We start from the raw sequence: 57,671 nt of genomic DNA on the forward strand, positions 1-57,671 counted from the left end.
CGTGGCACGATGAAGCGCTCGAAGGGAATGTCGGTGCCTTCGTCGAAGAACATGTCGTCCAGCAGCGCGCCGTAGTCCGGTTCGGTGATGTTCGACGATACCTGCATGGCGCGGGAGGTCAGGCCGATTTTGTGGCCGACCAGCTTGCGTCCGTCCTGGATTTTTTGGGCCACCCAGGCACGCTGGATGGCGTAGGCATCCTCAAGGGTGATGTCCGGGTGATCGAGGGAAAACTGCCGTACCTGTTCGCGGGAACGTTCGGCACGGTCGAGGCGGGCAGCGGCTTGCTGGATGAAAGTCTGGTCAAGCATGGCAAGGGTCTCTTATTGAGGATTGACGATGGCCGCCCGGGTGCGCAGCACCAGCAAGCCGCCAAGGGTAATGAACAGTGCCAGTACGTACAGGGCGAGGCTGGCGCTCTGGGTGGTGTCGCGCATCCAGCCGATCAGGTAGGGCGCGAAGAACGAGGCGATGCTGCCGAAGGAGCTGATCAGGGCGATGCCGGCGGCCTGGGTGCCGTTGGACAGGAAGGCCGGCGGCAATTGCCAGAACATCGGCAGCGCCGCACTGGCGCCCATGCCGGCGACGATCAGGCCAGTCAGCACCAGGGTCGGGTCGGTGGGCGAGAGCCCGGCGACGGCAATGCCTGCCGCTGCCATCAGCAGCGGCACGCACAGATGCCAACGGCGTTCGCGATGGCGGTCGGAAGAGCGCCCGCAACCGATCATGAAAAAGCAGCCAGCCAGGTAGGGCACCGCGCTGAGCAGCCCGACCTTGCCGTCGCTGCCGATGCCGGCGCCGTGGATCAGGGTCGGCATCCAGAAGGCCAGGGTGTTCACCGCCAGCATCACCGCGAAGTACACCGCCACCAGCAACCAGACCTGTGGGTTGTTGAGGATCGCCGAGAATGACGTAATGGATTTGCGCTGTTCTTCAAGGCTCAGTTGTTCACGCAATTGCTGCTTGGCGTGCGGTGTGAGCCAGTTGACCGTCTCGAAACTGTCCGGCAGGCACTTGAGCACCACGAGGCCGAGCAGGATCACCGGCAGCCCTTCGATGACGAACATCCACTGCCAGCCGCGCAGGCCGCCAAGGTCATGGAAATGCTCGAGAATGCCACCGGACAATGGCCCGCCAATCACCCCGGCCATCGGCACGGCGATGGCAAACAAGGCGGTCACCTGGGCCCGGCGCCGGGCCGGATACCAGCGGTTGAGAAAGACCAGGATGCCAGGAAAGAAACCCGCCTCGGCCACGCCGAGCAGGAAGCGCAACACGTAGAAACCAGCGGCGCTCTCGACGAGGAACATGCCGGTGGACAGGGCGCCCCAGACCACCATCAGGGTGGCGATCCAGCGCCGCGGACCGACCCGGTCCAGGGCCATGTTGCTGGGTACGCCAAACAGCGCGTAAGCGATGAAAAACAGGCCGGCGCCGAAGCCGTAGACCGTATCGCTGAATTGCAGGTCGGCGCTCATCTGCATCTTCGCGAAGCCGATGTTGATGCGATCCAGGTGGGCGAAGAGGTAGCAGACCAGCAGCAACGGCATCAGCCGCCAGGTGATGGTGGCATGGGTGCGGTCGTGGGCGACGGTGCCGGCAGTGTTGGCGGTATTGGCTGTGCTCATGATCTTGTACTTTTTGTCAGAGAGGCCGATGGGGAGTGCGGGGCAGGCGGATTCAGGTGGCTTGGGCCTTGAGAAAGGCGTGGACGTTGTTGGCCTTGAAGTTGAGTTGCTCGTGCAGCTCGATCATCTCGAACGACAGGGCCAGCAGGCGTTGGGCCTGGAGTTCGGCGAAGTGCGCGGTGATCACCTCGAAGAGTTTTTCCGCGACGTTCTGGCGGGTGGCCAGGTCGCGACCATGGCCGACTTTCAAGGTCATGTGCACGAAGGCGTAGTCATGCTTGCCGTCGGCCATGCGCCAGGTGTCCAGGCGCACGCCACGGCTGCGGATACCGCCCAGGGGGAACACGCCGCTGTCGCCCAGCAAGGCGTGGACCTTTTCAAACAGGCCGGGCAGATCGGCTTGTCGTTCGATGTTGTCGGTGTATTCAGCGATGAAATGCGGCATGGGAGCCTCCTGCGTCGGCAGCTTCGAGTGGTGAGCTACAAGCGGCAAGTTGCAAGCGGTCCGCTTGCAACGTGTGGCTGTTTCTCAGACTGGGAAAATGGCGTTGATCTGGCCGGTGCCGGAGCTGCCGAAAGGTTCGGTGATGATTTCGGCGGGCCTGTCGTAGTCCGGTCCGCCGAGCAACCCCAGCAGCATCGCCGTGTCATGCATCTTGCCTTCGCCGAAGCAGTGTTCGGCGTAGTCCGGGAGCATCGCGCAGAACTCTTTCCAGCGGCCCTGGCGCCACATTTCGACGACGTGCAGGTCGACCTGCTTGTCGAATTCCCGTGTCCAGTTGTGGATGTTGGCTTCCGCGTTGCGATCATCGGAGAAACGGTGCGACAGCGAACCGGACGCCAGCACCAGCACCTTGCGATCGCTTTTCTCGATGGCCCGGCGCACGGCGGCGCCGAAGGTGAAGCTGTCTTGCAGGCGATGCCAGGCGCACCAGGCGGCAATCGACACGACGTTGAATTTCTGGTCTTGCGGGACATCCATGTGCATGTAGCGCATGGGCACCAGCGTGCCGTATTCCAGTTCAAGGCTTGGGATGTTGTGGGCCAGGGTCCGCACGTCGACGGCATTGGCCTCGGCGGCGATCAGCTCGCCCAGTTCCGGGGCGCCCGAGTATTCGTACTCCATGTTCTTGATGAAGTGCGGCAGCTCGTTGCTGGTGTAGACACCCTTGAAGTGCTCGCCGCTGTTGACGTGATAGGCGCTGTTGACCAGCCAGTGCACGTCGAACACCACGGCGGTATCGGCCCCCAGCTCACGGGCGCGACGGCCGATTTCCTTGTGGCCGGCAATCGCGGCGGCGCGGCAACCGTGGTGCTTACCGGGCAGCTCCGACAGGTACATCGAGGGAACGTGGCAGATTTTCGCCGCCAGGACGACTTCGCCCATGATGATTCTCCTGAAAAATTGTTCTTGTTGAATCTCGGGACAGCGGGTGAATCAAGTATCGATGACGAACCTTGTGGCGAGGGCGCTTGCTCCCGCTCGATTGCGCAGCACTCGCCAGGGACAGCGGGGCCGCTTCGCAGCCCAGCGGGAGCAAGCTCCCTCGCCACAGGGTGTATCACTTGCCATAGGTGCGCGTGGTATCAATCGGTGCGGGTCATACCCCCCACCGCGGTATGTGATGACTGCCCATGGAAATGCAAACGTTCTTGATCTCGGCAAACACTTCAAAGCTGTACTGTCCGCCTTCGCGACCGGTTCCGGAACCCTTCACGCCGCCGAAAGGCTGGCGCAGGTCGCGCACGTTCTGGCTGTTGATGAACACCATGCCGGCCTCGATGCCGTGGGCCAGGCGATGGGCCTTGCCAATGTCCTGGGTCCAGATGTACGAAGCCAGGCCATATTCGGTGTCGTTGGCCAGTTGCAAGGCTTCGGCTTCATCCTTGAACGGGATCAGGCAGACCACCGGGCCGAAGATTTCTTCCTGGGCGATGCGCATCTTGTTGTTCACGTCGGCGAACACCGTCGGCTGGATGAACTGGCCGCGGCTCAGGTGCGCCGGCAAGTTGGCCGGGCGTTCCAGGCCACCGGCCAGGAGGGTGGCGCCTTCTTCGAGACCGATCTTGATGTAGCCGGTGACCTTGTCGTAATGGGCCTGGGTGATCATCGAACCGACCTGGGTTTTCGGGTCTTGCGGGTCGCCGACGATCAGGCGTTTGGCGCGGGCGGCAAACTCGGCCACGAATTGCGGGTAGACGCTTTCCTGGATGAAGATGCGGCTGCCGGCGGTGCAGCGTTCGCCATTGAGGGAAAAAATGGTGAACAGCGCGGCATCGAGTGCCCGTTCCAGGTCGGCGTCTTCGAAAATCAGCACCGGCGACTTGCCGCCCAGTTCCATCGAATACTTTTTCAACCCGGCGGTCTGCATGATTTTCTTGCCGGTGGCGGTGCCGCCGGTGAAGGAGATCGCCCGCACATCCGGGTGGCGCACCAGCGCATCGCCGGCGGTGGCGCCGTAACCCTGGATCACGTTCAACACGCCATTGGGAATGCCGGCCTCGACGGCCAGGCGCCCCAGCTCGTTGGCGGTCAACGGCGACAGCTCGGACATCTTCAGCACGGCCGTGTTGCCCAGGGCCAGGCACGGCGCGGTCTTCCAGGTCGCGGTCATGAACGGCACGTTCCAGGGCGATACCAGTGCGCAGACACCCACCGGTTGGTACAGGGTGTAGTTGAGCATCTGGTCGTCGACCGGGTAGGTATGGCCGTCCATCCGCGTGCAGACTTCAGCAAAGAAATCGAAGTTGTGGGAGGCCCGCGGGATCAGCACGTTCTTGGTCTGGTGGATCGGCAAACCGGTGTCGAGGGTTTCCAGTTCGGCCAGTTTCGGCACGTTCTGCTCGATCAGTTCACCGAGCTTGCGCATCAGCCGGGCGCGCTCCTTGGCCGGGGTGTTGGCCCATTTCGGAAACGCTTCCTTGGCCGCCGCGACCGCCTGGGCCACTTCCTCGGCGCCGCCGCTGGCGACTTCGCCGATGGCCTCGCCGGTGGCCGGGTTGTAGTTGACGAAGACGTCTTTGCTTTCGACCTCACGGCCGTCGATCCAGTGTTTGATCATGCTGCTCACGCCTCTTTACGGGATGCGAAGAACTCGGCTTCGCTGACAATTCGATTGACCAGGCGACCGACGCCTTCCACTTCCACCACCACTTCATCGCCGGGTACCACGTCCGCCAGGCCTTCCGGCGTGCCGGTGGCGATCATGTCGCCGGGCTGCAGGGTCATGAAGCTGGACAGGTATTCGATCAGGTAAGGGATGTCGAAAATCATGTCCTTCGTGCTGCCTTCCTGGCGCAACTGGCCGTTGATCCAGGTGCGCAGCTTCAGGTTGCTCGGGTCCGGCACATCGGCCACGTCGACGATCCAGGGGCCGACGGGCGTCGTCGCGTCACGGTTCTTCACCCGCAGGTTGGGGCGGTAGTAGTTTTCCAGGAAGTCGCGGATCGCATAGTCGTTGCACACGGTGTAGCCGGCCAGATAGCCCAGTGCATCCTCGCGCTTGACGTTGCGCGCGGCTTTACCGATGACCGCCACCAGCTCGCACTCGTAGTGCATATAGGCGACGTTATCGGGACGCCAGGTCACCTGGTTATGGCCGGTGTAGGTGCCGGGCGACTTGATGAACGCCAGGGGTTCGGTCGGCGGCTTGAACGCCAGCTCGGCGGCGTGATCGGCATAGTTCAGGCCCAGGGCGAACATGTTGCCGGTGGCCGGGGGCAGCCACTGGACCTGGTCCTCGGCCAGCAGGCGACCGTCCGCCAGGCGTACGGCGTTGTGAGCTTCAACGGTGACGGCGTGATCCTGGCCTTCAAAACGAATGCGCGCGTGCTTCATGAACCTGCTCCTGTTTCCTCGGCCACGACGGTATTGACCAGACGACCCAGGCCGCTGATGTCCACTTCGACACGGTCACCGGGCAATACATCGACCCGGCCCTCAGGCGTGCCGGTGATCAAGACGTCGCCGGCATGCAGGGTCATGAACTCGCTGATTTCGGCAATCAACTGGGGAATGTTGCGAACGAAATTGGCCGTGCTGTTTTGCTGGCACACCTCGCCATTGACGTACAGCGTGATCGCCAGGCTGTGAGGGTCAGCCACCTGGGCTAGCGGCACCAGTTCCGGGCCGATGGCGCAGAAGCCGTCCCGGCACTTGGCCTTGACGGCGGGGCGGTAATAGCTGTCTTCCGGGAGGCTGAATTCATTGACGACGGTGTAGCCGGCCACGTACTCCAGGGCTTCGGCGGTGCTGACGCGGCTGGCCGACTTGCCCATCACCACGCCCAGGGCCGGTCCGGGTTGCAGCCTTTCGCCATGACCCGGATGAACCACATCGGCGCCGTGCCGGTTGCGGGTATTGGGCGTCTTGATGAACAGCACGGGCTTGAGCGGCGGCTTCTGGTAGGGCGGTTGCTCGAACTCGGCGAGGCGCTGTTTCAGCAGCCCCTGGTAGTTCAGCGCGACCCCGAACAGGGTGCCGGTCGCGACGTCATGCAGGGCACGGCTCATGCTTGTCTCCTGGCGATGGCAGAGTGATGAGGGCTCTGCGGTTATCGTTAATGTGTTAACAGTTATAATTAAGATGTTAACTATCGTCAAGCGTGACAGAATGACCGGCACTGGTTGCCTCGTCGGATTCGGGGCAGGATGAGTACGACAGATACCTGAATCAGAATAAAAACGAGCACTGCGTGATGACCGACCGCCAGCCGATCCCGAACATCAACATTGGTCAGGTGTATGACCAGCGCTACAGCGACGCCGAAGTGCATTACGACCGGCTCGCCAACCTGGCGGGTTTTTTCGGCCGCAACATGCCGGTACATCGCCACGACCGGTTCTTCCAGGTGCACTACGTCAAGAGCGGCACCGTGCGCGTGTACCTCGATGACCAGCAGTACGTCGAATCCGGCCCGATGTTCTTCCTCACTCCGCCGACCATTCCCCATGCCTTCGTGACCGAAGCCGACAGTGACGGGCATGTGCTGACGGTGCGCCAGCAATTGGTGTGGCAGTTGATCGATGCCGACCCGAGCCTGGCGCCGGCTGGCGTGCAAATGCCGGCCGCCTGCGTGGCCTTGGCACAACTGGGACCTGGGCACGCGGGGGAGGTGCGACGGTTGGAATACTTGTTCGAGGAGCTGAGCGAAGAGGTAGTGGCGGGGCGTCCGGGGCGCGGTGCGGCGCTGGATGGGGTGACGCGGTTGATCATGATCAGCCTGTTGCGGCTGTGTTCCAATTCCCTGGAAGCCAGGCCGGCACGGCATGAAGACCTGAAGATATTTCATCGCTTCAACGAGCTGATCGAAGCCCACTATCTACAACATTGGCCGCTGTCGCGCTACGCCGAGGGCATCGGCGTGACCGAGGCGCGCCTCAACGACGTGTGCCGACGCATCGCCGACCTGCCTTCCAAGCGCCTGATCATGGAGCGGCTGATGCAGGAGGCCAAGAGACTGCTGTTGTTCACCGGCAGCTCGGCCAATGAAATCTGCTACCAGCTCGGGTTCAAGGACCCAGCGTATTTCAGTCGGTTTTTCCAGCGTTACGCCCAACTCACGCCGGGGGAGTATCGCCAACGGCAATCGGGGTTGCGTTGAGCGCTTGCAGCGCTGTGACAGCGACACTAAGCTGCCGACTCGCCCATCCACACAGTTCGAACATGGCTAACCCCAGACCTTCTTTGACCCTGACCCTGTTGCAAGCCCGCGAAGCGGCGATGGCTTTTTTCCGCCCGGCGCTGAACCAGCATGACCTCACGGAACAGCAGTGGCGAGTGATCCGCATCCTCCATCAGCAAGGTGAGTTGGAAAGCCACCAGCTCGCCCATCAGGCCTGCATTCTCAAGCCGAGCATGACCGGTGTGCTCAGTCGCCTGGAGCGCGATGGCCTGGTGCGGCGACAGAAGTCCATCCAGGACCAGCGCCGGGTTTTCGTCGGCCTGACCGAACGCGGCCAGCAGTGCTTCGTGTCGATGAGCGAGGGCATGGAAGGCAACTACCGGCGGATCGAAGAACAGTTCGGCGAGGAAAAGATGCAGCAACTGCTCGCCTTGCTCAATGAGCTGAAAAACATCAAGCCTTGATCAAGGCGTGGCCAGGGCTTGCTTCAGTTGCTCCACTAACGCAGGCGCCATGTAGTGCGGGCCATCGAACAGGTAGAGCGGGTAGCCCGAATAGGCCGCCAGTTGTGGCTTGAGCTCGGCGACGGTGGCGGCGCGGAAACCACCGCCGTATTGGGGGCGGAAGGCTTCGACGATGATCCGCACACGATCCTTGCCAAGCCGATCGCGCAGGGCATCGGCGTAGTTTCGGGCCACCGGGGCGGTGCGGGCGTAGACGCCGACGCCGTCCTGGAAAAACACCCCGATATCGTTTGGCAGCCATTGTTTGAGCCAGTCTGCGGTAGCGGCGGGGCCGATGTTGGCACCGTCGTAGACGCTGATCCACAGCGGCCGCGGCAGCTTGGCGAGCAGGGCCGGTAATTCCGTGGCGCCTGACCAACTGGGGTCGACTTCAGCCGGAAAGTACCAACCGGTGACATGCAATGGCGTGGGTAACCCGGCGATGCGCTCCGACAGCGCCGCCAGTTGCTCGATATCGTCCCGAGAGCGGTTCTCGCTGAAATAGCCCGCCAGTCCGAGGATGACATCCCGGGCCCAGGGCGCCTTGGCGATGCGCGCCCAATCCGGCAGTACCGGCACGCTGGTCAGGCCGGTGCCAGGCACGAAGGCCTGGTCGTCCACCACCGTCCATTGCACCAGCAGTTCATGCACGCCCAGTTTTTCCCAATTGCCGCTGATGCCGACGGTCTGGTTGTCCGGCTGCCAGACGATGCCGACGATGTTCGGTGCCGCGCGGGTGGTCATGTAGTACGTCCCTGTACCTGCGGCGAGGAGCGCGGCCAGTAACAGCGCCGCGACAGTCTTGCGATGAATGAACGTTGCGAAGCTTTTCAAACAAGTTCCTTCTGGATGCAGTGTAGTCGCGGCTCGGCAAGACGAGCCGCTTTTCGTAACGATGGACCGACTGGCACACCCAGCGGATCAATAGGAGTAGGTCAAGCGCGCGAACACCCCTTTGGCGCGATCCTCGCCGAACACCCTGGCGCGGTATTGCAGGGAAAATTCCACATAGGAGCGTGGCGCGTTGTAGGCGTCTTCCCGGAACCAGTAGCGTACGTTGTTTCCTATCCCGATTCCTCCGGCGTCGCCGGAAGAAAAGCCGCCACCGGCTTCACTCTTCATCTTCGAATCGTAGTCGATCGCCGCCACGACATGGGGGAAGGTCACCCAACGCGAACCGGTCCCGCCGATGGCGTAGCTGCGGCCCACTTGCCATTCGCTGTTGAAGTAATTGCGCGAGTCATTGATGTAATGGCCGACCTCGGCATACAACTGCGAGGTCCACCAGCTCGGCACATCGACCCGCAGGTCGGTACCGATGCTCGAACCGTAGCCCAGGCGCACCAGCCAGTCGCCGTCGACATTGGACGATCCAAGGGGGAAGGTGCGTTCAAGGGCGGCCATGATGTTGACGGAACTGAAGGGTTTGACCCGCACGCCAACGGCGCCTTGCAGGGCATCGGCGCCGGTGTCCGAGTCGCTGTTCTTGCTCCACAGGGTGTCGGTGATACGCCCGTAGAGTTCGACAAAGCGAGCGTTGCGATAACCCAACGGGCGCCAGGACAGCTCGGTGCTGTTTTGCAGCAGGTCGTTGCTTTCGCTGCCGCCGCTGTTATTGGTGCTCGGCGCTCCGCTCAGGCCACTGGAGCCGCGATAGCTGGTCGTGCTGGTCAGGCCCATCCTGCGCGAAACGTCACCCACGGTGCGACGGGTATCGAACAGTTGTTGCGCGGACATAGGTGTTTCCGCAGTTTTTTGCCCATCGATCACGCGCTTGAAGTATGCGATGGATTCGTCGTCTTCATGGACACGCATGGCGTTGTAGGCGGCGTCCTGGGCTGCCGCCGGCTTCAGTGGCTCAGTGGCGTCGGCCTTACGGAACGCGGTGTGGGCCGCCTCGTCATCGCCGCTGCGGACCGAATCATAGGCAAGCTGCAGGTCGCTCATCGGTGCCCGCTCATAGGTGTTAACCGGCCGGGTGGCGCACGTCAGGCCGAAGGCGCTTTCCTGACACTCCAGGACCGGTGCGTCGGAATCATTGGCATCGAGCAACGCATTGTCGAGCAGTTGCTGGTTGGCGGCGATTTCCGGAGCCCAGGCTACAGCTTTGCGGGCCTTTTCCACAGCCAGGGCTCGGTTGCCTTGCTGCAGGGCGCGGTAGCCCTGGACCGCCAGCGGTGCTGCCAGTTGGCGGCGAATTTCTTTGCGCCGCATCAGCAACGTGGTGTCATTGGTGAAGACCCCTAGCGCATCGGTCACGGCTTGGTCGGCTTCTTCCAGATGTTGCCGGCGCTGCAGGGCGTCGACCAGTAGCAACCGGTATTCCCGGCGTCGTGGTGCCTGGGCAATGGCCCTGCGGGCCGATTGCGCGGCCAGGCCGAATTGTTCGCGATCATAGGCTTTGAAGCCCTGGGACGCGGCGGCGAAGCCCGGTGCTGCCGGCGCGGCGCGGGATGACCTGGCGGTCTGGGGCTGGTCGCGCAGTTTCTTGTCCCGTTCGGCCAACTCGATCAGCGCGTTCAAGCGCGTCACGTCAGCGCGCAGGCGCAGGGCTTCGCGCGCCTTGGCGATGGCCAGGTCGTAGTCCTTGCGCTCGTAGGCGCTGTAGGCCTCGTTGGCGGCGGTGTAGGCCGGCCCCGTCAACGGCAGCGGCAATGTCTCGGCAGTCGCGAGCGCGGGAATCAGGCTCAGCCCCGCGGCCAAGAGGGTCAGAAGGGGGCGGTTCATGCCGGAAGCTCCATTGGGTAGAGGCTGTGCTGGCGTGCCACCACCTGTTCGATCGTTGCCCGGGGCAATACGCCGCTGTCGACCAGGTAGTCGCCGATCCGGCCGTGATGCTGCGGACGATACTGCAGCATGGCGTGGCTGAACTGATCGCGGTCGAGCAGGCCCATTTCGATCAACAGGTCGCCCAGCAGCGGCGCGCTGGCATTCGGTACGGCATGACCGTTGTTCGCTGGCAATCGGCGCAACAACGCGAGAATTTCACTCTCCCGGGCGATCAATTGCACCGGCTCGCTGCCCAATTCGGTGCTGACCTGTTGCAGACCTTCATCGGAAAGCGGGTTGGCGACGGCGATCTGTTCACGTCCTTCGCCATTGCGCCCCAGGGGAATGACGCGCCAGCGCAAGGCAAACTCGCTGGCCAGTGACGACGTCGAGGCCGCCGCTTTCTCGGCCACCTCAAAGACCCGCGGCAGGTCATTCTGGAACGCAATGGCTTCGGCCAGGGTTTCGTCGTCCAGCCAGCCGTTATTGAGCAGAATCCGACCCAGCGGCACATTGCGCGACTGCTGTTCGTCAAGTGCGCTTTGCAGGTGGGTGTCGGTAATGGCTTGCCAGGACAGCAATACACTGCCCAGGCGGCGTGGTGCGGTGGCGACCAGGTCGGTGGACGGGAAGTCATGCATGGTCTTGTCCCAGACCAGCTTGCGGTTCATGACCTTGCCCACCAGGAACATGCGCCAGGCGCGAGAGGCGGCCATGAAGTTGACGAAGTTGCCCACCAGCATGCGCGGGATCGACAGCAAACCGTGCTGCCAGCCGTACAGTACCGTGGTGAAGTAGTAGCGGTGCAGGATGCGCCAGGCCAGGGCAACGCCGTTGGCCAGCAGCAGGTATTTGATCACGTCGCTGGTTTCAAATGGCGTTGGGAAGCTGACGTCCCACAAGCCACTGTTGCGCAGGATGATCAGGCCCAGCAGCTGTACCAGAATCACGTAGGCAATGATGCTGATGAACGCTGTCACCACACCCTTGCGGTCGCGAAACAGCAGGTATCGGTTGGCCAGCGAGCCATTCCAGCCCATCTGTTCCCAGCCTTGCAGGCCGATGCCCAGGGTCCAGCGGGCCTTTTGCCGGAAGGCGGTGCGGAAGGTGTCGGGGAAAAACTCGCGCACGCACAACGGCATCGTCAGGGTCGATTCATAGGGCTTGCGGAACCAGGATTTGCGCAGCACCCGGAACTGCACCGGGAAGCGTACGAAGATCGCGTTCATGCCGACCTTGGCCAATCGTGCGCCAACATCGTAGTCCTCGGTGAGGCTGTCGGTGTTGAACGGTTGGTTTTCGGTTTCACCGGCCAGCACCCGCAGGGCACGATGAGAAAAACAGGTGCCGACGCCGGCGGAGGGCACGGTGTCGGTCATGCTTTCACGCACTACCAGGTCCTTGCCGTGCCACTCGGCGAACTCGTCCATGTAGACGCCCGCCACCCATTCGTACCAGTTGCGTTCCAGCGAGACCACCGGCAACTGGATCATGTCCTTGCGCGGCAACAGGTAGTTGAACAGGCGCAATTCCAGCGGATGCAGCACGTCTTCGCTGTCGTGCAACACGACGCCGGCGAAGGTCATGCCATGGGTTTTCTCGTGCAGGAAAATCGCCTGGATCACCCAGTTCAAACAGTCAGCCTTGCAGGTCGGCCCGGCATGGGGCACTTCCACGCGGTGCAGTTGCTTGTAGCGCCGGCGCATCCGCTCGACTTCGTCGATGGTGCGCTGGTCGTTGACATAGGTGCCGACGAAAACCACGTAGTTCTGGTAGTCGAGCGTCGACACCATGTTCTCGATCATCGGCGCGATGACGTCGTATTCCAGCCAGGCCGGGACCATGATCGCCAGGGGCTGTTCGTCCCGGGCCAGCAATTGCTCGACGGTCAGGGGCCGATAGCGGCGATCCACGGTGAATTTGCGGTACAGGCGACGAGACCAGTACCACACGTCAATGATCAGATCGTCCAGGCTGGAGATCAGGATCAGTACCGCGACCACAATGGTCGCGGCTTCCAGGTAGTTATAGTAGTGGGCCAGCCAATAGGGCCAATAAAGCGACGTCATCAAAGGTTACCGTTACTGGCGATTGCGACGGGCGCTACGGCCAGCCAGCAACAAGATAAGGAACAAGGCAATGCCACCGGGGATCAGCCAAAGCAGCGAAGGTTTGCGCCAGGCGTCCAGGCCCTTGGGTTCTTCCTCGCCGATCAACTGGCTGCCGTTGGGATCCTGGGTATCGAAGATCGCCACGGCACCGTTGTCGCCCAGGATCGCCACATCGCCACGAGTCAGTACGACCGGCTTGGCCAGTCTCGGGGGTTGGTCGCCCAGGGCCCGATAGACCAGGCCGTGCTGGCCCGAGGTCTGCACCACTTGCAACGACGCCAACTGGTTGAGGCGCTGCACATCCAGCATCACCTGGTCCTTATGGTTGATCCGCAGGTGACCCTGCTCGTCGACTTGGACCGACTCCTTGCTGTCCTTGAGCGGCAGTTCGAAAGCCAGGAAGGCTTTGTCCGGGCTGACGACGGCTTTCGGATCGGTGCTGACTTTCAACTGTGCGCGCAGCGGCGAGACACCCGAGGCGTCGGCCACGGTGATCACCTGGGCCAGGCTACTGGCCGGATGGTCAAGGTATGCCTGGGGAACGAGCACTTGGGTATCTACGGCAAAGCGTGCGGCGATACCGGCGAAATCGTCACCCAGGGAGGTTTTGTCGAGCACGATATGGCTGGTAGGCAGTACGGACACCGGGAACGCCTGAGGCGTTTCGAGGCAACGGTCGCTGACCGGTTGGCGCTGGAACGAGACGCGCAGTACGTTTTTCGAACCCAGGGCGTAGCGTGGGATGTGAGCCTGGATGCGTTGTGGTTCGCCATCGGTGGTCAGTTGCTGGGCACCGATCAGGAAGTCATTGAAAAACAGCGAGGCCACGGGCGCGGTGTCCGAAGCGCCGGGTGCGGCGGAGACGTCGACCACTGCGGTGACGGGCAGGCGACCGTCATACGCCACGCTGCCCAGAGGGAACGAAGTGCTCCAGTCGAATCGCGAGGCCACATCGAAGTTACCAGGAGCGCCGCCCAGTCGCGACAGGGCCACGCGGCCATCTTCGCTCAACGGCGTTTGCGCTTCGTTCACGGTCAACTGGCGGCTGCGTGCCAGTTTGTTCCAGGCAGAGCCGAGCAAGGACAAGGCTTTGCCGGTCGCATCCGGGGCGATCGTCAGCACCGGGCGAGTGCCCAGCAGCGCCAGGCGCACGTTGTCAGTGCCGGTGCCCACCAGGGCGGCGTTGACGTGCGCATTGCGCCATTGGGTCAAGGCCGCTGCTGCCGTGGCGTCGACGCCTTGGACCTGGTTCTGCAAGGCATCCAGGGACTGGTTGATGGCCTGGAGCAGTTGCGGGTCGCTGATGGCCAGGTCGGCCTGCAGGTTCGGCACTTGGCCAAGCATCAGCAGCGCACCGATTTCGGCTGGGGTGGCCAAGGTATGCTGGCCCTTGCCGTTGAGGCTGGCGAAGGCGGGAATGTTCAACAGTTCGGCAGGGACGCGCAGATTGCTCAGGTCGACGCTGTCCTGCAGGGCAGGGAAGGGCAGGATACGGGCATGCTTGCCGATCCGCTCCAGGGCCACGCCCAATCGCCAGGCGGCATCATAGCTGCCGGTCGACAACGAGCCCGGTGCGACCAGGATGCCAGGGTTGGCCGGCAGTGTCGTCCAGGCGACGCCGACATCCTTCAGTTGGCTGGCATCGTAGCTGTAGTTCAGGCGGGTATCAGGCTGAATGCGCAGCACGTTGCCGATGACCCGGTCTTCTTCGCACAGCGGTCGGGAGACCACCGACGACCAGGCAATGCCCAGGCGTACCAGGCCATTGTCCCGTGGGGCCTGGTCGACGCCCAGTTTAACGCTGGCATCGCCCTGCGCTTCGCTGAGGCCTTCGGCGCGCACCGGGTAGCCATCGAGCGACAGCAGCATGGTATTGCGGCCGCCTTCGCCATTGAGATAGCTGGCGTCCAGTTGCAGTGTCGCATCGCTCAGGGTCACGCCGGCGGGTACCGGCAAATACAGTTCGCGTCGAGCGTCGCTGGCACCCAGCAGGATTGGCGCGGTGATGCCCAGGTCGCTCAAGCGGATCTCACGCTCCTGGCGGGTATCGGCGTTGAGTCGGTTGATTGCCTGGGTGAGCGGGCTATCCGCAGCCAGGGCAAAGTTTGGCATGAGCGCGAGCAGGCTCAGGCCACAGGCAAGGGCGCTGAGCGCGCCCGTAGGGATGGCAACGGAAGGCTTCATTCAGGCAAATCTCGATCTGATAAGGGTGGGTAGCAGTTATGAGGTGAAATCGGCGAGCAACTCGCGTGGCTCGGACAGCGGCGTGTGCGACGGCTCGTGGGCCGGTTGCACCTGACCCACGACAAAGTCGTCGACCGCACGCCCCATCAGGGTGTCGACGATGCGCTGGCTGGCCTTGCCATCGCCGTAGGGATTGACCGCTTGAGAGGCACGACGCCACAAGGCCGCGTCGTCGAACAACGCGTTCACGCCAGCAATGATCGAGGCCGGGGACGTGCCCACCAGGCGCACGGTACCGGCGGCCACGGCTTCGGGGCGCTCGGTGACGTCGCGCATCACCAGGACGGGTTTACCCAGGGACGGCGCCTCCTCCTGCACACCGCCGGAGTCCGTGAGGATGACGTGGGCATGTTGCATCAGGCGCACGAACGCCAGGTAATCCAGGGGCTTGATCAAGTGCACGTTGAGCAGGTCACCCAGTTGTTCGGTCACCGGCCCCAGTACGTTGGGATTGAGATGCACCGGGTAGACGATCTGGATATCAGTGCGCTGGGCCAGCTCTCGCAAGGCCTTGCAGATGTCCAGGAAACCCTCGCCGAAGTTTTCCCGACGATGACCGGTCACCAGCAACAGCTTGCGTCCGGTTTGCAGGAACGGGAACTGTTGGTCCAGATCACCGCGCAACCGGGCATCGTCATTGATACGTTGGGCAGTCAGTTGCAGTGCATCGATCACCGTGTTGCCCGTCACCAGGCAGCGGCCCTGCAGGCGTTCGCCCAGCAGGTTGTCGCGGGATTGGCCGGTAGGGGCAAAGAGCAGGTCGGCACTGAGGTCGATGCAGCGACGGTTCATTTCTTCCGGCCATGGGCTGTAGATATCACCGGTGCGCAGCCCGGCTTCGACATGGCCTACGGGGATGCGCCGGTGGAAGGCGGCCATCGAGGCCACCATGGCCGAAGTGGTGTCGCCATGGACCAGTACCCGATCCGGCCGGGTCTGTTCCAGGACCGGGTCGATGGCGCTATAGAGGGCGGCAGTCAGGGAGTTGAGCGTCTGGTGCGGCGTCATCACGTCAAGGGTGAAATCAGCCTTGAGATCGAACAGATCCAACACCTGCTTGAGCATGCTTTGATGCTGGCCGGTGACGCAGATCAGCGATTCAATGCCTGGTTCGGCGGCGAGGGCCTTGACCAAAGGAGCCATCTTGATAGCTTCGGGACGGGTGCCGAAAATCGACAGGATCTTGATTCGTGGGACTTGAGTAGCGATGACGCCCTTCCTCGCGCAGTTTGCTGCGCCGCACAACAGTTCGCCCAAGTGCGGGCACGCACTTGAGTAATTGATTTAAGTTAAGTGTGGTTCCAATATCCGAAAGGGGTTGTGCGCGTAAAGAAAGTTACGTGGTGGCACCTTGGTTTTTGGCTCGGCAGATTAATAGCATCAAAGTGCGTCCTCGCAAAGTTTTTTATATGAGGTTTTATTAATATTTTTTTAAAAGCGTCATCAAGGATGGGGTGATGGCTGTTAATTTTCCGAATTAATGTTGTTTTGTATTGATTTTAAAGGGTTTTATTTTTGTTTTTTGTTTCGGTTGTGCGAAGTGTGCCGTTATTAATTATTGGCGCCTGAAAAAACAAGATGGAATTTCTGCATGCCGTTAGAATGGCGCCGGAATGTTGTCGTGAGGTCGTAATTAGTGGGCTTAAGTTGAATTTGCGCAAGATGCCCTGACTGAGCTTTGTTCATTTTATTTTTATTTATTATGACGAGCGGTTAATAGATGACTGTTAATCGGGCGTACTGCTGTTCTTCAACCAAGGAAAGTTTGTGTCTGGTTTCGCAGGTGTGGGGGCGGGCAGACGTGTGAACGCATAGCCGATAATCGCCCGCTTTGTCATGGGTTCGTGCCTAGGATATTGACCGTACTAACCGGTTGGTACATTTTAGGCGCCACATACGTCTTGCGACGCATTGCCAAGACCATAATAAAAAATCGAGGAACACCTCATGCGAACCTGTCTGCAAACGCCCGACACCTTTCCCTCGGTCTGGCGCCCCTGGCCTCAAGCCCCTCGGAACACCTCCATTTGGATTCGATAGCGGACACCGTCGCCGTTCTATCACGCCGGTTGGAACCCGGCACTCGACAATCCGAGAGGTCTTCAAGATGGCAAAAGTCGTCGACTTGTATTTCAAGCTGCTAAAGCTGCTGATCGTGCTGTGCATGCTCGCAATGATCGTGCTGGTGTTCGGCAATGTGGTGCTGCGCTATGCCTTCAACTCCGGCATCAGTGTGTCGGAGGAGCTGTCGCGCTGGTTCTTCGTCTGGATGATTTTTCTCGGTGCCCTGGTGGCGCTCAAGGACCGTGCCCACCTGGGCATGGACAGCCTGGTCAGGCGCTTGCCGTCGACAGGCAAGCGGATCTGCCTGGTCATCGGGCATCTGCTGATGTTGTACATCTGCTGGCTGATCTTCAGTGGCAGTTGGCAACAGGCGGCGATCAACCTGAACGTCGTCGCCCCGGCGTCGGGATTGTCCATGGCGCTGTTCTATGGCGCCGGCCTGGTGTTCGGCGCCAGTGCCGCACCGATCCTGCTCTACGAGCTCTACCTGGCGCTGTTCGGCAAGCTCGAGGATGACGAGTTGGTGATGGTCAAGGACAACGACGCCGAGGCGATCACTCATCACCCCAGCACCCCTGACTCCATCAAGAGTACCCGCCCATGACGCTGGTTATTTTCCTCGGGTCCTTGATCGGCAGCATGGCACTGGGCATGCCCATCGCGTTTGCCTTGCTGGTGGTCAGCGTGGCGTTGATGGTTTACCTGGATCTGTTCGATGCGCAGATCATTGCCCAGAACCTGCTCAACGGCGCGGACAGTTTTCCGCTGATGGCCGTGCCGTTCTTCATGTTGGCCGGCGAAATCATGAACGTCGGTGGCTTGTCCAAACGCATCGTCAACATCGCCATGGCGCTGGTGGGGCATAAGCGCGGTGGCCTCGGTTACGTGGCAATCATCGCTTCCTGTCTGCTGGCATCGTTGTCCGGTTCGGCCGTGGCCGATGCGGCGGCTCTGGCGGCGTTGCTGATACCGATGATGGTCTTGGCTGGGCACAACCGAGGGCGCTCGGCCGGACTGATCGCCGCCGGTAGCATCATTGCGCCGGTCATTCCGCCGAGCATTGGCTTCATCGTCTTTGGTGTGGCATCCGGGGTGTCGATTTCCAAGCTGTTCCTGGCCGGTATCGTGCCGGGGTTGATGCTGGGGGCTTCGCTGGCCGTTGCCTGGTGGTACATCTCCCGCAGCGAGAACGTCGAGACGCCGCCCAAGCGCTCCCGTGCCGAAGTACTGCGCACGTTGCTCGACGGCAGTTGGGCGATGGGCCTGCCCTTGATCATCATCCTGGGCCTCAAATTCGGCATCTTCACGCCCACGGAAGCGGCGGTGGTCGCGGCGGTCTATTCGCTGTTCGTGTCCCTGGTGATCTACCGGGAAATGAAGGTCAGCCAGTTGTACGAAGTGATCCTGTCCTCGGCCAAGACCACTTCGGTGGTGATGCTGCTGGTGGCGGCGGCCATGGTTTCATCGTGGCTGGTGACCATCGCCGACCTGCCGGGCCAACTGGCGGAGCTGCTGGCGCCGTTCATGGACAACCAGACCGTTCTGTTGCTGGTGATGATGGTGCTGATCATCCTGGTAGGGACGGTGATGGACATGACCCCGACCATCCTCATCCTCACCCCGGTGCTGATGCCGGCCGTCATCCAGGCGGGGATCGACCCGGTGTACTTCGGCGTGCTGTTCCTGATCAACACGGCCATCGGCCTGATCACGCCGCCCGTGGGCACGGTGCTCAATGTGGTTTGCGGGGTGGCCAAGCTGGACTTCGAGGAAATCGTGCGCGGGGTATGGCCGTTCATGTTTGCGCAGTTCGTTGTGCTGTTCCTGTTGGTCCTGTTCCCGCAATTGGTCCTGGGGCCGTTGAAATTCTTCACCGGCTAACACCGGTGCTGTTAGCTCGACCTTAAAAACAATAACGATCGGAGAGTGACATGGGAAAACTGATGAAAACACTGCTGGCCGGGGCGTGCGCGACGGGCTTGCTGTTGACCGGCGTGGCCAGCCACGCGGACGAAATCCGCGAACGGACCTTGCGATTCGCCTTCCAGAACGTCAAGGAACACCCCCAGGGCCAGGGCGCGCAGAAGTTCGCCGACCTGCTCAGCGAGAAGAGCGGCGGCAAGATCAAGGTCCGCCTGTTCCCCGGCGGTACGTTGGGCGGTGATGTGCAAACGGTGTCGGCGTTGCAGGGCGGCACACTGGACATCACGGTGCTCAACTCCGGCATCCTGGCCGCCCAGGCACCGGATTACGCCATGCTCGATTTCCCGTTCCTGTTCAACAACGTCGAGGAAGCCCATGCGGTCATCGATGGGCCGGTCGGGCAGAAACTGGCGGCGCAACTGGACAGCAAAGGGCTGGTAGGGCTGGGTTATTGGGACCTGGGCTTTCGCAACCTGACCAACAGCAAGCATCCGGTGACCAAGCTTGAAGACATGCAGGGCCTGAAGATTCGCGTCATCCAGTCGCCGATCTACCTGGAGACCTTCTCCGCCCTGGGCGCCAACCCCGTGCCGATGGCGTTCCCCGAGGTCTACACCGGCCTTGAGCAGCACACCATCGACGGCCAGGAGAACCCTTTCACGGTGATTGAGGGCAACAAGTTCTACGAGGTGCAGAAGTACCTTTCCGTCACGGGGCACATCTTCAATCCGCAATCGTTGATCATCAGCCAGAAAACCTGGAACCGTCTCAACGACGATGAAAAAGCGATGATTCGCGCGGCTGCGGCCGAGGCGCAAACATTCCAGCGTGAAGTCACGGCGGCGAGCATGGACAAGGCCAAGGCCACGTTGGCCGCTGCGATGACAGTCAATGAAATCACCCCAGCCGAGAAAGATCGCTTGCGTGAGCGGGTGAAACCGGTAGTCGACAAGTTCGCCAAATCCTTGGATGGCGACCTGGTGAAGACGATGTACGAGGAAATCGCCAAGGTGCGCGCGGCACAGTGAGGTGAATGGGCCTGCCCGGACCAGACCCCATCACAGGAGGTCCCTGTGGGAGCGAGCCTGCTCGCGATGGCGGTGTGTCAGCCAACCTCAATGCGGCTGACCTGACGCCATCGCGAGCAGGCTCGCTCCCACAGTTGTTTTGGGCTGGCCCCAGGATTCGCATACGCCACAACTCCCCCTGTGGGAGCGAGCTTGCTCGCGATTGCAGTGGGTCAGTCAACATCAATGCGGCTGACCTGACGCCATCGCGAGCAAGCTCGCTCCCACAATTGTTTTGGGGTGGCCCAGGATTCATATACGCCACAGATCCCCCTGTGGGAGCGAGCTTGCTCGCGATTGCAGTGGGTCAGTCAACATCAATGCGGCTGACTTGACGCCATCGCGAGCAAGCTCGCTCCCACAGGGGGGTGTTTCAGCCAATGGTTACTGGGCGGCTGGAACGGCCAGCCACTGGCCAATCACCTTCTGGTAGCTGCCATTGGCCTTGCTCAGGTGCAGCCACTGATCCACGTACATCTTCCAGGTGTTGTCATCCCGTGGCAGCAGGTAGGCCTTCTCGCCATATTGCAGGTAGCGGGTCGGGTTGACGGCGCACAGGCCGGGCTTGAGTTTCTGTTGGTAGAGCGCTTCCGAGGCGTCGGTAATCATCACGTCGGCTTTCTTGTCCAGCAGTTGCTGGAAGATGGTCACGTTGTCATGGAAGCTGAGCTGGCCGTTGGGCAGGAACGCCCGGACGAAGGCTTCGTTGGTGCCGCCGGCCGGCTCGACAAGGCGTACCGAAGGCTGGTTCATCTGTTCGAGGGTCTGGTAACGCTCCTTGTCTTCGCAACGCACCAGCGGGATCTTGCCGTCCACGTCCAGGGTAGTACTGAAATAGGCTTTCTTCTGACGCTCCAGCGTCACCGAAATCCCACCCATGCCGATGTCGCATTGGCCTGCAACCATATCCGGCATCAGGGTTTTCCAGGTGGTCTGCACCCATTGCACCTTGACGCCGAGGCTGGCGGCCAGAGAGCGCGCCATGTCGATGTCGATGCCTTCGTATTCGCCTGCTTCGGTTTTAAAGGTATAGGGCTTGTAGTCGCCGGTGGTGCACACCTTCAGTTCGCCGCGTTGCAGGACCTGGTCCAGCAGCGAAGGTGCCGGTTCGGCCAAGGCGCCGCAAGAGAGCGCCAACAGGCCACAGAACGTCATCGAGCTTGTTATGGTTTTCATTGTGAGGGGACGTCTCGTAGCGGAGGGAAACAAGATCGGGGAGTGTAGTAAAAGTGTTGGCAGGCTGTCACTGGAGCATGGCTGACGACCTGTCAGCAGACAGCGGTCTCAAAGGGGCGTCGCTGCAAACTTCCCAGGTAGGCGCAGAACATATCGGCCATGGCGTCGCTGTAGATGGCAACGTCCACGGGAGAGCGGGGCGCTGATGAAAAGCGCTTACCCACGGCACTGAGCGTGCTGATGACCAGGTCACCTGCCAGGGTGCGGGTTTGTGCCGGGGCGGCTGGCAATACCTGCAGCATGAAAGCGTCCACCGACTGTTGCACCGACATCCGCGCCGCCTGGTGCTCGGGGGCATCGCGGTAGAGCGGGGCGGCGTCGTTGAGGGCGACGCGTATCTGGGCTTCGTCGCATTCGGACTGGATGAACGCCTGCACCAGGATACGCAGGCGCTCGAAGGGCGGCTTGAGGGTGTCTTCAAGAATCTCGCGCAGCATGTCGCTGGTTTGCCGCCATTCATCACTTTGCAGCCGGAACAGGATCGCCGCTTTGTTCGGGAAGTATTGATACACCGAGCCGACGCTGACGCCCGCGCGTTCGGCAACACGGGCCACCGTGAAACGTGCCGCGCCCTGGGTCGCCAGAACCTGAACAGCCGCTTCCAGAACCGCGGCGACGAGCTCGGTGGAGCGTGCCTGTTTCGGCTGTTTACGCGAGGAAATCTGCGGGCTTGGGCGTTCGGACATGTGGGCTTGAACCTCGGCAGGGAATGCGAATAGGAAATGCGACGGATTATTCGTATCTTGAATGCGACGAATTGATCGCATTCTAGTCGCCTTCGCAGGCAGCGTTCAACGTCACATCGCATCCTTTCCGTGGGTAGGGTTATGACACAAGACAATATTCATCTCGGCGCTTCTTCGGCGCCTCAGGCAGCCGTCGAGGCCAATCCGGCGCTCAAGCTGTTGCCGCTCACACTGACCGTATTCATCGGCTTTCTCACGATCGGCATGCAGCTGCCTGTCTTGCCCCTCCATCTGCATGACGCGCTGGGCATGGGCACGCTGGTGATTGGCCTGGTGGTCGGGGCACAGTTCGCCGCGGCGCTGTTGTCTCGGGCCTGGGCCGGCAATTTTGCCGACATGCGCGGTGGCAAACGCGCGGTCATGACCGGGTTGGTGACAGCTGCGGTTTCAGGGCTGGTCTATCTGCTTTCTCTGGCGTTCGTTGCCGCGCCGGTCACGTCGGTCTGGCTCTTGTCCGGCGGTCGGGTGCTGCTGGCAATTGGTGAAAGTCTCATTGTCACCGGTGTGCTGGGGTGGGGCATCGGCCTGGTAGGGGCGCAGCATGCCGGCAAGGTCATGGCCTGGAACGGCATCGCCATGTACGGGGCCTACGCACTGGGTGCTCCGCTCGGCGTGGTGCTCAACGGCGCCTGGGGGTTCACCGGCATTGCCATGGCCTCGATGTTCATTCCGCTACTGGCCTTGCCGATTGTCGCGGGCGTGCGCGCTGTCGCCCCTACGGCGACCCGGCGTACACCGTTCTACACGATGCTCGGGGCTGTATGGGTTCCCGGCATGGGGTTGGCGTTTTGCAGCGTCGGCTTTGGTGTCCTCACGGCGTTCATTGCCCTGTTGTTCGCGGCCAGGGATTGGGGCAACGCTTCCTTGGCGTTCACGGCGTTCGGTGTGGCTTTCATCGCTGCGCGCCTGCTTTTCGGGCACCTTCCGGACAAGATTGGCGGCGCTCGCGTCGCCCTGGTCTGCGTATTGATCGAAACCGTTGGGTTGCTGCTGATCTGGAGCGCGGACACCGCGACCATGGCTTATGTGGGCGCGGCTTTCACCGGCTTCGGTTACTCCCTGGCGTTTCCCGGCTTCGGCGTGGAGGCGGTACGGCGTGCGCCACCGCAGGCACGCGGTCTTGCCATGGGGGCCTACGTCGCGTTTCTTGATATTTCCCTGGGCATCACCAGTCCGCTGGCCGGTTTGTTGGCGAGTGGCTGGGGCATCGGTGCGGTTTACCTGGGCGGCGCCATTGCCGTTGGGCTGTCCTTCGGGGTGGCCTTGATGCTGCTCAGAGGACGGCAAGCACAAGTTCAATACAAATCCTGAGTCTTCGCTGGGTTATAGAAGATTTTCGGTCTCGTTTTTTTAGAACAGGAGCGTTGCATATGCACGTATTCGTTACCGGTGCCACGGGCTGGGTTGGGGCGTCCGTGGTACAGGATCTGATCGCCGCCGGGCATCGGGTCACGGGCCTGGCCCGATGCGAAGAAAAAGGCGCGACACTGGCTGCGACTGGCGCGAAGGTGATTCCAGGCACGTTGGATGATCTCGAGATCTTGCACAGCGCAGCCTCGGCGGCGGACGCGGTGATTCACACGGCGTTCAATCATGACTTCTCGCGATTTGCCGAAAATGCCCAGCAGGACCGCCGCGCCATCGAAACGTTGGGCGATGCGTTGCGCGGCTCCGACCGGCCGTTGCTGGTGACGTCGGGTCTGTTTGGATTGACGCGGGGCGCGAGTGAACTGGAAGTGGTGAGCCCGGCCTCGCCCCGCAAGTCCGAAGCCGCCGCCCGGGACCTGGCCGAGCGTGGGGTACGTGTGGCGACGGTGCGACTGGCGCCCTCGGTCCATGGCCTCGGCGACCATGGCTTCGTGCCGATCCTGATTCGCCTTGCCCGGGAAAGCGGCGTATCGGCTTACCCAGGCGACGGCAGCCATTGCTGGTCGGGTGTGCATCGACAGGATGCCGTGCGGGTTTATCGGCTTGCCTTGGAGCAGGGGGTGACGCAATCCGTCTACCACGCCGTCGCCGACGAGGCCGTGCCGTTCAAGGACATTGCCCAGGCGATCGGTCGTGGCCTGGGGTTGCCGGTCGAATCCCGGGAGCGCGAGCATTTCGGCTGGTTCGCCCACATGGCGGGGGCGAACATGGCGGTGTCCAGCGAATACACCCGTGCCTTGCTGGGCTGGACGCCAAGCGGCCCGGGGTTGTTGGATGATCTTGAACACCCTGGTTATTACGCTGGATAAGGGGCGCCTGTGGCGAGGGAGCAAGCTCCCTCGCCACAATGGTTTCTCTAGCGAGAAATGATCCCATGGTCGATCGCGTATTTCACCAGGGCTGCGGGCTTGTCGATGTTCAGCTTGCGGCGGATGCTCAGGCGATGGGTTTCGACGGTGCGTACGCTGATGTCCAGTTCACGGGCCATTTCCTTGTTGTTCAGGCCCTGGACCATTTTGTACAGCACCTGGCTTTCCCGTGGCGTCAGCTCATTGTCGGTGTGCGGGTCAGTGGCGAGCCGCTGGGCGATCTCGGCACTGTAGAAGGTGCCGCCGCTGATGATGGCTTCGATGGCCGCGATGATCTCCCGCGATGGCGCGTTCTTGAGCACGTAGCCGCTGGCGCCGGAACGCACGGACTCGCTCACGTACTCATAATTGTCGTACATGCTGAGGATCAGGATCTTGAGGCTGGGGTATTGCTTGCCCAGCAGCCGGGTCAGCTCGAGCCCGTTCTTATCCTTGAGGCCGATGTCCATCAGCAGCAGGTCCGGTTGGCAGCGACCGACCATTTCGATCGCTTGCGCACCGTTCTCGGCTTCACCCACCACATCCAGTTGCGGCATCACCGACAGCAGGGCCCTGATGCCGTCGCGGACCAGGGAATGGTCATCGACCAGTGCGACGCGAATCACGGGAGGCAGGTTCATCGACGAGTGCTCTTGTTGGCGTGGGCGCGCATCAGTTTTCCGTGACCGAGAGGTTCATGGGCAGCAGGATGTCCAGCTCGCTGCGGCCCGGCACGGACGTCACTTCCAGGCGTCCGCCGAAATGCTCGACCCGCTCGCGGATATTACGCAGGCCGATGCCGGCATGGCCGCGTTCCACTTGCGGGACGTTGAACCCCATCCCGTCGTCGACCACCGTCAGTCGCAAGGACTGGCTGGAGCCGAACAGGGTAATGCCGACGCTTTTCGCCCCGGCATGGCGCTCGATATTGGTCAGGGCTTCCTGGGCAATGCGAAATAGCGAGACAGGGGCGCCATTTTCGAGGCGGCAATCGAATTCGTTGCTTCGATAGGACACTTCCAGCCCGCTGCGCTGCTGGAATTCGGTGGCGAGCTGGCCGATGGCGGCGGGCAGGCCCAAGGTGTCGAGCAGGGACGAGCGCAAGTCGTGGGAGATATTACGGATCTCGCCGATGGCTTCGCCGAGCCGGTCGGTGGCGTTCTTCAGGATGCCCAGGCCGTTTTCCTGGCCATTCTCCAACACGTGGCTGGCCAGCTCGAACTGGAATTTTATCGACACCAGCAGTTGGCTGATCCCGTCATGCAGCTCGCGCGAAACCCGCGAGCGTTCTTCTTCCTGCAAGCTGACGATGCGCTGGTTCAAGCGCTGCAGTTTTTTGTCGGCCAGGCGATGTTCGCTGACATTGAGGGTCATGCCACCGGCAAACACCAGCAGGACCGCCACCAACGCGATCGCGGCGATGGCTTGCATGGTGGTGTGGATGCCATGGGCGACCTCGTCACGGGCCTGTTGGGTGGCGCGCTCGACATCTTCCAGGTAAATCCCGGTGCCGAGCATCCAGCCCCATTTGTCCAGCATCACGACATAGGCCAGCTTGTCGGTCACCTGGCCGGAGGAGGGTTTGTTCCAGGCGTAGCGTTGGAACCCTTCGCCTGACTCGGCGCTTTTGATCAGCGCCTGGATGACCGGCAGGCCGTGGGGGTCCTTCATGTCCCAGAGGTATTGCCCCACCAATTCCGACTGGCGGGCATGCATGAGGCTGCGGCCCTGGCGGTCATACACGAAGAAATAACCGTTGATGCCGAAGCTGAGCTTGCGCAGTTCTTCCAGGACCTGCTGTTGCGCCCGCGCGTCACCCTGGCCGTCGTTGTACAGCGGTGCGATCAGGCTCTGCGCCATCTCGACATAGTTCTTCAGCTCGGCGCGCTTGCTCGCCAGGATGCTGTCTTCGATCAGTTGCGCCTGTTGATCGCCCAACTGGCGGTTGAGCGAGATCACCAGGGCGCAGATGACCGCGATGGCCAGGACCAGCGGCAAAATCCCAAGGGCGACGATTTTGTGTTTGAGCAGCATCTGTACTCCTGTCCGGGCTCGGCGGGGAGGCGAATGGCGGCATCATATGCCAAACCCATGGGTGAGGCATAAAACCTGTGGGAGCGAGCTTGCTCGCGATGACGTCGGATCAGCCAGCCGGGATGTCGCCTGACACAATGCCATCGCGAGCAAGCTCGCTCCCACAGGGGATGGGTGTCTACGTAGAACTACGTAGATGGCCCGTACGTAGTACTGCGCATTTATTTATTGACGACTTGCAGGGATATTGGGCCGGCTCCGAATAGCCGGGGCACACTATAAAAACAATCGCCGCAATCCACTGGATATCGGCAGGAGACACGCAATGACAACCCGTCTGGTTAAACACCTCGCCTGGTTTGCCGTGGCTGTTCTGGGAGCTTGTGCGTTGAGTGTCGTGGCCTTGCGCCGCGGCGAACCCATCAACGCCCTCTGGATCGTCGTCGCCGCCGTGGCCATCTACCTGGTCGCCTACCGCTACTACAGCCTCTTCATCGCCAACAACGTGATGCAACTCGATGCGCGCCGGGCCACTCCCGCCGTGCTCAACAACGATGGCCTGGACTACGTCCCGACCAACAAACACATCCTCTTCGGCCACCACTTCGCGGCCATTGCCGGCGCGGGGCCGCTGGTCGGGCCGGTGCTGGCGGCGCAGATGGGCTACCTGCCCGGCACGCTCTGGCTGATCGCCGGCGTGGTGCTGGCCGGTGCGGTGCAGGACTTCATGGTCCTGTTCCTGTCCACCCGCCGCAACGGTCGCTCCCTGGGTGACATGGTGCGCGAGGAAATGGGCCGCATTCCCGGCACCATCGCGCTGTTCGGCTGCTTCCTGATCATGATCATCATCCTCGCGGTGCTGGCGCTGATCGTGGTCAAGGCCCTGGCCGAGAGTCCGTGGGGGATCTTCACGGTGATGGCGACCATCCCGATCGCGATGTTCATGGGCATCTACATGCGCTACATCCGCCCGGGTCGCATCGGTGAAATCTCGCTCATCGGCGTGCTGTTGCTGCTGGGGTCGATCTGGCTGGGCGGGCAAATCGCTGCCGACCCGGTCTGGGCCAAGGCCTTTACCTTCACCGGGATCCAGATCACCTGGATGCTGATCGGCTACGGTTTCGTCGCGGCGGTACTGCCGGTGTGGCTGATCCTGGCGCCGCGGGACTACCTGTCGACCTTCCTCAAGATCGGCACCATCGTCGCCCTGGCGATCGGCATCCTGGTCACCATGCCCGAGCTGAAAATGCCGGCGCTGACCCAGTTCACCGACGGCACCGGGCCGGTGTGGAAGGGCGGGCTGTTCCCGTTCCTGTTCATCACCATCGCCTGCGGCGCGGTCTCGGGCTTCCATGCGCTGATCTCCTCGGGCACCACGCCCAAGCTTTTGGATAACGAAACCAACGCCCGCTACATCGGTTACGGCGGCATGCTGATGGAGTCCTTCGTGGCGATCATGGCCATGGTGGCCGCTTCGGTGATCGAGCCGGGCGTGTACTTCGCCATGAACAGCCCGGCGGCCATCGTCGGCGGTGACGTGGTGGCCGTGGCCCAGACCGTCAGCAGTTGGGGTTTTGCCATCACGCCCGAGGCGCTGCAAGCGGTGGCCAAGGACATCGGCGAGACCACCGTGCTGGCCCGTGCCGGCGGTGCGCCGACCCTGGCGGTGGGGATCGCGCAGATCCTGCACTCGGTGCTGCCGGGTGAGAACACCATGGCGTTCTGGTACCACTTCGCGATCCTGTTCGAAGCGCTGTTCATCCTCACGGCCGTGGACGCCGGCACCCGTGCCGGGCGGTTCATGCTCCAGGACCTGCTGGGCTCGTTCGTGCCTTCGCTCAAGCGCACCGAATCCTGGCCGGCCAACCTGATCGCCACCGCCGGCTGCGTGGCGCTATGGGGTTACTTGCTGTACCAGGGCGTGATCGATCCGCTGGGCGGCATCAACACCTTGTGGCCGCTGTTCGGCATCTCCAACCAGATGCTGGCCGGTATCGCCCTGATGCTCGCCACCGTGGTGCTGATCAAGATGAAGCGCCAGCGCTACGTCTGGGTCACGCTGCTGCCGGCGTCCTGGCTGCTGATCTGCACCACCACCGCGGGCCTGATCAAGCTGTTCGACGCCAACCCGGCGATCGGCTTCCTGGCCCTGGCGCGCAAATACAACGATGCACTGGCCGCCGGCCAGATCCTGGCCCCGGCCAAGAGCATCGAGCAGATGCAGCACGTGGTGTTCAACGCCTACACCAACGCCACGCTGACGGTGTTGTTCCTGTTCGTGGTCTTCAGCATCCTGTTCTACGCGCTCAAGGTCGGCATCGCCGCCTGGGGCACCAAGGAACGCACGGACAAAGAAGCGCCATTCCAGGCCCTGCCGGACGCTTGATAGAGGATTGCAACGATGTTCAATGACTTGAGTCGCCTGGGTAAATACCTCGGTCAGGCCGCCCGCCTGATGGTCGGCATGCCCGACTACGACAACTACGTCGAGCACATGCAAACCCAGCACCCGGACAAACCGATGATGGACTACGAGGCGTTCTTTCGCGAACGCCAGGAGGCCCGTTACGGAGGCAAGGGTGGGCCCAAGTGCTGTTGAAGCACCGCTTGGGTTGAGGTAGTCCTGTGGGAGCGAGCTTGCTCGCGAAGGCGGTGGCTCAGTTGACGATGATGTCGCTGATCCACCGCCATCGCGAGCAAGCTCGCTCCCACAGTTGCTTTTGGGGTGGTCTCAGGATTTGCTTACGCCACAGATCCCCTTGCTCCCGCTGGCGTGCGAAGCAGGCCCCGGCGGTTCTTCAGGCCGACCGTATCAGCCGGTTTTGCGACTGCTGCGCAGCCGAGCGGGAGCAAGCTCCCTCGCCACAGGGTAGTTGTCTGGCTTGATTCCGCTGTTGATCACTCCGCCAACAACACCGCCGCATCGAAGCCCACCCGCAAGTTGCCCCAATGGCGGCCGCCGAAGAAGAACGGTACGTCGATCTCGGTCATGATTTCCCCGGTATCGCGCAGGTAGGTCTGCAGCAGGAAGCGCTGGACGTTGCCCGCTGCGCGCAGGCCGATCGGGTCGTTGAAGATTCGCTTGTTGCGGCACACCGGCAAATCCACCACCCGGTCGCCGGTTGGCGGCTTGGAGACCCAGCTGTTGTTCACCGGGCAGTAGCCCTTGCTGTCGACAATGAACGAAACCTTGCCACCCGGTGTGCTGCGGGTGAGTTTGTCGCATTCTTCCTGGCAGACCTGGGCAAAGCGTTCGGTGTAGCTGGCCATGTACTGTTTGGGATCGGTACCGGGAATCGGTTGATAATTCTGATCGAACAGGTTCAGGCCTTCGCGTTGCAGCGCCTCCAGGCGGACCTGGAGCGTGTCGCGGCACTCGCTGGCGCGGGTAATGGCGGCGTCCAGCTTGCCGTGGCCGAGCACGAACCGGCCCAGCAGCGCCTGGACCTTTTCGGCCACGCCGGACAGGTCTCGGGTGGCCGTTGCCGAATGCTGCATGCGCTGGTCGATCAACTGGCTGTCGGCATGAATCTGGGTCACCCGGTCGTTGATCCCGGTGTTGCTGTCGGCGAACTGCTGGATATGGGTCGCGATGTCCGCCAGCTTGCCGTTGGTGGATTCGAAATCGACGATCATGCTTTCGAAATGGCCGGACGCGCGCTCCACCACTTTCTGGGTTTCCCGGGCGCTGTGGCTGATCTGCGTGGTCTGCTCGTGAGTGGAGCTGACTTCCTCGAGCATGGCGTCGATGTTGCGCGAGATATCGTCGGTGGCCCGGCTGACATTCTGTGCCAAGGTGCGCACTTCATCGGCCACCACCGCGAAGCCGCGGCCACTTTCGCCGGCCCGGGCGGCTTCGATGGCGGCATTGAGGGCCAGCAGGTTGGTCTGGGCAGAGATCTGCTGGATCAACCCGACAATCGACTTGATGCTCGAGGAACGTTGGTTCAAGGCGCTCACCAAGGTGGCAAATTCACCGAGGTTGCTGGAAATCTCACTGATGTTGCCGGTTACTTCCAGTAGCTCGGCGTAGGAGTCGCGGGCCATGCTCAGGTTCTGGGCGGTGGTGCTGGAGATGCCCTGGGTCTGGCGCGAGACTTCTTCGATGCGGCCCACGGCGGTGTTGCTCTGGTCCATCACTTCCTTGGCGAAGCGGGCCTGGTGGGTGGCACTGTCGCTGGAGTCGCTGATGTTCTTCAGCGAGCGGGCCGACTCGACGGCGATGTGCACAGTCAGCGCCTGGACATTGCTGATGATCTCCCGCTGCTTGGCCAGGAAACGGTTGCAGGTGCCGGCCAGCACGCGGATCTCGTCGTGGGTCACCAGTGGCAGGTCCTTGGACAGGTCGCCTTCGCCGTTGGCGATCTCTTCCAGGGCCTTGGTCATGGCGGTGACGGGGCGCACGATGAGGTGGCGGAAATACCAGACCATGAAACTGATCATGCCCAGCGTCAGCACCGCGCCGAAGAGCAGGGCATGGGTAAGGCTGTCGAGCCGGCCTTCGATCTGCCCCAGCAAGGCACCGTCCAACTGCGCGTTGCGCAACAGCAGCAGGATCTCGGCGCGGGCGCTGACGGCCACCCAGTACAACAAGCCACTGACCAGCACCAACAGGAAAAGACTCGAGAGCTTTTTGGTGAGGGTATCGAAAAACTGCATCTCGATAGACTCGTACAAGTCCTTCAACGTCTGCATGCCGCTGCTCCTGGGCAAAAAAATCTCTTAATGGAATACATTCGACCGCGAGCGCCAAAGCTTTAGGGCGGTGAGGCGATTTGATATCACCCTGTGGGGGCGGGTTTGCTCGCGAAGGCGTGGTGTCAGGTTAATCCAATATCACTGACACACCGCTTTCGCGTGCAAGCCCGCTCCCACAGGGGGTTGGGGTGATCATCACTTGATACAAAAGATTTACTGGGAATGATTCTCAAAGTATATTTGCTCTCATTAACGTCCCTTCCATGAGTGCGCGTCTTGAATCGTTCCACCCCCCTCGCAAATCGCAACGTCTTCATCAAGTGTGTGTTGCCAACCCTGTCCTGCTGCTTCATTGCAAGCCCGTTGTGGGCACAGGACGCTGTCGAACTGCCGGCCACGGATATCCAGGGCAGTCGTGTCACTCAGGACGAGGGCTATACGACGTCGCAAGCCAGCACGGCGAGCAAGAGCGATGTACCGATCAAGGAAGAGGCGCAGTCGATCAACGTGGTGACCCAGCAGACCCTGGCGGACTACCAGGTGCGCTCGCTGAACGACGCGATGAAGTTCGTCAGCGGCGTCAGCCAGGGCAATACCCTGGGCGGCTCGAGGGACTCGTTGGTCAAACGCGGGTTCGGCACCAACGACGACGGTTCGATCCTGCGCGACGGCGTGCGTTCGAACCTGGGCCATAACTTCAGCGCCACCACCGACCGCGTCGAAGTGCTCAAGGGCCCGGCCTCGATGCTGTACGGCGCGCTGGAGCCCGGCGGCCTGATCAACGTCATCAGCAAGAAACCGGAGTACACCCAAAGCACCACGCTGAGCGGCTCGGCCTACAGCGAAGGCGGCGGCACCATGGCCCTGGACACCACCGGGCCGCTGGGCGATACCGGCCTGGCCTATCGCCTGATTGCCGAGCGCGGCCACGAGGACTACTGGCGCAACTACGGCGTCAATGAGAGCACGCTGGTGGCGCCGTCCCTGGCTTGGACGGGTGAGCGGGCCTCGTTGAACCTGAGTTATGAGTACAACGAATACTCCAATCCGTTTGACCGGGGTACGATGTTCACCAATGGGCATCCGGCTGACATCGATTACGACAAGCGTCTTGATGAGCCTTGGGCCAAGAGCGTGGGGATTCGCGAAACGGCGACGGCGCGGTTCGAGTATGAGTTGAGCGATGCGTGGAAAACGCGGGTTACCTATGGTTGGAACAATGATCGGTACAGTCTTTCGATTGCGCAGCCCGATGATTTGACGGGAAATCAACTGAGCAGAAAATCCAACGGCGCTCATTACGATGACGAAACGCGCTACGCCAGTTGGGATTTCATCGGTAAGCAGGAGTTGTTCGGCCAGCGCCATGACCTGTTGGTTGGCGTCGATAATCAAGTGTCCGATCAGTTTCGTGGCAAGACCTACCGTGGGGATGCGCAAGGAGGGTTCGACATCACTGCGCCGGTTTATGGTGGGTTGGCAGAACCCAGCAAGCTGAATGCAAAACAGAGCAACCTGAGTAACCAACTGACCTCCAGCTCCATTTATCTCAAGGACAACTGGCATCTGGATGATCGCTGGATACTGGTCTTCGGTGGTCGCTACCAGCATTACGACCAATTCGCCGAACAAGGCATGATCAAGCGAGAGGGGGTTCGCGACGATAATGGCGACGCCTTCGTTCCATTCCTCGGATTGGTTTATAAAGCTGCCGAGACCCTTTCTCTTTATGGTAATTACAGCCGTTCATTCAAGCCCAATGATACCGTCGACGACAACCTCAGCACCTTCAAACCGGAAGAGGGGCGTAGCTATGAAGTGGGTGCCAAATACGACCCGATGCCTGGGCTGAATATCAACCTCGCCTTGTTCGATATCGTCAAAAAGAATGTAGTAACAACCACTGTAGTCGGCGGAAAGAACATCGCAGAAGCCGCTGGCAAGGTGGGTTCCCAAGGCCTGGAGCTCGACATCACTGGCCGCCTGGCCGACCGTTGGGACTTGATCGGCACTTACGCCTACACCCACACAGAAATATTGGACGATCCGGACGACGAAGGTCATCGCCTACCCGACGCTCCCAAACACACCGCGAGCCTGTACCTCGCTCACCACCTGAACATTCCAGCCGAATTCGGCGCCTGGCACGCCGGTGCCGGTGCGCGTTACGTAGGCGAACGCGCCGCCAACAAGGCCAACGAATTCTGGCTCAGCAGCTACACCGTCGCCGACGCCTTCCTGCGCTGGGAGGCGCCGGTGATGGGGCACAAGACCTCGTTGCAGTTGAACGTCGACAACCTGTTAGACAAGCAGTACTACCCGTCCTCCACCGGCAGCCAGTTGCAGGTCAACGTCGGCGAGCCGCGTACCGCCAAGCTGAGCGCCAGCGTGACGTTCTGATTCTGCTGCTGAAATGCAAAATGCCCGGGCTGAATCCCGGGCATTTTTTTGTACGATTGTTGGCGACCAGGCCTCCACGCCTCCCACGGGAGCCGGGCTTGCCCGCGAAAACGACGACACATTCAGCTTCTCTGTGACAGATGCATCGCTTTCGCGAGCAAGCTCGCTCCCACAATGGGGCTTGTGGCGTATGCAATATCCGAGACGCCACCGCTCCTGTGGGAGCGAGCCTGCCCGCGACCTTGAGGGAAGTGGTCTACGCTTCGTGCACAGACATCTGATTGTTTCGGGCAACCAGCGACAGGTCCCGAGGAAGTAGGCCCTTGGAAATCGCCGATGGTTCGATCACTGCCCGGTCATGGATGAGCTGATGTGAACGGTCTGGCTGCTTCAAGGTGGGGCGAGGGTATGAATCCGTGCATGTTCCTGCAACGTTGCAGTGCGTTCAGGTTCGCGCCACCTGGAGTTGTTCGCGGCGCCTGAAGGATCAGCCGCGGACGAATGAGTAAAAACTTCCCTCTTGTGGGGCGTCGTTGTCCCATTTCACCCGCTCAAGGGCCGCTCAAGCCAGCGCTCGAGACTAAGGGCGCTAGCATTTATGTTTATTCATGTCGCCAGATCGAAAAATAATTTCGCCTTTTTGGGGTTTTGCAATGCTTCTTCTATTCAGTACGTGACACCGTCACGCTTAGGCACACCCTTTGCTAAGTATTGAAAACCCGGCCTTTCAGGCCAGGACACGCCATCCATGAAGAGCAACAGAGGGCAATTCCAGGACCGTACGCAATCAAGCAGGGTTTAAAGCAAGGCAAGGCCGAACCGTCGGAATGACGAAGTGATAAGAAATGCCGTGTAGAACGCGGCTGGGAGTTGGCTATGCCCCACGCTTTTTTTAATGAAATGTATGACGCAAAGGGTGACTGCCGCCCGCATTACCAAGCCTTCTCGCGCTGGCTGGCGGACACCCCGCTTGAACTGCTGGAGCAACGCCGCCGCGAAGCCGACCTGCTGTTCCATCGGGCCGGCATCACCTTCACCCTCTACGGGGACGAGCAGGGCACCGAGCGCCTGATCCCCTTCGATATCATTCCCCGCAGCATCAAGGCCAGTGAATGGCAGATGGTCGAGCGTGGCTGCATCCAGCGGGTCCAGGCCCTGAACATGTTCCTGGCCGACATCTACCATGGGCAGCACATCCTCAAGGAAGGGATCATCCCGCCCGAGCAGGTGCTCGCTAACGAGGGCTACCAGATTGCGATGCAGGGCCTGAACCTGCACCGGGGCATCTACGCCCATATCGCCGGTGTCGACCTGGTTCGCGACGGTGACGGCAGCTATTACGTGCTGGAAGACAACCTGCGCACGCCTAGCGGCGTGAGTTACATGCTCGAAGACCGCAAGATGATGATGCGCCTGTTCCCCGAGCTCTTCGCCGCCCAGCGCGTAGCCCCCATCGATCATTACCCGAACCTGCTGCTCGACACCCTCAAGAGCTCAAGCCCCCTGGAAAACCCCACCGCCGTGGTGCTGACGCCGGGACGTTTCAACAGTGCCTATTTCGAACACGCCTTCCTGGCCCGTGAAATGGGCGTGGAACTGGTGGAGGGCGCCGATCTGTTCGTGCGGGACGACCACGTGTATATGCGCACCACCGCCGGCCCTCGACAGGTGGACGTGATTTACCGTCGCCTTGACGACGCCTACCTCGACCCGCTGTCGTTCAACCCCGATTCGATGCTGGGCGTGCCCGGGCTGATCGCTGTTTACCGTGCGGGCAATGTGGTGCTGGCGAACGCGGTCGGCACAGGCGTGGCCGACGACAAGTCGATCTACCCTTACGTCGACGAAATGATCCGCTTCTACCTCACTGAAGAACCAATCCTGAAGAACGTGCCCACCTGGCAGTGTCGCAAGCCCCAGGACCTGTCCCATGTGCTGGCCAACCTGCCGGATCTGGTGGTCAAGGAAACCCAGGGTTCCGGCGGCTACGGCATGCTGGTCGGGCCGGCTGCCAGTGCAGCGGAGATCGAAGATTTCCGCGCACGCCTCAAGGCCCGTCCCGAAGCCTACATCGCCCAGCCGACCTTGAGCCTGTCCACGTGCCCGACCTTTGTCGAGAGCGGCATCGCGCCGCGCCACATCGACCTGCGTCCGTTCGTGCTGTCGGGCAAGGAAACGCGCCTGGTGCCCGGCGGCCTGACCCGCGTGGCGCTGCGTGAAGGCTCGCTGGTGGTGAACTCGTCCCAGGGCGGCGGCACCAAAGACACTTGGGTAGTGGAGGACTAAGACATGCTTTCAAGAACTGCTTCGGACCTCTATTGGATGTCCCGCTACCTGGAGCGCGCCGAGAACCTGGCGCGCATGCTCGAAGTCAGTTATTCGCTGTCGCTGATGCCCCAGGCCGGACGCAGCGATGGCCATGCCGAGCTGGCGATGTCGCTGCTGGCGGCCGGTACGCTGGACGACTACAACGCCCGTTATGACGCGCTCAACACCGAGCGCATGCTGCATTTCTTCGCCTTGGACGAAACCAACCCCGGCAGTATCTATAGCTGCCTGCGAGCCGCGCGGACCAATGCCCATGCCGTGCGCGGGCGCATCACCGCCGACATGTGGGAAAACATCAACGCCACCTGGCTGGAAATGCGCAACATCGCCAGCAACGGCCTGGGGCGCTACGGTATCAGCCATTTCTGCGAATGGGTCAAGGAGCGTTCGCACCTGTTCCGTGGCGCGACATCGGGCACCATCATGCGCAACGATGCCTACTGTTTCATCCGCCTGGGGACCTTTATCGAACGGGCCGACAACACCCTGCGCCTGCTGGATGCTCGCTATGAAATGTTCGGCGAGGAATCGGAAGAGGTCAGCGACAACTCGGCCCGCGGCTATTACCAGTGGAGTGCCTTGTTGCGCGCGCTGTCTTCGTTCGAGGCGTTCAACGAGATCTACCGCAACGCGCCCAATGCCGAGCAGGTGTCCGAGATGTTGCTGTTGCGGGCCGACGTCCCACGCTCGCTGCATGCCTGTATCGAGGAGCTGGACCATATCCTCGCCAGCTTGCCGGGCAACAACGGCCGGCCGGCCCAACGCCTCGCTGCCGAGCTGAATGCGCGCCTGCGCTATTCCGGGATCGACGAAATCCTGGCGTCGGGCTTGCACCAATGGTTGACCGACCTGATTGGTCAGATCCGCCACTTGGGCCAGACCGTCCATGAGTCTTATCTGGAGGTCGTATGAAACTGTCCATACGCCACGACACGACTTACAGCTACGCCGATGAAGTCTGCACCAGCATCCAGTTCCTGCGCCTGACGCCCCGGGACACCCAGCGCCAGCGCATCTTGCAATGGCATCTGGAACTGCCGAGACTGGTGCGCAGCCAGATTGACCCCTATGGCAACATCCTCCACGTGATGACCATGGACGAGCCCCACGGTGCCTTGGTGCTGACGGCGTATGGCGAGGTGGAAATCCATCAGTCCATCGCGATGGAACCGGACACTCAGTCACCGCTGCCGTTTCTGCGCACCAGCCGCCTCACCCAGGCGGATGAGAACCTCAGCGCCTTCGCGGTCGAACAATGTGCCGGCCGACGCGATCGGTCGGCCTTGACCGACTTGATGAACGGCCTGGCGGCGCGGATGCCCTACAGCCCCGGCACGACCGCGGTCAACAGCACCGCCGCCGAGGCGTTTGCCGGTGGAACGGGGGTTTGCCAGGACCATACCCACGCCTTCCTGGCCTGCGCGCGCAGCCTGGGTATTCCAGCGCGCTATGTTTCCGGCTATTTGTGCACCGAAGATGAAAGCCACCTGGCAAGCCACGCCTGGGCCGAAGCCTGGCTGGACGATGGCTGGTACAGCTTCGACGTGACCAACCGCCTGACCCTTCCCGATCGCCACCTGAAACTGGCGATCGGCCTGGACTACCTCGACGCCTGCCCGGTACGCGGCATGCGCCGGGGTGGCGGGGCGGAACAGATGCAGGCGCGGGTGCAGGTGAGCTCGATGGTGCAGGTGCAGCACCAGTAAAGGCACAGGCTTTCTCGCCAACACCCGAGCTCCCACACTGGAATAGGGGTGGACACAAATCCTGTCTCCACCCGAGCACCTCTGTGGGAGCGAGCTTGCTCGCGATGACGGCTGCCCAGCTAGCATCATCGCCAACAGACCCACCGCCATCGCGAGCAAGCTTGGCTCCCACACTGGAATGGGGGTGGATACAAACCCTGTCTCCACCCGAGAACCCTTGTGGGAGCGAGCTTGCTCGCGATGACGGCTGACCAGCTAGCATCATCGCCAACAGACCCACCGCCATCGCGAGCAAGCTCGGCTCCCACACTGGAATGGGGGTGGATACAAACCCTGTCTCCACCCGAGAACCCTTGTGGGAGCGAGCTTGCTCGCGATGACGGCTGACCAGCCGACATCACCGCCAACTGATCCACTGCTATCGCGAGCAAGCTCGCTCCCACAAAAAGGGCACTCCCTCCTTACTCTCCAAAATGAAGCTTTCATGACAAAAGTTCGGTAGCACATCGCCATTCCCGTCATGCCTGTGTGACGTGTTCGAGGGGACCTTTCAGGTCGTTTGGAGCCGGGGCGCGAAGCCGGGAGTGAGGCGATGGGGACTATGGAACGTTATTCGAAAGTGGGCATGCAGGAGCTTGACCAGCGGCTGTCGAAGATCGTCGAGGCGGCGCGCAAGCAGCCGGTCTCGGTGTATCGCTACGGCGCGCCGTGGGTCTGGATCGTTTCCCAGGATGACTGGCAGGGCGCGCTCAAGGAGGTGTCCAGCTACATTCCGCAAGGCCATTCACTGGTCTTGCTGCGTCCGCAGATCGACGATCTGCTGGATGACCATCGCGATGTGCTGCAGGGCCTCAACGCCAGTGCCCAGATGCTGATCGCACCGCAAACCGCCATGCACATCCTCCTGCTGCAACTGCTCTATTCGGTGCCCAGCGAGCAGCAACTCTACGAACAACTCAATTACAACCTGCTGTTCCGCTGGTTCGTCGGCCTGGACCTGAACCAGAAGGTCTGGAGCTTCAACGTCCTGAGCAAAGACCTCGCCACGCTGCTGGGCGATGCGCGGGCGGTGCGGCTCATCGAGAAAATCATCGGTGAAGTGTTCTGTGGCGCCTTGCTGCAAATGCCGGAGTTCTCCTTGAACTTCGCGCTTCTGCACACCTGGCTGGCCCGGCACGCCACAACATCGACCATAAGCAATTGAGCCGTACTTTGAATTCAGGGGGTGGTGTGGAGCATTTCTTCAAATCGCGGCCGGCGCTGTGGGGCTGGCTGCTGCTGGCGGTCGGGGGGCCGTCGGCCTTTGCCGCCGAAGGCGCGCAGGAGGCCGACTCGGCGCCGACGCGCCTGGTAGATGTGAACGAGTATTTCGTGCGCGGCAACACCGTGCTCGATGCCCGGGCCATCGAGGAAGCGGTGTACCCGTTCCTGGGGCCGCAAAAGGCCTTGAGCGACATCGAAGGCGCCCGGGAAGCCTTGCAAAAAGTCTATCAGGCCCGCGGTTATCAATCGGTATTCGTCGAGCTGCCAGAGCAGAAAGTCGAAGACGGCATCGTCTACCTGCAGGTCAGCGAAACCAAGATCGGTCGGGTGCGCGTGGTAGGGGCCAAGCACTATTCGCCCGTTGAAATCCGTGAAGACGTGCCGGCGCTGCAGGAAGGCGAGGTGCCCGATTTCGCCCGGGTCCAGGCAGAGCTGGCGCAGTTGAACAAGACCCCGGGACGCCAGGTCATGCCGCTGGTGCGCGAAGGCCAGCGCCCCGGGACCATGGACGTGGATTTGCAAGTCGAAGACCAGGACCCCTGGCAGGCCAGCCTGGGGCTGAACAACGACTACAGTGCCGACACCGAAAAGCTGCGCACGGTCGCCAGCCTGGGCTACAACAACCTCTGGCAACTGGGCCACAGCGTTTCGCTGACCTTCTTCACCGCGCCCCAGGACACCGAAAACGCCAAGGTCTGGTCGGGTTCCTACACCGCGCCGCTGAGCGAACGCTGGAGTGTGCAGTTCTCGGGGTACCAATCCGACAGCAACGTGGCGACCGTCGGCGGCAGTAACGTGTTGGGCAAAGGGCATTCCTACGGGGTGTCGGCGATCTACAGCCTGCCGTCCACGGGGGCATGGGCCAACAGCTTTTCGGTCGGGGTGGATTTCAAGGACTTCGAGGAAGAGCTGAACCTGGGCGGTGCCAGCGACAAGGCGCCGCTCAAGTACGCGCCGTTCACCTTCGCCTATAACGGTTTTCGCTACACCGAAAACAGCCAGTTGGGCCTCGGCTTGAGCCTGGTGGCGGGTACCCGGAGCCTGCTGGGCTATGGCAGCTCCGACGAAGCGTTCGACTACAAGCGCTATCGCGCCAGCCCCAGCTTCGCGGTGCTCAAGGGCGACGGCAATTACACCTTCACCTTCGGCAACGACTGGCAGACAGCCTCCAAGGCCGCCTTCCAACTGGCCTCTGGGCCGCTGGTTTCCAACGAGCAATTCTCCGCCGGTGGCGCCACCTCGGTGCGCGGTTACCTGGCCGCCGAGCGCACCGGCGACGACGGCTACCTGCTGTCCCAGGAACTGCGTACCCCGTCCCTGGCCAAGTTCCTCGGCAGTTATGTCCAGGAGTGGCGCTTCTATGCCTTCGCCGAAGGCGCGCAGCTGTATTTGCGTGACGAACTGCCCGACCAGGAAGCCGACTACAGCCTCGCCAGCGTCGGCCTCGGCACCCGCGCGAGTCTGAGCAAATGGCTGTCCGGCAGCCTCGACTGGGGCTATCCGCTACTCGAAGGGCCGAACACCTCGAAACAGGAATCGCGCCTGCACTTCAACCTGCAAGCGACGTTTTGAACCCAGGAGTCATGTCCATGCAACGCTTATTGTTATCCCTGTTGATCTGCCTGGGGCTGGTGCTTCCGGCGACCGCCAACGCCTGGTGGCAGGACGACTGGCACTATCGCAAACAGATTTCGGTGGACACCACGCCCCAGGGCGCCGCCATCGCCCAGGCCTTGGGCCGCACCGCGTTGCTGGTGCGCTTGCACACCGGCAACTTCACCTTCGACGGGGTCAAGGACGACGGCTCGGACTTGCGTTTCGTCAGTGCCGACGACAAGACCGTGCTCAATCACCAGATCGAAAGCTTCGACCCGCTGATGGGCATGGCGCTGATCTGGGTCGACGTGCCGAGTGTGGAGGGCGGTCAGCGCCAGGACGTGTGGATGTATTACGGCAACCAGAAGGCGCCGGCCACGAGCAGCGGCCAGTTGACTTTCGACCCGGACTACACCGCGCTGTACCACTTCGATGGCGCCACCGGCGTACCGCCCCGGGATACCACGGCCTACGGCAACAATGCCCAGGGCGCGACCGGCGTGAGCATCGACGGCGTGATCGGGCGGGCCTTGCAGTTCAACGGCCAGCCGTTGTTGTTGCCGGCCAGTCCGTCGTTGCAACACAGTGCCGGCGCGGCGTTCACCTTCAGCACCTGGCTGCGCCAGGACCAGGCCAGTGGCGAACAAGTGATCCTGGCCCGTCGCGAAGCCGCCACCAGCCTGTTGGTTGGGGTCAACCAGGGTGTGCCGTTCGTGGCGATCAATGACCAGCGCGCGGTCTCGACCCAGCCGCTGAACCCCGGTCAGTGGCAGCACCTGGCGTTGACCGCCTCGGGCGACCGGGTCGTGCTGTACGTCAACGGGCGTGAGACCGCGAGCCTGGCGGTGGCGATGCCGGCGTTCAATTCGCCGATCGCCCTGGGTGCTGATGTCTCCACCGGAGCCTTCGCACCTTTCAGCGGTGCCATGGACGAAGCGCGCCTGTCCAAGGTCGCTCGCCCGGCGCCGTTGCTGTTGGCCGACGCCAATGCCCAGGGCGCCGAATCGAAACTGGTGGCCTACGGCGTCGATGAAGAGCAGTCCGGCTTCGGTTTCGGCAGCCTGGGGTTCCTGCTCAACGCCGTGCCGCTCGACGCTTGGGTGATCATCGGGGTGCTGGTGCTGATGATGTTCCAGTCGTGGATCATCATGATCCGCAAGAACCGCATGGTCAGCCGCCTCAGTGCCGCCAACGAAGCCTTCCGCGAGCAGTTCGCCAAGATCGGCACGCGCCTGGAGATGTTCGCCGACGACCAGGACCTCGCCCAGCGCCTGCAACATTCATCGCTGTGGCGCTTGTACTTGGTGGCCGTCAAGGAAATCCGCACCCGCCGTGAGCAGGGCGCTGACACTTCATCGGTGTCAGCGGCCACCATCGAAGCGATCCGTTGCTCGATGGATGGCGTGCGCACCCGTGAGAACCAGGCGCTGAGTTCGAAGCTCTCGACCCTGTCCAACGCCATCGCCGGCGGGCCCTACATCGGGCTGCTCGGCACTGTGCTGGGGATCATGGTGGTGTTCCTCGGCACGGCCATGGCCGGCGACGTGAACATCAACGCTATCGCCCCGGGCATGGCCGCGGCATTGCTCGCCACTGCCATGGGCCTGTTCGTCGCGATCCCGGCGTTGTTTGGCTACAACCGCCTGATCACCCGTAACAAGGAAGTCAGCGCCGACATGCGGGTCTTTGTCGACGAGTTCATCACGCGCCTGGCGGAGATGCACGGCGAAGGCCAGTCCGGTGAAGCGGCACATCGTCGCGGTCATCACATCCAATCGTCCGTACCGGCCTGAGGGAGTCGCCATGGCTAGCGTAAACGCTTCACACGATGACGACGATGATGCAGCGGTCGACAGCATCAACATCACGCCGCTGGTGGATGTGCTCATGGTGGTGCTGGTGATGTTCATCCTCACGGCCACGGCCCAGGTGTCAGGTATCCAGATCAACCTGCCCAAGGCCAGTGCCTCGGTGTCGTTGTCCGAGGCCAAGACCAAGGCGATTTCGGTGAACGATGGCGGGCAGGTGTTCCTCGATGCCTACCCGGTGACCCTGGCCGAGCTGGAAGAGCGCCTGCGCATCGAAAAGGCGCAGAGCCCGGACTTCCCGATAATCGTGCGCGGCGACGCGACGGTGCAGTACCAGAAAGTCATTGAAGTGCTGGATCTGTTGCGGCGCCTGGAACTGTCCCAGGTCGGTCTCGTGACCGGCAAACCGAGCCAGGGCTGATCATGACCGCCAGACTTCCCATCGATCCGCCCCCGGTGAAGACTTCGCCGCTGCGCCTGCTCAAGTGGGCCGCCGGCCTGCTGCTGGGCGCCGTCGCGGCCTGGTTGCTGTGGCAGTGGGCCAACGACATGAGTGGTGTGCGCCGCGAAGCCCCGAAGGTGCCGACCATCATCCCGCTGCCGCCTCCGCCCCCACCACCGCCAGAGAAGCCCAAGGAGCCGGAACCCCAGGTCGAGGAGAAAGTGGTCGAGCCAGAGCCGACCCCGGAACCCGAAGAGGTCAAGCCCGAAGAAGAAGCGCCGCCGTCGCCGGTGGATGACCTGGCGAACCCGATGCAAATGGACGGCGATGCCCAGTCCGGCAACGACGCGTTCAACATCGGTGCCGGCAAGGGCGGCGGCATGGCCGGGGCAGGGGGCGGGCGCCTGGGCAATGGCACTTACAGCCAGTTCCTGGCGTTCACCTTCCAGCGCTTGCTGCGGGAAAACCCCGACCTGCGCAGCCTGGCGTTCTCGCTGCAGGCCGATGTCTGGCTCAGCGCGGTGGGGGAGATCACCCGCGTCGAGCTGGTCAAGTCCAGCGGCAACCCGCAGGTGGATGAGCAAGTGATCGCCGCCCTGCGTACCGCGCCCCATTTGAGTGAACGGCCACCGGCCTCCCTGACTTTGCCCGTGCGCCTGTCCTTGCAGGGACGGCGGCCGGGTTAACCGACTATTTGAAAGTTTGCCAACAGGAGTTGTGTGCAGATGATTTCCAATGTGAATCGATTGTCGTGGGCGATCGGCCTGGTGGTCCTGAGCCTGGCCGGCCATGCGGCCGCCGCCCCGGCGCCTTCGGAAAACGCCACGATCAATCTGATCCGCCTGCTGGTGCAGCAGGGCGTGTTGAAACAGGACCAGGCCGATGGCTTGATCGCCCAGGCCGAACGGGAAGCCGTGCAGGCCCGTCAAGCCGCCACGGCAGTCGCCGCCACGCCTGCCGGTGCGCCGGGGGACGTACGTGTGCAATACGTGCCGAATATCGTGCGTGAGCAGATCCGCGACCAGGTCAAGGCCGAAGTCATGGCCACCGCCAAGCAGGAAAACTGGGCCCAGCCCAACACCTTCCCGGATTGGGTCTCACGCATCAGTTTCGATGGCGACATTCGCCTGCGGGACGAGTCGCGCTATTACTCAGGCACCAACAGCAACGAAATCGTCGATTTCGCCCGGCTCAATGACAAGGGGCCTTACGACGTCAACCCCAACAGCAGTTCCAGCCTGCCGCCGTTGCTCAATACCCGCGAAGACCGGGAAAACCTGTTCCGCCTGCGTGCCCGCCTGGGCATGAAGGCCGTGATTGCCCCGCAATGGACGGCGGGCATCCGCATCGGCACCGGCTCGGACAACAACCCGGTGTCCACCACCCAGACCCTCGGTGGCGGCTTTGGCAAAAAAGACATCTGGCTCGACCAGGGCTACCTGACCTGGAAACCCTCGGACGAATTGACCCTGACCGGCGGGCGTTTCGCCAACCCGTTCTTCTCCACCGACCTGTTGTATTCCGGCGACCTGAACTTCGATGGCGTGGCGGCGAATTTCAACCACAAGCTCAACCAGGACTGGGGTGTGTTCGGCACCGTCGGCGCGTTCCCGGTGGAGTACACCAATGACACCAGCACCAGCAATGGCAGCGACAAGGAAGAGAGCGACAACAAGTGGCTGTACGGTGCGCAACTGGGGGCCAACTGGGCCATCAACGACAGCAACCGGATCAAGGGCGCGTTGGCCTATTACCGCTTCGACGACATCGAAGGCCAGCGTTCCTCGCCGTGCCAGCCCTGGGCCGGTGATCCAGGTTGCGACAGCGACGGTTCGCGGGTGGCGTTCATGCAGAAGGGCAACACCGTGTTCCTGCTGCGCGACATCACGCCCAACCCCCTCAACCCGTCGACCACGCCACAGCCGCAATACGTCGGCCTGGCTTCGGAATTCAACCTGCTGGACCTGAACTTCGCGTGGGACACGGATCTGCCCGAAGACCTGAAACTGCGCAGCCAGGCTCACTACGTCCACAACCTGGGCTACGACGAAGGCGAGATGCGCAAGCGCTCCGCAGGGCAGTTTGCCAACAACCTGGACAGCGATGGCGAGGTGGAAAGCGGCGCCAACGCCTGGATGCTCCAGTTCACCCTTGGCAACTCCCTGGAACTCAAGCGTGAGGGCGACTGGAACCTGTTCGCCGGCTACAAGTACATCCAGCCGGACGCCTTGCCAGACGGCTTCAACGATTCGTCATTCCATCTGGGGGGCACCAATGCCAAGGGTTATTTCCTGGGCGGCAACTATGGCCTGGCGAGCAACGTCTTCGCCACCGGTCGTTGGTTGAGTTCCGAAGCGGTGTACGGCGCGCCGTACGACATCGATGTCTTGCAGCTTGAAATCAACACGCGCTTCTAAGCGCAGGGAGGCCTCATGAAAAGGCGTGCCATCTACCAATGTCCGGCCGCGTTACTGGTGCTGGGCCTGCTTCTGAGCGGCGGCGCCCACGGCGAAGGCCTGGAAGAACGCCTGCGGGCGCAACTGCGCAGCACCACCGCCCAGTTGCAAACCCTGCAAAGCGAACAGGCCCAGGCCAGTGCCGCCCGGCAGGCCGCGGAGACCCAGGCCAAGGAGGCCCAGGCGCAGATCAAGCAATTGACCGCGCAATTGAGCAAGGCCCAGGCCCTGAATGAGCAACTGGCCGGGCATCAGCAAAACCTGCAAAGCCAGGCCCAGGCCCAGGTAGCGGCCAGCAACGAGCAAATGGGCAAGTTCAAGAAAGCCTACGACGAGCTGCTGGTGCTGGCTCGCGGCAAAGAGGCCGAGCGCGCGCGCCTGGAGGCGCAATTGACCGAGCGTGACACACAAGTGCAGCAATGTTCGGTCAAGAATCAGCAGATGTACGAAGTCGCCAAGACGCTGCTGCATGCCTACGAAACCATTGATGTGACCGACATCGTGAAGATCCGCCAGCCGTTCGCGGCCAAGGCCCGGGTGCGTTTCGAAGAGCTGGCCCAAGGGTTTGGCGATGATCTCTACAAGAACCGTTTCGATGCGCCCCAGGCCTCGATCACTCACTGAACAGAACAAGGAAGAATCGAACATGAGCTCAATGATTGAAAACGTCGGTGCACAATCCCTGACTGAGTTGTTGCAGGCGGCGGGTTATCGGGTCAACGAAACCGAGCAGAACGGCATTGTGCAGCTGCTCAGTGCCAGCCAGGGCATCGGCTTTGCCGTGCGTTTCGGCAATCCGGCGGCGACTGCAGGCGAGTACCTGGACTTCACCTTCAGCTGTGCCTTGCGGGTGCAGGGCCAATTGCCGGCCGGGTTGGCAGAACTGTGGAACGCCTCGCGACGTTTTGCCCGGTTGTCGCTGCAAGGCGAATTCCTGGTGATGGAAATGGACGTCGTGGTTGCCGCGGGCGTGAGTGCCAATCATCTGCGCAGTCACCTGGAACTGTGGGACCGCCTGTTGCAGGAATTCATTGTCTACCTGCGTGAGTACAGCCAGAACGCGGCGCGGGCGCAAACCCCGGCCGAGCCCGTCGAGGCGCCCTTGGAGGAGGCCGTCGCATCGTGAAAAAGCCGACCTTCGTCATCAGCGCCGCGGCGCTGGGCCTGATCGCCGTGGCGCTGGTGCTGGGCCTGCGGCCGGGCAGCGATCCGGTCGCCGCGGTGCAGACCGCCAGCGTTGTTTCGGCCGACTCGCCGAGTTTGGCCCGACTGGGCAACCAGCAGGTCAGCCCCGAAGAACTCAAGACCTTGCTGGCCGCACTGGCCCCCGAGGTTCGTCAGCAAATGCGGGGTAATCGGGCTGCGTTGGAGGGCTGGATCCGTGCCCGCCTGGCGGAAAAAGCCGTGTTGGAGCAGGCCGATGCCCAGGGTTGGCGTCAGCGGCCCGAGGTGGAGCGGCAGACACGAGCGGCGGCTGAGCAGATTGTGTTTCGCGATTACTTGCAGTCGGTGAGCCAGGTGCCGGCCGGGTATCCCAGTGAAGACGAGTTGAAGCAGGCTTACGACGCTGGGAAAGCCAACTGGACCGCGCCGGCATTGTACCGTGTCAGCCAGATTTTCCTGGCAGCTACCGAACCGCAAACCGTGGAGGCGGTGCGCCGGCAAGCGCTGGAATTGAGCAAGAAAGCCCAGGCCTCACCCGCTGAGTTCGGCGCCCTGGCCAGTCGTTTTTCCCAGGACCGCACCAGTGCCGAGCGCGGCGGTGACAGTGGTTACCAGCCGTTGCAACAACTGGTGCCGCCGGTGCGCGAGGCCGTGGCGCGCTTGAAGGTCGGTGCGGTATCGGACCCGGTGCAGAGCCCGGCAGGGTTCCATGTCATCAAACTCACCGAGCAACAACCGGCCCGAGAGGCGACCCTGGACGAAGTCCGCGAGCGCCTGACCCAGGCCCTGCGTGCCCAGCGCCAGGAACAGATCGCCAAGGCGTACCTGGACGGCATGCTCGACACGGCGACGTTGAGCATCGATGGCGCGCAGTTGAGCAAGGTGTTGGAGGAGGGGCTTTAGGCAGGTCCACACCAGACCTGTGGCGAGGGAGCTTGCTCCCGCTGGGCTCTGTAGGAGCTGGCGAAGCCTGCGATCTTTTGATCTTTCGTTTGAGACTCAAGTGTCTGGGGAAAGATCGCAGCCTCGTTGCACTCGACAGCTCCTACATGCTCCTACACAGTTTCTACACAGCTCCACGTATTCGTACAACCGACAGGGAGTCACCCATGACCTTCATCGAGCCCGCAGGACGCCAGGCTGTCACCGCATACCGCACACCGTTGCGTGCCCCCGACCCGTGGCTGGCCATGGCCGGAGGCATCGAGCCGCAGGTGGCGCAGTGCTTCCTGGTCAGTGCCCGTTGTGGCTGCTTCATGCAAGCGGCCCGCAGCCTCAACGTCAAGGCGACCTGGCTGCGCAAGCAGTTGGCGCAATTGGAGACGCGGCTGCAACGTTCGCTGTTCAGCTTCCAGGGCAGCGCCTTGACCCTCAGCCGCGAGGGCCGGCAGTTGCAGGCGCGCTTGATCAGCCTGGCTCACGAAAGCGCTCCGCCCTTGAACGACCAACCCTTGATTCGCCTGGCCGTGGCCGAGTCGATACTGCATGACATCCTGGGCCGTGACCTGATTTCATTGCTGCGACGCAACGCCAGCGTGCGACTGCAGATCATCACCCTGGACAGTGACCTGGCGCTGCAAGCTGTCAGCGCCGACCTGGTGCTGTGGTTGAGCGATGCCCACACGTTGGGGCCGGGGCCGAGTTTCGCCACATCGCCCGCGGATCGACTGGCGCGGCTGGACTATGTGCCGCACATCGCCAAGCGCTACTCACGCCCGGCCACGCGCCCGGACTGCCTGGACGACCTGAACGATTACATGCTGGTGCAATGGCAGGCGGATCGGCACGTGGACGGCTTCGCGCCGTGGAACGCCTTGATAGAACAACGCCGGGCCGGCGTGGTGCAGGTGCAATCCTACGAACTGATGCTGGAAATGATTCGCTGCAGCGCCTGCATCGGCCTGTTGCCGCAGTACATGAGCCGCTTCGACCGAGGCCTGGTGGCGTTGCCGCAAGTGTTCGGCCTGTCGATGCAACGGCACGTGTGGATGGCCGTCAATGCCCAGGCCGAAGGCTCGCCAGAGGTGCAGATGCTGCGTGAACTGATCCACCACACGCTGGATGAGCGGCGGGATTGGTTCCAGGCCTGACCGAAGCCGGAAGTAGTCCCTCTGTGGGAGCGAGCTTGCTCGCGATAGCGGTGGTTCATTCAACATCGATGCCGGTAGAAAGGGCCTCATCGCGAGCAAGCTCGGCTCCCACATGAGGTCTTGGGCGCCCACAGATTCAGCATCCAGCAACAATTCCCTGTGGGTGCTGAGCTTGCTCGCGACAGCGGTGGTTCAGCTTGCATTGATATTGAATGTGCCGCCGTCATCGCGAGCAAGCTCGGCTCCCACATGGGTTCTTGGGCACCCACAGATTCAGCATCCACCAACAACTCCCACTGGTTCCCGATATAACCTGACGCGGCTTATAGTGGTCGGCCTTGTCACGCCTCCAGGAAGGAGCCCCATGTCCGAGTCTTCGATTACCCTCGCACGCTTCACTGAAGCCCACATCGCCGGTGTCACCGCGCTCTACAACGACCCGGCGGTGACTCGCCAGGTGCTGCAAATGCCTTTCCAATCCACCGAAGTCTGGCGCAAGCGCTTGGCGACGGATGACGAGCGCTTGTTGAAACTGGTGGCCCTGCACGCGGGTGACGTCATCGGCAATCTGGGGCTGGAGCAGTTTTCGCGGGTGCGTCGGGCCCATTGCGGCAGCCTCGGCATGGGGGTGGCCGTCGCCTGGCAGGGCAAAGGCGTGGGGTCGATGCTGCTGGCCGCCGCGCTGGACGTCGCCGACAACTGGATGAACCTGCGCCGGGTCGAGCTGACGGTGTACGCCGACAATGAAGCGGCCATCGGGCTGTACCGCAAGTTCGGCTTCGAAAGCGAAGGCCTGATGCGCGACTATGCCGTGCGTGACGGACGTTGGGTGGACACCCTCGCCATGGCGCGGCTGCGCTGAAGGATCAGTCACGCAGGTAAAGTGGCTTTTACGTACGCCGACGTCTGGGACCTGTCATCATCCAGCTTCGCAGTACTCCCTAACCGAGGAACGGCCCATGGACGATGTACAGCAATTGGGCGAGATGCTTCGTCACTACGCCGACAGCGAAGCGCACAAGAAACAACTGCACCAGGCCCAGTCGGCGGTTTGGACGCAACAGATCGAGGCGCTGTACGGGCAAATCGAGCAATGGCTGGCGCCGGTCATGGCGCTCGGCCTGCTGGAACTGAACCGTGAGACGTATGTGGCCCACGGGGCGAACGTTCCTGTAGAAACATCCGCTTTCAAGACCGAAAAACTGACCTTGGTCATCACCGGTAAACCGGTGGAGTTCGTGCCGGATGTGATGGGTGTGGGCGGCTTGGTTTCTTTGTCGATCATCGGCCTGGCCGCGACCCGTCACGGCAGCATTTCCCTGGTGTGCCAGCCGCCATCGACGCAATGGCAATGGCGCCGGACCAATGGGTTGAAGGACCCCGACACGTTTGCCTTCGATGCAAACTTCCTCGCCCAACAATTGCAGAGCCTGATACCTCGCGAGCGCGGCTGAATCACTTGTTCTTTTCAGGGCAGGCAAAAAACTGCCCATTGGCTATACCTGTAGTTCCGGCCCCGCCTCGTGTGGCTTACAGGAGTGACAGCATGAAGTTCGCGTCAATGATTGGCAGCATCTGCATAGCCTCGCTCGCCTTGGCGGGTTGTTCGAGCAAAGTCACCCAGCCGGATGAATATTCCGGGTTCCTGGGGGATTACAGCCGCCTCAAGGAAGAGAAGTCACCGTCGGGGGCCGAGGTCATGCGTTGGGTCGATCCGAAGATTGACCTGGACAAGTACACCAGCCTCTATATCGAGCCGACGCAGCTTTATCCCAAACCGCAACCGACCGTGAAAATCCCCCAGGCCACGCTGTCGGGCATCACCGCGTACTACGATCAGGCCCTCATGCGGGAAGCGGGGAAGTCTTTGCCCCTGGCGACCGTCCCAGGGCCGGGTGTATTGGTGATACGGGCGGCGATCACGGCTGTCAGTAGCAAGACCGAAGGCTTGAAACCGTATGAGGTGGTCCCGATTGCGCTGGTGGCGGCCGCTGTCAGCACCGCCAGCGGTATTCGCGACCAGGAAACTACCTTGGGCACCGAAGCGGTTTTTCTCGACGGAGGCAACAACGCGGTGGTCGCCCAGGTGGTGCGCAAGGGCACGGGCAAGCCACTGTCCAACGAGTCCCAGGTCATGAAGCCCGATGATGTCAAAGGGGTCATCGATGGCTGGGCGGCGGATTTGCATCAGTCATTTCTGCAGCTCAAGGCCAAATAGCCATCGCCGTCGCCGGGGTGTCGACGCCATGTCTTTTTATGTCCGGCCATAGGTCGCGCGAGCATTTCGTGGTTAACTCCGGCCTCACCATTTTCAAACTGTCAGAAGGAATCCGTTCATGGCTCAAGTCACCCTCAAAGGCAACCCGGTCCAAGTCAACGGTCAGTTGCCACAAGCCGGTTCCAAGGCTCCAGCCTTTTCCCTGGTCGCCGGCAATCTGTCGGATGTTTCCCTGAAGGACTTCGCCGGCAAGCGCAAAGTGCTGAACATTTTCCCAAGCGTCGACACGCCGACCTGCGCCACCTCCGTGCGCAAATTCAATGCTCAGGCCAACGAACTGAACAACACCGTGGTGCTGTGCATCTCTGCCGACCTGCCATTTGCCCAGGCGCGCTTCTGCGGTGCCGAAGGCCTGGAAAACGTCCAGAACCTGTCCACGCTGCGCGGTGCCGAGTTCATCCAGGACTACGGCGTGGCGATTGCCGACGGTCCATTGAAAGGCCTGACTGCCCGTGCCGTGGTCGTGCTGGACGAGAACGACACCGTGCTGCACAGCGAACTGGTCAAGGAAATCGCTGAAGAGCCGAACTACGATGCGGCCCTGGCTGTTCTGAAATAAGTGGAATGAAATAAGGTATTTATTACAATTGTTAACGGTCTGGCCCTGTCCAGGCCGTTTTCTTTTGTGCTTCAAGGCCTTAGCTGACTATTCGAAAGGTAAGCCCAACGTAAATTGCCGGTAAAGGCGCTTTGCTAAATACCCGCCAGTGCTTATCGTTCAGCCTCCCGTAAAAGAAGTCCACGCGCCCAATGGTTGACCACTCCATGCAATCGTCTGTTTCCCGCAATTCCCGTCGCTGGCTGTTCGGCCTGTTCGTCCTGTTGGTCGTCGCGGCGCTGGCCTGGAAGTTCTGGCCCAGTGGTTCGGCCCAGAAGCCGGGGGAGGGGGACAAGGCCGCGACGGGGCACGTGGGACGCTCGGGTGGCATGCGGCCGGGGTTCGGTGGGGCGACGGGGCCGATCCCGGTGCGGGTGGCGCCGGCGGTGACCGGGGATTTCCCGCTGTACTTCAAGGCGCTGGGTACGGTCACGGCCCTCAACACCATCAACGTGCGTAGCCGCGTGGGTGGCGAACTTGTCAAGATCGCCTTCGAAGAGGGACAAATGGTCAAGGCCGGGGACTTGCTGGCCGAGATCGACCCACGCCCGTACCAGAACGCCTTGCTCCAGGCCGAAGGCACGCTGTTGCAGAACCAGGCCCAACTGAAAAATGCCCAGGTCGACCTTGAGCGGTATCGCGGGCTGTACGCCGAAGACAGTATTGCCAAGCAGACCCTCGACACCGCCGCGGCCTTGGTGGGCCAGTACCAGGGCACGGTCAAGACCAATCAGGCGGCGGTCAACGATGCCAAGCTCAACCTGGAATTCACCAGGATCCGCGCGCCCATTACCGGCCGCGTGGGCTTGCGCCAACTGGACATCGGCAACCTGGTGTCGGCCAACGACACCACGGCCCTGGCGGTCATTACCCAGACTCAACCCATCAGCGTCGTGTTCACCTTGCCGGAGAACAACCTCGACACCGTGCTCGCCCGTTATCGCAGCGGGGCGAAGCTGCCCGTCGAAGCCTGGGACCGGGGTGACGTGAAGCGCCAGGCCAGTGGCGTGTTGCAAAGCCTGGACAACCAGATCGATGTCACCACCGGCACCTTGAAGTTCAAGGCTCGCTACGAGAACCGCGACCAGTCGCTGTTCCCCAATCAGTTCGTCAACGTCCACCTGCTGGCCGACACCCTCAAAGGCGTAGTCCTGGCGCCGACGGCGGCCGTCCAGTTCGGCACCAACGGCACCTTCGTCTACGCCCTGGAGGGCGACAAGAAGGTCACCATCAAGAAGCTGAAGATCGGGGCCAGCGACGGCACGAACACCGTGGTCACCGAAGGCCTGGCCGCTGGCGACCGGGTGGTGCTCGAAGGCACCGATCGCCTGAAGGAAGGCAGCGAAGTGGAGGTGGTCAACGACAGCCAGGATGTACCCACCACGCCGACCGAGCACTTGCAGGGCAAGTCTGCGGCGGTGCCTGGGTCGGCTGAGGCCGACAAGGCGAACAAGGGCGGCGCATGAATCTCTCGCGGCTGTTCATCCTTCGCCCGGTCGCCACCACCCTGAGCATGCTGGCGATCATCCTGGCCGGCCTGATCGCCTACCGGTTGCTGCCGGTGTCGGCATTGCCCCAGGTCGACTACCCGACTATCCGCGTGATGACCCTGTACCCGGGCGCCAGTCCCGATGTGATGACCAGTGCGGTCACCGCGCCCCTGGAGCGGCAGTTCGGGCAGATGCCGGGCCTGACGCAAATGGCCTCCACCAGTTCCGGCGGCGCGTCGGTGATTACCCTGCGCTTCAACCTCGACATCAACATGGATGTCGCCGAGCAGCAGGTGCAGGCCGCGATCAATGCGGCCACCAATTTGCTGCCCAAGGACCTGCCGGCGCCGCCGGTGTACAACAAGGTCAATCCGGCCGACACCCCGGTGCTGACCCTGGCGATTACCTCCAAGACCATGCTGCTGCCCAAGCTCAATGACTTGGTGGACACCCGCATGGCGCAGAAAATCGCCCAGATCAGCGGCGTCGGCATGGTCACCATCGCCGGTGGCCAGCGCCAGGCCGTGCGAATCAAGGTCAACCCCGAGGCCCTGGCGGCCAACGGCCTGAACCTGGCGGATGTGCGTACGCTGATCGGTGCTTCCAACGTCAACCAGCCCAAGGGCAACTTCGACGGCCCGACCCGGGTCTCGATGCTCGATGCCAACGACCAACTGACCTCGCCCAAGGACTACGCCGAGCTGATCCTGGCCTACGCCAATGGCGCGCCGTTGCGGCTCAAGGACGTGGCACAGATCGTCGATGGGGCCGAAAACGAACGCCTTGCCGCCTGGGCCAACGAAAACCAGGCCGTGCTGCTGAACATCCAGCGCCAGCCGGGGGCCAATGTCATCGAGGTGGTGGACCGGATCAAGGCCTTGCTGCCGAGCATCACCGATAACCTGCCGGCCGGCCTGGACGTCACCGTGCTGACCGACCGCACCCAGACCATTCGCGCCTCGGTCACCGACGTGCAGCATGAGTTGCTGATCGCCATCGCCCTGGTGGTCATGGTGACGTTCCTGTTCCTGCGTCGCGTCAGTGCCACGATCATCCCGTCGGTGGCCGTGCCGTTGTCGTTGATCGGCACCTTCGGCGTGATGTACCTGGCCGGTTTCTCCATCAATAACCTGACCCTGATGGCCCTGACCATCGCCACCGGTTTCGTGGTGGACGACGCCATCGTCATGCTGGAGAACATCGCCCGCTTCATCGAGGAGGGCGACAGCCCGTTGCAGGCCGCGCTCAAGGGGGCGAAGCAGATCGGCTTCACGCTGATTTCCCTGACCCTGTCGCTGATCGCCGTGCTGATCCCGCTGCTGTTCATGGCCGATGTGGTCGGGCGCTTGTTCCGCGAGTTCGCCATCACCCTGGCGGTGGCGATCCTGATTTCCCTGGTGGTGTCCCTGACCCTGACGCCGATGATGTGCGCCCGCTTGCTCAAGCGCGAACCCAAGGAAGCAGAGCAGGGCCGTTTCTACCGCGCCAGCGGCGCCTGGATCGACTGGTTGATCGCTGCCTACGGGCGCAAGTTGCAGTGGGTGCTCAAGCATCAGCCACTGACCCTGCTGGTGGCGGTGGGCAGCCTGGTGCTGACGGTGGTGCTGTACCTGGCCGTGCCCAAGGGCTTTTTCCCGGTGCAGGACACCGGGGTGATCCAGGGCATTTCCGAGGCGCCGCAATCGATCTCCTTTGCCGCCATGAGCGAGCGCCAGCAGCAGTTGGCCAAGGTGATCCTCGCCGACCCGGCGGTGCAGAGCCTGTCGTCCTACATCGGCGTGGACGGCGACAACGCTACGCTCAACAGCGGTCGCCTGCTGATCAACCTCAAGCCCCACAGCGAACGGGATGACAGCGCCACCGAGATCATTGCCCGCTTGCAGCCACAGCTGGATCGACTGGTGGGTATTCGCCTGTTCATGCAGCCGGTGCAGGACTTGACCATCGAAGACCGGGTCAGCCGTACCCAATACCAATTCAGCCTGTCATCGCCGGACGCCGAATTGCTCAGCCTCTGGAGCGGGCGCCTGGTCGAGGCCCTGGGCCGCCAGCCGGAACTGACCGACGTGGCCAGCGACCTGCAGGACAAGGGCTTGCAGGTCTACCTGGTGATCGACCGCGATGCGGCGTCACGCCTGGGCGTCTCGGTGTCGAACATCACCGATGCGCTGTATGACGCCTTCGGCCAGCGGCAGATCTCCACCATCTACACCCAGGCCAGCCAGTACCGCGTGGTGTTGCAGGCCCAGGCCGGGGAGCGGATCGGACCGCAGGCGCTGGACCAGATCCATGTCAAGACCACCGATGGCGGGCAGGTGCGCTTGTCGAGCCTGGCCCGGGTCGAAGAGCGCCAGGCGCAATTGGCGATTGCCCACATCGGCCAGTTTCCAGCGGTGATGATGTCGTTCAACCTCGCGCCGGGCGTGGCCCTGGGGCATGCGGTGGAGGTGATCGAAAAGGTCCAGCAGGACATTGGCATGCCGGTGGGCGTGCAGACCGAATTCCAAGGCGCGGCCGAGGCGTTCCAGGCGTCGTTGTCGAGTACCTTGCTGCTGATCCTGGCGGCGGTGGTGACCATGTACATCGTCCTGGGTGTGCTGTACGAAAGCTACATCCATCCGATCACCATCCTTTCCACCTTGCCTTCGGCGGCCATCGGCGCCTTGCTGGCGTTGATCCTCAGTGGCAATGACCTGGGCATGATCGCGATCATCGGCATCATCCTGCTGATCGGCATCGTCAAGAAGAACGCGATCATGATGATCGACTTCGCCCTCGACGCTGAACGCAACCAGGGCATGGACCCGCAGACGGCGATCTACCAGGCGGCGTTGCTGCGCTTCCGCCCGATCCTGATGACCACCCTGGCGGCGTTGTTCGGTGCCATACCGCTGATGTTCGCCACCGGTTCCGGTGCCGAATTGCGCCAGCCCCTGGGCTTGGTGATGGTGGGCGGGTTGTTGGTGAGCCAGGTCTTGACGCTGTTCACCACGCCGGTGATCTACCTGTATTTCGATCGCCTGGGCCGCCGGTTTGCCAGGCCGGAAGGGAAAGAGGTGCGGGTATGACGGCGAAGCCCGGAAACCTGGGCAGGACGGGCTTTCTGTGGAGAGGGAGCTTGCTCCCGCTGGGCTGCGCAGCGGCCCCTTTTGTGAGCGCTGCGCACTCAAGCGGGAGCAAGCTCCCTCGCCACAAAAGCCCGGTCATTCTTTTCGGTCTTTGGTCTGAAGCCCGGAGCGGTGGCCGATGAACCTCTCCGGCCCCTTCATCCGCCGCCCCGTCGCGACCATGCTCCTGAGCTTCGCCATCATGCTGCTCGGTGGCGTGTGCTTCGGCCTGCTGCCGGTTTCGCCGCTGCCGCAAATGGATTTTCCGGTGATCGTGGTCCAGGCCAGCCTGCCGGGCGCTAGCCCCGAGGTCATGGCCTCCACCGTGGCCACGCCCCTGGAACGCTCCTTCGGCGCTATCGCCGGGGTCAACACCATGAGCAGTCGCTCCAGCCAGGGTTCTACGCGGGTCATCCTGCAATTCGATCTGGATCGCGACATCAACGGCGCCGCCCGGGAAGTGCAGGCGGCCATCAATGCGTCGCGCAACCTGTTGCCCAGCGGCATGCGCAGCATGCCCACCTACAAGAAGGTCAACCCGTCCCAGGCGCCGATCATGGTGCTGTCGCTGACCTCGGATGTGTTGGAAAAAGGCCAGCTCTACGACCTGGCATCCACCATCCTGTCCCAGAGCCTGTCCCAGGTGTCGGGCGTCGGCGAGGTACAGATCGGCGGCAGTTCGTTGCCAGCGGTGCGCATCGAACTGGAGCCACAGTTGCTCAATCAGTACGGCGTGGCCCTGGACGATGTGCGCACTGCCATCGCCGACAGCAACGTACGCCGGCCCAAGGGTTCGGTGGAGGACGACCGGCGCATGTGGCAGGTGCAGGCCAATGACCAGTTGGAGAAGGCCAAGGACTACGAAACGCTGATCATCCGCTACCAGGACGGCTCGGTGCTGCGGCTCAAGGACGTGGCGAAAGTCACCGACAGCGTCGAGGATCGCTATAACAGCGGTTTCTTCAACGACGATGCCGCCGTGTTGCTGGTGATCAACCGCCAGGCCGGGGCCAACATCATCGAGACGGTCAACGAGATCAAGGCGCAACTGCCGGCGTTGCAGGCGGTACTGCCGGCCAGCGTCAAGCTGAACCTGGCGATGGACCGCTCGCCGGTGATCAAGGCCACCCTGCATGAAGCGGAAATGACCTTGCTGATCGCCGTGGCCCTGGTAGTGCTGGTCGTGTTCCTGTTCCTCGGCAACTTCCGCGCCTCGCTGATCCCGACCCTGGCGGTGCCGGTGTCGCTGGTGGGCACGTTTGCGGTGATGTACCTGTACGGTTTCTCCTTGAACAACCTGTCGCTGATGGCGTTGATCCTGGCGACCGGGTTGGTGGTGGACGACGCCATCGTGGTGCTGGAGAACATTTCCCGGCACATCGACGAAGGCGTGCCACCGATGAAAGCCGCCTACCTGGGGGCCGAAGAAGTCGGCTTTACGTTGCTGTCGATGAACGTCTCGCTGGTGGCGGTATTCCTGTCGATCCTGTTCATGGGCGGCATCATCGAGAGCCTGTTCCGCGAATTTTCCATCACCCTGGCGGCCTCCATCGTGGTTTCGCTGGTGGTCTCGCTGACGCTCACGCCGATGCTCTGCGCCCGCTGGCTCAAGCCTCACGTACCGGGACAGGAAAACCGCTTGCAGCGCTGGAGCCAGGGACTCAATGAGCGGATGGTCCGTGGTTACGCCACCAGCCTGGACTGGGTGCTGCGCCATCGGCGCCTGACCTTGCTCAGCCTGCTGGTGACCATTGGCGTGAACGTCGCGTTGTATGTGGTGGTGCCGAAAACCTTCATGCCACAGCAGGACACCGGCCAACTGATCGGTTTCGTGCGTGGCGACGACGGGCTGTCGTTCAATGTGATGCAGCCGAAGATGGAAATCTTCCGTCGTGCCGTGCTCAAGGACGAGGCCGTGCAAAGCGTCGCCGGTTTCATCGGCGGCAACAACGGCACCAACAACGCCTTCATGCTGGTGCGCCTCAAGCCGATCAAGGAACGGGGGATTTCTGCGCAGAAAGT

47 protein-coding genes (2 of these 47 only partly in view) are annotated in these 57,671 nt (G+C 62.0%); 30 read left to right on the forward strand and 17 right to left on the reverse strand.

Annotated elements, in window-relative coordinates; genetic code table 11:
• The 7 genes from hpaH to J4E63_RS12375 form a co-directional block, all read right to left on the reverse strand.
• Positions 1–311 carry the start of a 2-oxo-hept-4-ene-1,7-dioate hydratase gene (gene hpaH, locus J4E63_RS12345; protein WP_207282136.1) on the reverse strand. It extends 493 nt beyond the left edge of the window, so only the first 311 of its 804 coding nucleotides appear in the window; it begins with the start codon at positions 309–311; the stop codon falls past the left edge of the window.
• Between the two features lie 12 nt (positions 312–323).
• The gene (locus tag J4E63_RS12350) at positions 324–1,628 is read right to left on the reverse strand and encodes an MFS transporter (protein ID WP_060742167.1); all 1,305 of its coding nucleotides are present in this window, start codon (positions 1,626–1,628) and stop codon (positions 324–326) included.
• 52 nt (positions 1,629–1,680) lie between these two features.
• Complete coding sequence (locus J4E63_RS12355; RefSeq protein ID WP_060742168.1) at positions 1,681–2,073, reverse strand: 5-carboxymethyl-2-hydroxymuconate Delta-isomerase; 393 nt, start codon at positions 2,071–2,073, stop codon at positions 1,681–1,683.
• A gap of 84 nt (positions 2,074–2,157) precedes the next feature.
• Positions 2,158–3,015, reverse strand: a complete 858-nt coding sequence (gene hpaD, locus J4E63_RS12360) for a 3,4-dihydroxyphenylacetate 2,3-dioxygenase (protein ID WP_207282137.1) — start codon at positions 3,013–3,015, stop codon at positions 2,158–2,160.
• 214 nt (positions 3,016–3,229) lie between these two features.
• Complete coding sequence (hpaE, locus tag J4E63_RS12365; RefSeq protein WP_072404191.1) at positions 3,230–4,690, reverse strand: 5-carboxymethyl-2-hydroxymuconate semialdehyde dehydrogenase; 1,461 nt, start codon at positions 4,688–4,690, stop codon at positions 3,230–3,232.
• 5 nt (positions 4,691–4,695) lie between these two features.
• Complete coding sequence (locus J4E63_RS12370) at positions 4,696–5,466, reverse strand: fumarylacetoacetate hydrolase family protein (RefSeq protein WP_207282138.1); 771 nt, start codon at positions 5,464–5,466, stop codon at positions 4,696–4,698.
• On the reverse strand, positions 5,463–6,140 hold the full coding sequence (locus J4E63_RS12375; RefSeq protein WP_207282139.1) for a fumarylacetoacetate hydrolase family protein: 678 nt from the start codon (positions 6,138–6,140) through the stop codon (positions 5,463–5,465). Before J4E63_RS12375 ends, J4E63_RS12370 begins: the two co-directional genes overlap by 4 nt.
• Before the next feature lie 185 nt (positions 6,141–6,325).
• Between J4E63_RS12375 and hpaA the strand changes: the two genes are divergently transcribed.
• Both hpaA and hpaR read left to right on the forward strand, forming a co-directional pair.
• Positions 6,326–7,231, forward strand: coding sequence for a 4-hydroxyphenylacetate catabolism regulatory protein HpaA (gene hpaA, locus J4E63_RS12380; protein WP_207282140.1), 906 nt, complete (start codon positions 6,326–6,328; stop codon positions 7,229–7,231).
• A 62-nt stretch (positions 7,232–7,293) separates the two neighbouring features.
• Positions 7,294–7,716 (forward strand): homoprotocatechuate degradation operon regulator HpaR, encoded by a 423-nt coding sequence (gene hpaR / locus J4E63_RS12385; RefSeq protein ID WP_207282141.1) that lies wholly within the window; start codon positions 7,294–7,296, stop codon positions 7,714–7,716.
• Here the strand turns inward: hpaR and J4E63_RS12390 are convergent, their stop codons facing one another.
• The 5 genes from J4E63_RS12390 to wecB all read right to left on the reverse strand — a co-directional run bounded on the left by J4E63_RS12390 (position 7,717) and on the right by wecB (position 16,088).
• Positions 7,717–8,499 (reverse strand): hypothetical protein, encoded by a 783-nt coding sequence (locus J4E63_RS12390; protein WP_259333848.1) that lies wholly within the window; start codon positions 8,497–8,499, stop codon positions 7,717–7,719.
• A 177-nt stretch (positions 8,500–8,676) separates the two neighbouring features.
• Entirely contained in the window at positions 8,677–10,482 is a 1,806-nt protein-coding gene (locus tag J4E63_RS12395; RefSeq protein ID WP_207282143.1) for a bacteriophage N4 adsorption protein A, read from the reverse strand.
• Positions 10,479–12,593, reverse strand: coding sequence for a glycosyl transferase family protein (locus tag J4E63_RS12400; RefSeq protein ID WP_207282144.1), 2,115 nt, complete (start codon positions 12,591–12,593; stop codon positions 10,479–10,481). The genes J4E63_RS12395 and J4E63_RS12400 overlap by 4 nt, the downstream gene beginning before the upstream one ends.
• A gap of 12 nt (positions 12,594–12,605) precedes the next feature.
• A complete protein-coding gene (locus J4E63_RS12405) occupies positions 12,606–14,819 on the reverse strand; it encodes a hypothetical protein (protein ID WP_207282145.1) in 2,214 nt (737 codons plus the stop codon).
• Between the two features lie 36 nt (positions 14,820–14,855).
• Positions 14,856–16,088, reverse strand: a complete 1,233-nt coding sequence (gene wecB / locus J4E63_RS12410; RefSeq protein WP_207282496.1) for a non-hydrolyzing UDP-N-acetylglucosamine 2-epimerase — start codon at positions 16,086–16,088, stop codon at positions 14,856–14,858.
• A gap of 898 nt (positions 16,089–16,986) precedes the next feature.
• On the opposite strand from wecB, the gene J4E63_RS12415 reads away from it, so the two are divergent.
• The 3 genes from J4E63_RS12415 to J4E63_RS12425 are packed head-to-tail and all read left to right on the forward strand — an operon-like array spanning position 16,987 to position 19,894.
• Positions 16,987–17,547: a TRAP transporter small permease gene (locus J4E63_RS12415; protein WP_207282146.1), complete on the forward strand. Its 561-nt coding sequence runs from the start codon at positions 16,987–16,989 to the stop codon at positions 17,545–17,547.
• A complete protein-coding gene (locus J4E63_RS12420; protein ID WP_192263855.1) occupies positions 17,544–18,824 on the forward strand; it encodes a TRAP transporter large permease subunit in 1,281 nt (426 codons plus the stop codon). Before J4E63_RS12415 ends, J4E63_RS12420 begins: the two co-directional genes overlap by 4 nt.
• A gap of 50 nt (positions 18,825–18,874) precedes the next feature.
• Complete coding sequence (locus J4E63_RS12425) at positions 18,875–19,894, forward strand: TRAP transporter substrate-binding protein (protein WP_158456053.1); 1,020 nt, start codon at positions 18,875–18,877, stop codon at positions 19,892–19,894.
• A gap of 423 nt (positions 19,895–20,317) precedes the next feature.
• Here J4E63_RS12425 and J4E63_RS12430 read toward each other — a convergent pair whose 3' ends face one another.
• Both J4E63_RS12430 and J4E63_RS12435 read right to left on the reverse strand, forming a co-directional pair.
• Complete coding sequence (locus J4E63_RS12430) at positions 20,318–21,109, reverse strand: transporter substrate-binding domain-containing protein (protein WP_192263848.1); 792 nt, start codon at positions 21,107–21,109, stop codon at positions 20,318–20,320.
• A gap of 92 nt (positions 21,110–21,201) precedes the next feature.
• Positions 21,202–21,855, reverse strand: a complete 654-nt coding sequence (locus tag J4E63_RS12435) for a TetR family transcriptional regulator (protein ID WP_207282147.1) — start codon at positions 21,853–21,855, stop codon at positions 21,202–21,204.
• A 141-nt stretch (positions 21,856–21,996) separates the two neighbouring features.
• Here J4E63_RS12435 and J4E63_RS12440 point away from each other — a divergent pair, with 141 nt between their 5' ends.
• Together J4E63_RS12440 and J4E63_RS12445 are read left to right on the forward strand one after the other, a co-directional pair.
• Positions 21,997–23,226: an arabinose transporter gene (locus tag J4E63_RS12440; RefSeq protein ID WP_207282148.1), complete on the forward strand. Its 1,230-nt coding sequence runs from the start codon at positions 21,997–21,999 to the stop codon at positions 23,224–23,226.
• Positions 23,227–23,285: 59 nt separating this feature from the next.
• On the forward strand, positions 23,286–24,152 hold the full coding sequence (locus tag J4E63_RS12445) for an SDR family oxidoreductase (protein WP_207282149.1): 867 nt from the start codon (positions 23,286–23,288) through the stop codon (positions 24,150–24,152).
• 47 nt (positions 24,153–24,199) lie between these two features.
• On the opposite strand, the gene J4E63_RS12450 is transcribed toward J4E63_RS12445, so the two are convergent.
• Together J4E63_RS12450 and J4E63_RS12455 are read right to left on the reverse strand one after the other, a co-directional pair.
• A complete protein-coding gene (locus tag J4E63_RS12450) occupies positions 24,200–24,832 on the reverse strand; it encodes a response regulator transcription factor (RefSeq protein ID WP_024619432.1) in 633 nt (210 codons plus the stop codon).
• Positions 24,833–24,863: 31 nt separating this feature from the next.
• Positions 24,864–26,225, reverse strand: a complete 1,362-nt coding sequence (locus tag J4E63_RS12455) for a cache domain-containing protein (protein ID WP_207282150.1) — start codon at positions 26,223–26,225, stop codon at positions 24,864–24,866.
• Positions 26,226–26,550: 325 nt separating this feature from the next.
• Here J4E63_RS12455 and J4E63_RS12460 point away from each other — a divergent pair, with 325 nt between their 5' ends.
• Together J4E63_RS12460 and J4E63_RS12465 are read left to right on the forward strand one after the other, a co-directional pair.
• Complete coding sequence (locus J4E63_RS12460; RefSeq protein ID WP_207282151.1) at positions 26,551–28,611, forward strand: carbon starvation CstA family protein; 2,061 nt, start codon at positions 26,551–26,553, stop codon at positions 28,609–28,611.
• 15 nt (positions 28,612–28,626) lie between these two features.
• The gene (locus J4E63_RS12465; protein ID WP_053187442.1) at positions 28,627–28,824 is read left to right on the forward strand and encodes a YbdD/YjiX family protein; all 198 of its coding nucleotides are present in this window, start codon (positions 28,627–28,629) and stop codon (positions 28,822–28,824) included.
• Positions 28,825–29,123: 299 nt separating this feature from the next.
• Here J4E63_RS12465 and J4E63_RS12470 read toward each other — a convergent pair whose 3' ends face one another.
• The gene (locus J4E63_RS12470; RefSeq protein WP_207282152.1) at positions 29,124–30,920 is read right to left on the reverse strand and encodes a methyl-accepting chemotaxis protein; all 1,797 of its coding nucleotides are present in this window, start codon (positions 30,918–30,920) and stop codon (positions 29,124–29,126) included.
• 318 nt (positions 30,921–31,238) lie between these two features.
• On the opposite strand from J4E63_RS12470, the gene J4E63_RS12475 reads away from it, so the two are divergent.
• The 21 genes from J4E63_RS12475 to J4E63_RS12575 all read left to right on the forward strand — a co-directional run.
• Entirely contained in the window at positions 31,239–33,323 is a 2,085-nt protein-coding gene (locus J4E63_RS12475; RefSeq protein ID WP_404943333.1) for a TonB-dependent siderophore receptor, read from the forward strand.
• Between the two features lie 876 nt (positions 33,324–34,199).
• On the forward strand, positions 34,200–35,609 hold the full coding sequence (locus J4E63_RS12480; RefSeq protein ID WP_003201697.1) for a circularly permuted type 2 ATP-grasp protein: 1,410 nt from the start codon (positions 34,200–34,202) through the stop codon (positions 35,607–35,609).
• A 3-nt stretch (positions 35,610–35,612) separates the two neighbouring features.
• Positions 35,613–36,563 carry an alpha-E domain-containing protein gene (locus J4E63_RS12485; protein ID WP_003201699.1) on the forward strand — a complete coding sequence of 317 codons (951 nt, stop codon included), beginning with the start codon at positions 35,613–35,615 and terminating at the stop codon, positions 36,561–36,563.
• A complete protein-coding gene (locus J4E63_RS12490) occupies positions 36,560–37,357 on the forward strand; it encodes a transglutaminase family protein (protein WP_060742201.1) in 798 nt (265 codons plus the stop codon). The genes J4E63_RS12485 and J4E63_RS12490 overlap by 4 nt, the downstream gene beginning before the upstream one ends.
• 601 nt (positions 37,358–37,958) lie before the next feature.
• Positions 37,959–38,561, forward strand: a complete 603-nt coding sequence (locus J4E63_RS31265) for a transposase (protein ID WP_060742202.1) — start codon at positions 37,959–37,961, stop codon at positions 38,559–38,561.
• Positions 38,562–38,587: 26 nt separating this feature from the next.
• Positions 38,588–40,192, forward strand: a complete 1,605-nt coding sequence (locus J4E63_RS12500; protein ID WP_207282497.1) for a ShlB/FhaC/HecB family hemolysin secretion/activation protein — start codon at positions 38,588–38,590, stop codon at positions 40,190–40,192.
• Positions 40,193–40,209: 17 nt separating this feature from the next.
• Complete coding sequence (locus J4E63_RS12505; RefSeq protein ID WP_207282154.1) at positions 40,210–42,009, forward strand: DUF2341 domain-containing protein; 1,800 nt, start codon at positions 40,210–40,212, stop codon at positions 42,007–42,009.
• A 10-nt stretch (positions 42,010–42,019) separates the two neighbouring features.
• Entirely contained in the window at positions 42,020–42,445 is a 426-nt protein-coding gene (locus tag J4E63_RS12510; RefSeq protein ID WP_072398773.1) for a biopolymer transporter ExbD, read from the forward strand.
• 2 nt (positions 42,446–42,447) lie between these two features.
• Positions 42,448–43,152, forward strand: coding sequence for an energy transducer TonB (locus tag J4E63_RS12515; RefSeq protein ID WP_192260159.1), 705 nt, complete (start codon positions 42,448–42,450; stop codon positions 43,150–43,152).
• Positions 43,153–43,191: 39 nt separating this feature from the next.
• Positions 43,192–44,883, forward strand: a complete 1,692-nt coding sequence (locus J4E63_RS12520) for a putative porin (RefSeq protein WP_103311312.1) — start codon at positions 43,192–43,194, stop codon at positions 44,881–44,883.
• 15 nt (positions 44,884–44,898) lie between these two features.
• Entirely contained in the window at positions 44,899–45,546 is a 648-nt protein-coding gene (locus J4E63_RS12525) for a hypothetical protein (protein WP_060742207.1), read from the forward strand.
• Between the two features lie 22 nt (positions 45,547–45,568).
• Entirely contained in the window at positions 45,569–46,048 is a 480-nt protein-coding gene (locus J4E63_RS12530; RefSeq protein WP_207282155.1) for a YbjN domain-containing protein, read from the forward strand.
• Entirely contained in the window at positions 46,045–46,989 is a 945-nt protein-coding gene (locus tag J4E63_RS12535) for a peptidylprolyl isomerase (protein ID WP_207282156.1), read from the forward strand. The genes J4E63_RS12530 and J4E63_RS12535 overlap by 4 nt, the downstream gene beginning before the upstream one ends.
• Positions 46,990–47,195: 206 nt before the next feature.
• Positions 47,196–48,176 carry a LysR family transcriptional regulator gene (locus J4E63_RS12540; RefSeq protein ID WP_207282157.1) on the forward strand — a complete coding sequence of 327 codons (981 nt, stop codon included), beginning with the start codon at positions 47,196–47,198 and terminating at the stop codon, positions 48,174–48,176.
• Positions 48,177–48,540: 364 nt separating this feature from the next.
• Complete coding sequence (locus tag J4E63_RS12545; RefSeq protein WP_072405708.1) at positions 48,541–49,038, forward strand: GNAT family N-acetyltransferase; 498 nt, start codon at positions 48,541–48,543, stop codon at positions 49,036–49,038.
• Positions 49,039–49,135: 97 nt separating this feature from the next.
• Positions 49,136–49,630, forward strand: coding sequence for a hypothetical protein (locus J4E63_RS12550; protein WP_207282158.1), 495 nt, complete (start codon positions 49,136–49,138; stop codon positions 49,628–49,630).
• 92 nt (positions 49,631–49,722) lie between these two features.
• Positions 49,723–50,394 carry a DUF3313 domain-containing protein gene (locus J4E63_RS12555; protein ID WP_207282159.1) on the forward strand — a complete coding sequence of 224 codons (672 nt, stop codon included), beginning with the start codon at positions 49,723–49,725 and terminating at the stop codon, positions 50,392–50,394.
• A gap of 118 nt (positions 50,395–50,512) precedes the next feature.
• Positions 50,513–51,013, forward strand: coding sequence for a thiol peroxidase (gene tpx, locus J4E63_RS12560; RefSeq protein ID WP_018602018.1), 501 nt, complete (start codon positions 50,513–50,515; stop codon positions 51,011–51,013).
• Positions 51,014–51,204: 191 nt separating this feature from the next.
• Positions 51,205–52,518: an MdtA/MuxA family multidrug efflux RND transporter periplasmic adaptor subunit gene (locus J4E63_RS12565; protein ID WP_207282160.1), complete on the forward strand. Its 1,314-nt coding sequence runs from the start codon at positions 51,205–51,207 to the stop codon at positions 52,516–52,518.
• Positions 52,515–55,610, forward strand: coding sequence for an MdtB/MuxB family multidrug efflux RND transporter permease subunit (locus J4E63_RS12570; RefSeq protein ID WP_207282161.1), 3,096 nt, complete (start codon positions 52,515–52,517; stop codon positions 55,608–55,610). The genes J4E63_RS12565 and J4E63_RS12570 overlap by 4 nt, the downstream gene beginning before the upstream one ends.
• Positions 55,611–55,788: 178 nt before the next feature.
• Positions 55,789–57,671, forward strand: the 5' portion of a protein-coding gene (locus tag J4E63_RS12575; RefSeq protein WP_207282162.1) for an efflux RND transporter permease subunit. The gene runs 1,222 nt beyond the window's last position; only the first 1,883 of its 3,105 coding nucleotides appear in the window; its start codon is at positions 55,789–55,791; the stop codon falls past the right edge of the window.

This window comes from Pseudomonas sp. FW300-N2F2, assembly GCF_017351655.1.
GTDB lineage: Bacteria > Pseudomonadota > Gammaproteobacteria > Pseudomonadales > Pseudomonadaceae > Aquipseudomonas > Aquipseudomonas fluorescens_AA.

What these genes read in the sequence shown, in the direction of transcription:
- J4E63_RS12350 (WP_060742167.1), bottom strand. Translation starts at nt 1,628, where the DNA reads ATGAGCACAGCCAATACCGCCAACACTGCCGGCACCGTCGCCCACGAC.
- J4E63_RS12355 (WP_060742168.1), bottom strand. Translation starts at nt 2,073, where the DNA reads ATGCCGCATTTCATCGCTGAATACACCGACAACATCGAACGACAAGCC.
- hpaD (WP_207282137.1), bottom strand. Translation starts at nt 3,015, where the DNA reads ATGGGCGAAGTCGTCCTGGCGGCGAAAATCTGCCACGTTCCCTCGATG.
- hpaE (WP_072404191.1), bottom strand. Translation starts at nt 4,690, where the DNA reads ATGATCAAACACTGGATCGACGGCCGTGAGGTCGAAAGCAAAGACGTC.
- J4E63_RS12370 (WP_207282138.1), bottom strand. Translation starts at nt 5,466, where the DNA reads ATGAAGCACGCGCGCATTCGTTTTGAAGGCCAGGATCACGCCGTCACC.
- J4E63_RS12375 (WP_207282139.1), bottom strand. Translation starts at nt 6,140, where the DNA reads ATGAGCCGTGCCCTGCATGACGTCGCGACCGGCACCCTGTTCGGGGTC.
- hpaA (WP_207282140.1), top strand. Translation starts at nt 6,326, where the DNA reads ATGACCGACCGCCAGCCGATCCCGAACATCAACATTGGTCAGGTGTAT.
- hpaR (WP_207282141.1), top strand. Translation starts at nt 7,294, where the DNA reads ATGGCTAACCCCAGACCTTCTTTGACCCTGACCCTGTTGCAAGCCCGC.
- J4E63_RS12390 (WP_259333848.1), bottom strand. Translation starts at nt 8,499, where the DNA reads ATGACCACCCGCGCGGCACCGAACATCGTCGGCATCGTCTGGCAGCCG.
- J4E63_RS12395 (WP_207282143.1), bottom strand. Translation starts at nt 10,482, where the DNA reads ATGAACCGCCCCCTTCTGACCCTCTTGGCCGCGGGGCTGAGCCTGATT.
- J4E63_RS12400 (WP_207282144.1), bottom strand. Translation starts at nt 12,593, where the DNA reads ATGACGTCGCTTTATTGGCCCTATTGGCTGGCCCACTACTATAACTAC.
- J4E63_RS12405 (WP_207282145.1), bottom strand. Translation starts at nt 14,819, where the DNA reads ATGAAGCCTTCCGTTGCCATCCCTACGGGCGCGCTCAGCGCCCTTGCC.
- J4E63_RS12415 (WP_207282146.1), top strand. Translation starts at nt 16,987, where the DNA reads ATGGCAAAAGTCGTCGACTTGTATTTCAAGCTGCTAAAGCTGCTGATC.
- J4E63_RS12420 (WP_192263855.1), top strand. Translation starts at nt 17,544, where the DNA reads ATGACGCTGGTTATTTTCCTCGGGTCCTTGATCGGCAGCATGGCACTG.
- J4E63_RS12425 (WP_158456053.1), top strand. Translation starts at nt 18,875, where the DNA reads ATGGGAAAACTGATGAAAACACTGCTGGCCGGGGCGTGCGCGACGGGC.
- J4E63_RS12430 (WP_192263848.1), bottom strand. Translation starts at nt 21,109, where the DNA reads ATGAAAACCATAACAAGCTCGATGACGTTCTGTGGCCTGTTGGCGCTC.
- J4E63_RS12435 (WP_207282147.1), bottom strand. Translation starts at nt 21,855, where the DNA reads ATGTCCGAACGCCCAAGCCCGCAGATTTCCTCGCGTAAACAGCCGAAA.
- J4E63_RS12440 (WP_207282148.1), top strand. Translation starts at nt 21,997, where the DNA reads ATGACACAAGACAATATTCATCTCGGCGCTTCTTCGGCGCCTCAGGCA.
- J4E63_RS12445 (WP_207282149.1), top strand. Translation starts at nt 23,286, where the DNA reads ATGCACGTATTCGTTACCGGTGCCACGGGCTGGGTTGGGGCGTCCGTG.
- J4E63_RS12450 (WP_024619432.1), bottom strand. Translation starts at nt 24,832, where the DNA reads ATGAACCTGCCTCCCGTGATTCGCGTCGCACTGGTCGATGACCATTCC.
- J4E63_RS12455 (WP_207282150.1), bottom strand. Translation starts at nt 26,225, where the DNA reads ATGCTGCTCAAACACAAAATCGTCGCCCTTGGGATTTTGCCGCTGGTC.
- J4E63_RS12460 (WP_207282151.1), top strand. Translation starts at nt 26,551, where the DNA reads ATGACAACCCGTCTGGTTAAACACCTCGCCTGGTTTGCCGTGGCTGTT.
- J4E63_RS12465 (WP_053187442.1), top strand. Translation starts at nt 28,627, where the DNA reads ATGTTCAATGACTTGAGTCGCCTGGGTAAATACCTCGGTCAGGCCGCC.
- J4E63_RS12470 (WP_207282152.1), bottom strand. Translation starts at nt 30,920, where the DNA reads ATGCAGACGTTGAAGGACTTGTACGAGTCTATCGAGATGCAGTTTTTC.
- J4E63_RS12480 (WP_003201697.1), top strand. Translation starts at nt 34,200, where the DNA reads ATGCCCCACGCTTTTTTTAATGAAATGTATGACGCAAAGGGTGACTGC.
- J4E63_RS12485 (WP_003201699.1), top strand. Translation starts at nt 35,613, where the DNA reads ATGCTTTCAAGAACTGCTTCGGACCTCTATTGGATGTCCCGCTACCTG.
- J4E63_RS12490 (WP_060742201.1), top strand. Translation starts at nt 36,560, where the DNA reads ATGAAACTGTCCATACGCCACGACACGACTTACAGCTACGCCGATGAA.
- J4E63_RS31265 (WP_060742202.1), top strand. Translation starts at nt 37,959, where the DNA reads ATGGAACGTTATTCGAAAGTGGGCATGCAGGAGCTTGACCAGCGGCTG.
- J4E63_RS12505 (WP_207282154.1), top strand. Translation starts at nt 40,210, where the DNA reads ATGCAACGCTTATTGTTATCCCTGTTGATCTGCCTGGGGCTGGTGCTT.
- J4E63_RS12510 (WP_072398773.1), top strand. Translation starts at nt 42,020, where the DNA reads ATGGCTAGCGTAAACGCTTCACACGATGACGACGATGATGCAGCGGTC.
- J4E63_RS12515 (WP_192260159.1), top strand. Translation starts at nt 42,448, where the DNA reads ATGACCGCCAGACTTCCCATCGATCCGCCCCCGGTGAAGACTTCGCCG.
- J4E63_RS12520 (WP_103311312.1), top strand. Translation starts at nt 43,192, where the DNA reads ATGATTTCCAATGTGAATCGATTGTCGTGGGCGATCGGCCTGGTGGTC.
- J4E63_RS12525 (WP_060742207.1), top strand. Translation starts at nt 44,899, where the DNA reads ATGAAAAGGCGTGCCATCTACCAATGTCCGGCCGCGTTACTGGTGCTG.
- J4E63_RS12530 (WP_207282155.1), top strand. Translation starts at nt 45,569, where the DNA reads ATGAGCTCAATGATTGAAAACGTCGGTGCACAATCCCTGACTGAGTTG.
- J4E63_RS12540 (WP_207282157.1), top strand. Translation starts at nt 47,196, where the DNA reads ATGACCTTCATCGAGCCCGCAGGACGCCAGGCTGTCACCGCATACCGC.
- J4E63_RS12545 (WP_072405708.1), top strand. Translation starts at nt 48,541, where the DNA reads ATGTCCGAGTCTTCGATTACCCTCGCACGCTTCACTGAAGCCCACATC.
- J4E63_RS12550 (WP_207282158.1), top strand. Translation starts at nt 49,136, where the DNA reads ATGGACGATGTACAGCAATTGGGCGAGATGCTTCGTCACTACGCCGAC.
- J4E63_RS12555 (WP_207282159.1), top strand. Translation starts at nt 49,723, where the DNA reads ATGAAGTTCGCGTCAATGATTGGCAGCATCTGCATAGCCTCGCTCGCC.
- tpx (WP_018602018.1), top strand. Translation starts at nt 50,513, where the DNA reads ATGGCTCAAGTCACCCTCAAAGGCAACCCGGTCCAAGTCAACGGTCAG.
- J4E63_RS12565 (WP_207282160.1), top strand. Translation starts at nt 51,205, where the DNA reads ATGGTTGACCACTCCATGCAATCGTCTGTTTCCCGCAATTCCCGTCGC.
- J4E63_RS12570 (WP_207282161.1), top strand. Translation starts at nt 52,515, where the DNA reads ATGAATCTCTCGCGGCTGTTCATCCTTCGCCCGGTCGCCACCACCCTG.